Origin of the sequence: Streptomyces sp. NRRL F-5650 (genome assembly GCF_000721365.1) — a bacterium.
Taxonomy (GTDB): Bacteria; Actinomycetota; Actinomycetes; order Streptomycetales; family Streptomycetaceae; genus Streptomyces; species Streptomyces ardesiacus.
Genome location: NZ_JOGV01000021.1, coordinates 54,997 through 112,392, shown reverse-complemented (window position 1 = coordinate 112,392; position 57,396 = coordinate 54,997). Strand labels below are relative to the sequence as shown.

Below are 57,396 nucleotides of genomic sequence, written 5' to 3'. Positions count from 1 at the left end.
GGTGCGGACGTACCGCTGCCGTACGTGCCGGCGTGAGGCGTGCCCCCGGTCGGTGTGCCCGCTCCCCGCCCGCCCCGCGCGGAAGCGCCCCGGCCGTGACCGTCCGTCCCCGCGCGGGGACCGCCCGGGGCGTACGCCCCCGCGCCCCGCGCGCCGCCGTGGGTCTCGCCCCCGGCGGGTGACTGCCGGGGCAGGCCCGCCGTGGGGCCGGTGCCGTGGCTCTCGATGCGGGGGGCGCCGCCCTGGCCGGGGACCTGCGGCGGCTCGACCGTGCCGTACGCACCCGTGCCGTACGCGCCCGTGCCGTACGCGCCCGTGCCGTACGCCCCCGTGCCGTACGCGTGGTGCGTTCGCGTGGACGCCCCGGTGCCGCCGGGCCGCGTCCCCCGCGCCGTGGCGTCCGGTGCGGAGCCGGACGGGGACGCGTCCCGCGCGTGGTCGCCGGTGCCGTCGGGCGCCCGGGTGCCGTCGGCCGCGCGCGCGTGGGCCACCGCGTCGCCGTCACCGCCGCCCGGGGCGGGCGCCCGGAACCCGGACAGCCGTACGTGCCCCTCCCCGTCCGGCGTCGTCGCCACCCGCACCTCCGCCGCCGGCGGCACCGGCACCAGCCGCAGGGCCGACTCGCCGATCCGCAGCAGCGCACCCGGCGCGAAGCGGACCGGGCGGTCGCCCACGCGCGCGCCGTCCAGCGTGGTGCCGTTGGTGGAGCCCAGGTCGGCGACCGAGACGCGGGCGTCGGGACCGACGGTCACGGCGCAGTGCATGCGGGAGACGTCCGGGTCGTCGAGCGCGACGTCGGCGTCGGCCGAGCGGCCGAGCCGGATCTGGCCGCCGTGCAGGAGGTGGACGCCGCCCGCGTCGGGGCCCGCGACGACGTGCAACTGGACGGGGACGTCCGCCGGCTCGGCGTGCGGATCGGGCTCGCCCGGGGCGCCGAGGCAGAGCACGGCGCCGTCGACCAGCGGGGGCTCGCCCAGGGTGCTGCGCTGGGCGTCGAGGCGCTGCGCGCCGGAGTACAGCACCACCTGGCCCGAGCCCGTGCCCTCGCCGGGGAGCGTGGCGGCCAGCGCGGAGGCGACCGCGGCCAGGGCCGTGCCGGCCGGCGCGGTGACGAGTACGTCGCACCGCGCGGCGCGGCCCCCCGCCGGGGCCTCCGAAGCCGCCGGGGCGGCCGGAGCATGCGGGCCCAGCGGGTCTACGACGGTCAGCCGGATCTGCATCGCCGTCAGCGGTCCCTTCGCGCGGGCGCCCGCACACCGGGACGGAAGCCGCCACCACGGTCCCCCACCGCGGACTTCCCCCACCGTCACACGAGCACGTCGGCCAGTACTGCACGCATCCTCGCACCTGCCACTGACAACGCGCCCGCCGCCCGCCGCCAAATGATCTTGATTGGTCGGCTCTGCCCCCAAAAATGCCTGACGGGTGCCCCGCGGTTGACCGAATGCCGTCCGCTTGAGATCGGTCACGTCCGGTCAGCGGCAACCCGGGGACCGGGTCGCGCGTCTTTCCTTCGAACGTGGTCCGCGAGCGGCACTACAGTTGGGTCCGACTGGGACCGACCGGTTCTGCAACAGTGGGTCCGAACAGCCAGCAAGCAACTAGGAGCGCATGACGTGCGGCCCGTCGGCAGCAAGTACCTCCTCGAGGAGCCCCTCGGCCGCGGCGCCACGGGCACCGTCTGGCGTGCCCGCCAGCGCGAGACCGCGGGCGCCGAGGCGGCCGTGGCCGGTCAGCCCGGCGAGACCGTCGCGATCAAGGTGCTCAAGGAAGAGCTCGCGAGCGACGCCGACATCGTGATGCGCTTCCTGCGCGAACGTTCCGTCCTGCTGCGGCTCACCCACCCCAACATCGTCCGGGTCCGCGACCTGGTCGTCGAGGGCGAGCTGCTGGCTCTCGTCATGGATCTCGTCGACGGCCCCGACCTCCACCGGTACCTGCGCGAAAACGGGCCGCTCACCCCGGTCGCCGCGGCCCTGCTCACCGCGCAGATCGCCGACGCGCTGGCCGCCAGCCACGCCGACGGCGTCGTCCACCGCGACCTGAAGCCGGCCAACGTCCTGCTGAAGCAGACCGGCGACGAGATGCACCCGATGCTCACCGACTTCGGCATCGCCCGCCTCGCCGACTCGCCCGGCCTCACCCGCACCCACGAGTTCGTCGGCACGCCCGCCTACGTCGCGCCGGAGTCCGCCGAGGGCCGCCCGCAGACCTCCGCCGTCGACGTCTACGGCGCCGGCATCCTGCTGTACGAGCTGGTCACCGGCCGTCCCCCGTTCGGCGGCGGCTCCGCCCTCGAAGTGCTGCACCAGCACCTGAGCGCCGAACCGCGCCGCCCCTCCACTGTCCCCGACCCGCTGTGGACGGTCATCGAGCGCTGCCTGCGCAAGAACCCCGACGAACGCCCCAGCGCCGAGAACCTCGCCCGCGGCCTGCGCGTCGTCGCCGAGGGCATCGGCGTGCACGCGAGCAGCGCGCAGATCGGCGCCGCCGAGAACGTCGGCGCGCTCCTGGCCCCCGACCCCGCCCCCGCGCAGGTCCCCGGCACCCCCGACGGCGCCTACGACCCGAACGGCGCCACCAGCGTCCTGCCGCACACCGGGGGACCGGCGGGCGCCGCCGACCCCACCGCCGTGCTCCCGAGCACCGGGGCGGCCGACCCGACCGCCGTCATGCCGCCCGTGCCGCCGGGGCAGCCGGGCGCCCCGGGGCAGGGCGGGCCCGAGGACCCGCACCCCTGGCAGAACCAGCTCCGCGCCGCCCGCGACCGCAACGAGCAGACGCAGGTCCAGTACCTCGACCCCGGCCAGGACCCGCTGCGCCGCCGCCCCCAGCGGCAGGTCGCCCGCCCGCCCCAGCAGCCGCGCCAGGCCCCCCAGGGCCCGCCGCCGCAGCAGCCCGGCTACGGCTACCCGCAGCAGCCGCAACCGCAGCGCTACGCCACCCCGCAGCCCCAGCCGCCGCAGCGGTACGCCCCGCCGCCCGCGCCCGAGCCGCAGCAGCCCCGGCGGGAGCCCAGGCCGCCGCGGCAGCGCAGCGCCAACCCCATGCGCATCCCGGGCCTGGGCTGCCTCAAGGGGTGCCTGTTCACGATCGTCATCCTGTTCGTGGCCGGCTGGCTGATCTGGGAGCTGAGCCCCCTGCAGGACTGGATCGGCACGGGCAAGGGCTACTGGGACCAGCTCAGCGACTGGTTCTCCACCGTGACCGGCTGGATCGGGGACCTCGGCGGCTCCGGCAGCGGCTGAGCCGGCCGGAACACCCGAGTCCGGAGACTTGTCGACATCCGGAGGGTGATTTCCGCCTCCGCCGTGAAGGCCGGCTCCCAGGACGCGTACTTTTAGGCGCAACACGCGTCGGTAGGAGCAGTCTTGGCACGGAAGATCGGCAGCCGGTACACCGCCCACCAGATCCTCGGGCGGGGCAGCGCGGGCACGGTGTGGCTGGGTGAGGGTCCCGAAGGGCCCGTAGCGATCAAGCTGCTGCGCGAGGACCTGGCGTCCGACCAGGAACTCGTCTCCCGCTTCGTCCAGGAGCGCACCGCGCTGCTCGGCCTGGAGCACCCGCACGTCGTCTCGGTGCGCGACCTGGTCGTCGACGGCAACGACCTCGCGCTGGTCATGGACCTGGTCCGCGGCACCGACCTGCGCACCCGCCTGGACCGGGAGCGGCGCCTGGCGCCCGAGGCCGCGGTGGCCGTCGTCGCGGACGTCGCGGACGGTCTGGCCGCCGCGCACGCCGCCGGGGTCGTGCACCGCGACGTCAAGCCCGAGAACGTGCTGCTCGACATGCAGGGCCCGCTCGGCCCCGGCGGCTCGCACCCGGCGCTGCTGACGGACTTCGGGGTGGCCAAGCTCATCGACACCCCGCGCCGCACCCGCGCCACGAAGATCATCGGCACGCCCGACTACCTGGCCCCCGAGATCGTCGAGGGCCTGCCCCCGCGCGCGGCGGTCGACATCTACGCGCTGGCCACGGTGCTCTACGAGCTGCTCGCGGGCTTCACGCCGTTCGGCGGCGGCCACCCCGGCGCCGTGCTGCGCCGCCACGTGACCGAGACCGTCGTCCCGCTCCCCGGCATCCCGGACGAGCTGTGGCAGCTCCTCGTCCAGTGCCTCGCCAAGGCCCCGGCCTCCCGGCTGCGCGCCTCCGAGCTGAGCGCCCGGCTGCGCGAGCTGCTGCCGATGCTCGCCGGAATGGCCCCGCTGGACGTGGACGAGCCCGACGCCGGGCACGAGGAGGAGGCGGCGCCCGAGGAGGCCCCGGCCGCGACCGCGCCCTCCGGCGAGCCCGTACGGCGCCGGGGCGCGGTGCCGCTGGTGCCGGGCGCCAAGCCCGCCGACTCCAACCGCGACACCCACACGTCGATGCGCGTGCCCGCCCCCGACGAGCTGGCCGGCGGCGCCCGCGGCACCGCACGCGCCCCGCGCGCGGCGGGCGCCCCGCGTCCCGGCTCGGCCCGCAACCGCGCCACCGCGCGGCGCCGCCGGATCGCGGTGGGCGCCGGGGCGGTGGCCCTGGTGGCGGCGATCGGCGTCGGCTCGTGGCTGGCCACGAGCGGGGACGAGGACGGCACCGGACCCGACGACACACGGAACTCGGCCCCGGCCGCTCCCTGAGGCCCGCCCGGCCGCCGGGTCCGCGCCCGCACCCCCGCCGGGCGTGGACCGGCGGCCGGAGCCGTTACGCTGGATGCGTGGCAGTCGTCGATGTATCCGAAGAGCTGAAGTCCCTCTCCTCGACCATGGAGTCGATCGAGGCCGTCCTGGACCTCGACAAGTTGAGGGCAGACATCGCCGTGCTCGAGGAGCAGGCGGCCGCGCCCTCCCTGTGGGACGACCCGGAGGCGGCGCAGAAGATCACCAGCAAGCTCTCGCACCTCCAGGCCGAGGTGCGCAAGGCCGAGACCCTGCGCGGCCGGATCGACGATCTCGGCGTGCTGTTCGAGATGGCCGAGGAGGAGGACGACCCGGACACCCGTGCCGAGGCCGAGTCCGAGCTGGCTGCCGTCCGCAAGGCGCTGGACGAGATGGAGGTCCGCACCCTGCTCTCGGGCGAGTACGACGCGCGTGAGGCGCTCGTCAACATCCGCGCCGAGGCGGGTGGCGTCGACGCCGCCGACTTCGCCGAGAAGCTCCAGCGCATGTACCTGCGCTGGGCCGAGCAGCACGGCTACAAGACCGAGGTCTACGAGACGTCGTACGCGGAGGAGGCCGGCATCAAGTCGACCACCTTCGCCGTCCAGTCGCCGTACGCCTACGGCACCCTCTCCGTCGAGCAGGGCACCCACCGCCTCGTGCGCATCTCGCCCTTCGACAACCAGGGGCGCCGCCAGACCTCCTTCGCGGGCGTCGAGATCCTCCCCGTGGTCGAGCAGACCGACCACATCGAGATCGACGAGTCCGAGCTGCGCGTGGACGTGTACCGGTCCTCCGGCCCCGGCGGCCAGGGCGTCAACACCACCGACTCGGCGGTGCGCCTGACGCACATCCCCACCGGCATCGTCGTCTCCTGCCAGAACGAGCGCTCCCAGATCCAGAACAAGGCCACCGCCATGAACGTCCTCCAGGCCAAGCTCCTGGAGCGCCGCCGCCAGGAGGAGCAGGCCAAGATGGACGCCCTCAAGGGCGACGGGGGCAACTCCTGGGGCAACCAGATGCGTTCGTACGTGCTGCACCCGTACCAGATGGTCAAGGACCTGCGCACGGAGCACGAAGTGGGCAACCCCGAGGCCGTGTTCAACGGCGAGATCGACGGTTTCCTCGAGGCCGGCATTCGCTGGCGCAAGCAGCGGGAGAAGTAGAGCGAAGCGGAAGCACCGCTTTGTCGACAAGGCAACTGCCGCTGTCCGAGCGGCAGTTGCCTTTTCTTCGCCCCCTGTTCGCCGGTGATGTCTGGGTTTTGCATCACACTCACACCCATTGTGTCCGGCATACGTCCCGTACCTGGACATCGCGTACGCAATGACCTTGACGATGCTTTGAACATTCGGAATGGTGAGGCTCGGCATGCGTATTTCTGGGGCGCATGTGAACCGGGGGGCTTGAGCACATGCAGCCGTCCCCCGTCGATCACGGCCCCCGAGTGCGGCCTCACCGACTAATCGGCTACTGGGGGTAGCAACTACATGACGAAGAAGACGCGCATCCGTGTCGCGCGCATCGCGGCCGGCGCCGTGATCGCGGCCGGCGCCTCGCTGACCGCGGCGGGTGCCGCCTCGGCGCTCGAGATCGGCGTCAGCGCGAACTCCAGCGACAGCGGCCTCGGTCTCGGCCTGAGCGTCCAGGGCGACGACGACGGCGACCCGTGCGACATCGGCACCGGCCCGGAGTGCGAGACGCCGGACCCGACGGACCCGGGCACCACCGACCCGGAGCCCACCGACCCGGGCACCACCGACCCCGAGCCGACGGACCCGGGCACGACCGACCCGGAGCCCACCGACCCGGGCACCACCGACCCCGAGCCGACGGACCCGGGCACCACCGACCCCGAGCCCACCGACCCGGGCACCACCGACCCCACGAGCCCGAGCAACCCGGGTAACGGGAACGGGAACGGCCACGGCAACGGCAACGGCAACGGCGCCGGTGGCAACGACAACACCTCCCCCGACGGCGGTGGCAACGACAACGTCGCGCAGAACCAGGGTTCCTCCGCCCTGACCGACACCGGCGAGCAGGCCCCGGCCTCCTCCGACGCCGCCGCCCAGGGCAACGGCAAGGAGCTCGCCGAGACCGGTGCCGCGGAGACCACGTTCCTGCTGGTCGGCGCCGCGACGATGATCGCCGGCGGCATCGGCTTCCGCTTCCTGCCGCGCCTGATGAACGGCCGCGGCGGGGCTGCTGCCTGACGGTAGCCGCCCGCGTACGCACCGCGCACGCAGGGGAAGGGGCCCGGAGCGTCACCCGCTCCGGGCCCCTTCCGTACTCTCCGGGTCCGTGGTCGTGCCCCGCCCCTGGAGGCCCCGTGGGGCTCGCTCCGGGCGCGTCAGACGGTCTGCTGGGCCAGCAGTGCCACGGCGGCGACCAGCACCGCCAGCAGCGCGACCAGCGCCATCGGGTTCAGCCCCGAGAAGGGGTTGCTCTCCTGCTGCAGCCGCTCGCGGTTGGCCCGGCACACCGGGCACCTGCCCTCGCTCACGGGCGCCGCGCAGTTCGCGCACACCAACCGGTCGTACGTCATGCGCTCGCCCTCCTTGCCACCGGCTCTGTCCGGAACAACGCCCGCGGCGGTGCGAACGTTCCCCTTCCACTGTGCCAGGTTCCGTGGGGCCCTGCGCGCCCTGCCGCGGGGACAAAACGCGCAACTGATACGCAACCCCGACCGGTGACTGCGGTCGGCTCCCCGGTTCGCGTATGGTCACGCACATCTACCCCCGGCGACCCGTGGTGCATCCGTGATCCGATTCGACAACGTCTCCAAGGTCTACCCCAAACAGAGCCACCCAGCCCTCAGGGATGTCTCCCTGGAGGTCGAGAAGGGCGAGTTCGTCTTCCTCGTGGGATCCTCCGGCTCGGGCAAGTCCACCTTCCTGCGGCTGATCCTCCGCGAGGAGCGGTGCAGCCACGGACAGGTGCACGTGCTGGGCAAGGACCTCTCCCGCCTGTCCAACTGGAAGGTGCCGCAGATGCGGCGCCAGTTGGGGACGGTCTTCCAGGACTTCCGCCTGCTGCCGAACAAGACGGTCGGCGAGAACGTCGCCTTCGCCCAGGAGGTCATCGGCAAGTCCCGCGGCGAGATCCGCAAGTCCGTGCCCCAGGTGCTCGACCTCGTCGGACTCGGCGGCAAGGAGGACCGCAGGCCCGGCGAGCTGTCCGGCGGTGAGCAGCAGCGCGTCGCCATCGCCCGCGCCTTCGTCAACCGGCCCAAGCTGCTGATCGCGGACGAGCCCACGGGCAACCTGGACCCGCAGACCTCCGTCGGCATCATGAAGCTGCTCGACCGGATCAACCGGACCGGCACCACCGTGGTGATGGCCACGCACGACCAGAACATCGTGGACCAGATGCGCAAGCGCGTCATCGAGCTGGAGAAGGGCCGCCTCGTCCGGGACCAGGCACGCGGTGTCTACGGCTACCAGCACTGACGACGAGGAACGAAAGGCTTAACGAGACGCCATGCGCGCCCAGTTCGTAGTCTCGGAGATCGGTGTCGGTCTTCGCCGCAATCTCACGATGACCTTCGCGGTCATCGTCTCGGTCGCCCTGTCCCTGGCCCTGTTCGGCGGTTCGCTGCTGATGAGCGACCAGGTCAACACCATGAAGGGCTACTGGTACGACAAGGTCAACGTCTCGGTCTTCCTCTGCAACAAGAGCGATGCCGCGTCCGACCCCAACTGCGCCAAGGGCGCGGTGACCGAGGACCAGAAGAAGCAGATCATGGCCGACCTCGACGAGATGGCGGTCGTCGAGAAGGTGACGTACGAGTCGCAGGACGAGGCGTACAAGCACTACAAGGAGCAGTTCGGCGACTCGCCGCTGGCCAGCTCCCTCACGCCGGACCAGATGCAGGAGTCGTACCGGATCAAGCTGAAGGACCCCGAGAAGTACCAGGTCATCGCGACCGCCTTCGACGGCCGCGAGGGCGTGCAGTCCGTGCAGGACCAGAAGGGCATCCTGGACAACCTCTTCGGTCTCCTCAACGGCATGAACTGGGCGGCCCGCGCGGTGATGGCCCTGATGCTCGTCGTCGCCCTGATGCTGATCGTCAACACCGTGCGCGTCTCGGCGTTCAGCCGGCGCCGCGAGACCGGCATCATGCGTCTCGTGGGCGCTTCGGGCTTCTACATCCAGGCGCCGTTCATCATGGAGGCGGCGGTCGCCGGTCTGATCGGCGGTGGTGTGGCCTGCGGATTCCTGGTGATCGCCAGGTACTTCATCATCGACCACGGGCTCGCCCTCTCCGAGAAGCTGAACCTGATCAACTTCATCGGCTGGGACGCCGTCCTGACCAAGCTGCCGCTCATCCTGGCCGTGAGTCTGCTGATGCCCGCGTTGGCGGCGTTCTTCGCGTTGCGCAAGTACCTGAAGGTGTGACACATACCAAGGGGGTCGTACGGTCGCTCGACCGTACGGCCCCTGTGCGTTGTCCTAGACTCACCGGCATGTCAGGTCGTGCCCTGTTCTGCCAGCCCCGTCGCGCACGCCACGGGGCCGCCCTGACCTTGGTGTTCGCGAGCGTGCTCGTCGCGGGCGCGGCCAGCGGCTCGCTCCCCGGGACGGACCGCAAGTCCGGTCCCGGCACGCCCCGTTCGGTCGCCCAGGCCGGTCAGCAGGCCCGCCAGGACGACGTCGCCCGCGCGGCGGCCGAGGCCATGGCCGACGGCAAGTCCCCCGTGGAGGCCGCCGAACGCGCGGTCAGCCGCAGCGGCGACCGCTGGGGCGCCATCTACTCCCAGGGCGAGTACGAGGAGTTGGAGGACGCCCTCGACGGCCGGTACACCGGCGTCGGGCTCTCCGCGCGCCGCGAACGGGACGGCCGGATCGAGGTGACCCGGGTGCGCTCCGGCTCGCCCGCCGCCGACGCCGGCATCCGCGAGGGCGACCGGCTGCGCAGTGTCGACGGCACGCGGGTCGACGGGCGGCCCGTCACCGAGGTCGTCGCCATACTCCGTGGCGACGGCGAGCGCGAGCCCGCCGGCACCGCCGTCCGGCTGGGCCTGGAGCGCGGCACGCGCGCGTGGACCGAGACCGTCCGGCGCGCCCGGCTGTCCACGGACCCCGTGACGGTGCGCACGCTCGCCCACGGCCTCACCGTCGTCAAGGTCACCTCCTTCACCAAGGGCGTCGGCGCGCAGGTGCGCGAGGCCGCGGCCCGCGTGCCCTCCGGCGCCGGGGTCGTCCTGGACCTGCGCGGCAACTCCGGCGGCCTGGTCGCCGAGGCCGTCACCGCCGCCTCCGCCTTCCTCGACGGCGGCCTGGTCGCCACGTACGACGTCGACGGCGACCAGCGGGCCCTGCACGCCGAACCCGGCGGCGACACCACCAGGCCCCTGGTCGCGCTCGTCGACGGCGGCACGATGAGCGCGGCCGAGCTGCTCACCGGGGCCCTCCAGGACCGCGGCCGGGCGGTCGTCCTGGGCTCCCGCACGTTCGGCAAGGGCTCGGTGCAGATGCCGAGCCGGCTGCCCGGCGGCTCGGTGGCCGAGCTGACCGTCGGCCACTACCGCACGCCCTCCGGCCGAGGCGTCGACGGCACGGGCATCACGCCCGACCTGGAGGTCGACCCGGCCGGCCCCGCCGCCCTGGAGCGGGCCCGCACCGTGCTCAGCGGCCTGGGGCGCGAGGCGGACGGCCCCGCGTAATCGGCTTTCCGCCGGGCCCCTCCGTAGTGCCAAAATGGACCGCACTATGGCTAAGGAAAAAGGGCGCAAGCTGATCGCGCAGAACAAGAAGGCGCGGCACGACTACCAGATCCTCGACACCTACGAGGCCGGCCTCGTGCTGTCCGGTACCGAGGTGAAGTCGCTGCGCCAGGGGCGGGCCTCACTGGTGGACGGCTTCGTGCAGTTGGACGGACACGAGGCGTGGCTGCACAACGTGCACGTGCCGGAGTACAGCCAGGGCACCTGGACCAACCACAGCGCGCGGCGCAAGCGGAAGCTGCTGCTGCACCGCGTGGAGATCGACAAGCTGGAGTCGAAGTCCCAGGAGACCGGTCACACGATCGTGCCCCTGGCGCTCTACTTCAAGGACGGCCGGGCCAAGGTCGAGATCGCGCTGGCACGCGGCAAGAAGGAGTACGACAAGCGGCAGACCCTCCGGGAGAAGCAGGACCGGCGCGAGGCGGAGCGGACGATCTCGGCGATCCGGCGCAAGCAGCGGGCCTGAGCCGCGGGAATAGGCTGGCACGGGTGCGTGTTGGTCACGTACGATGGCACCTGCACCTCACAGCGGGTGCGCGCCCTCTTCGGAGGGGCCTCTCCGGAGGGTTTGAAAAATCAACATGGGGATGATCGGTTTCGACAGCGGCTGTCGAAGCAGGGGAAGCGTGTCGAGGAAGCGGCCATGATCTCGTAAACCACAGGCCGAAAAAAATAATCGCCAACACCAAGCGCGATTCCTCCCAGCAGGCCTTCGCCCTCGCTGCCTGATCTCAGGTAGCAGAGCGAGCCTCCTATTAAGGGAGTGTCAGCCCGGGGCTGTTCCCGACCCGGATCCTGGCATCAGCTAGGGGACTAAACCTTGATCCCGGTCACGGGGTGAAGAGGGAAACCAAACAGTGACTGAGCCCGTCGGAGACTTGTCCGCGTGATCTCCGGGGCCGAGAAAATCGAAGCGGACTGCACACGGAGAAGCCCTGGTTCCGCACCGTTGGACGCGGGTTCGATTCCCGCCATCTCCACATTCCCAGGACCCCCTGGGGTCGCCGGACACACTTCCGGTGACCCCAGGGGGTTTCCGCGTTCAGGCGGACTGGCGGGTGGGGAGCAGGGCGAGGAGCAGGGCCAGGGCCGCCGCCGTGACCGGGATGCCGTAGGCGGCGGTGGGGGAGAGGTGTTCCACCGTCCAGCCGCCCGCCGCGCTGCCGCAGGCGATGCCGCCGAGCAGGCCGGTCACCGCGAGGGTCATGCCCTCGTTCAGGCGGCCCTCCGGAGTGCGGTGCTGGACCAGGGTCATCGTGGTGACCATCGTCGGCGCCGTCGCCATGCCGCCGATCAGCAGTGTGAGCGCGAGCAGGGGCAGCGAGCCGTCGAGGGAGGCCGCGAGCAGGGGCAGGACCAGCAGGGCCGTCATCGCGGCCACGCACCACGGCAGGCGGCGCTCGGCCGGTCCGGCCGGCTTGAGCGCGCCGTAGAGCAGGCCCGCTGCGCAGGAACCGGCCGCCTGCAGGGCGAGGACCGCTCCGGCCGCCGCGCGGTGGCCCTGCGCGTCCGCGAAGGCGATCGTCACGACCTCCATCGAGCCGAAGATCCCGCCCATCGCCAGGCACACCACCAGCAGCGGCGGGATGCCGGGGGCCCGGAAGGGTGCCTTGGCCGTCGGACGCGGTCGGGCCGGCGGCTCGGTCGAACGCTGGGCGGTGAACAGCAGCATGCCGCTCACCAGCAGCACCACGGCCACGAGCGTGCCCGCCTCGGGGAACAGCGCCGTGCACAGGAACGCCGCGAGGACCGGGCCGAGCATGTAGCACAGCTCGTCCGTGGCCTGCTCGAAGGAGTTCGCGGTGTGCAGCGCGTCGGCGTCGCCCTTCAGCAGGTACGACCAGCGGGCGCGGGCCATGCCGCCGGTGTTGGGCGTCGTCGCGGTGGCGGCGTACGCGGCGAACAGGGTCCAGGCGGGTGCCCCGTACCGCACGCACAGCAGCAGGGCGACGGAACCCAGCGCGGCGAACAGGGTGGCGGGCACGGCCACCCGGGCCTGGCCGAGCCGGTCCACGAGCCGCGCGGTCCACGGGGCGACCAGCGCCGTGGCGGCCAGTCCCGTCGCGGTGACGGCGCCGGCGAGGGCGTACGAACCACGGGTGCCGGCGATCATCACGACCGCGCTCACGCTGAACATGCCCTGCGGCAGCCGGGCGATCAGGTTCCCGGCGGTGAAGGCCCGGGCGCCGGGCGTGGACAGGAGGCGCCGGTAGGGGCCCGGCGGCCGGCGCCGGGTGCGGGGGCGGAAGTCGGCCGCGACCACGGTGTCGGCGGTGACGGCGAGGAAGGGGGCGGGCGAAGCCGGGCGGGAGGGGCGCGCGGGGGTCGGTCGGGGCATGGGAACCACCGTCGCCCGGGGGCGCTCACGGGGTCCAACACCTTCTCCGTGGCCATTCACGCGGTCCCGTTGTAAATTCACCGGATGTCCGCACCCGCCCACCTCGACCCCCGCCTCCTGCGCGCGTTCGTCGCCGTCGCCGAGGAACTGCACTTCACCCGTGCCGCGGCCCGGCTCTACGTCGCCCAGCAGGCGCTCAGCAGGGATGTACGGCGCCTGGAGCGGGAGTTGGGGGCCGAGCTGTTCGTCCGCACCACCCGGCAGGTGACGCCGACGGCCGACGGCGAGCGGCTGCTGCCGTACGCCCGCCGGGTCCTCCAGGCGCAGGACGACCTGCTCGCCGCGTTCGGGCAGGCCCGCCCGCTGCTGGTCGACCTCAACTCCCCGGGGCTGGTCACCGGCCGGGTCGTCCTGGAACGGGCGCGTTCGCTCGCCCCCGAGTTGGAGCTGATGGCCCGATACGAGAGCGGGCTGACCCACGCCGCCGGTGAACTGGTCGCGGGCCGGCTCGACGCCTCCTTCGGCCGGTTCGCGGGACTGCCGGCCGCGCTGCGGGCGGGGCTCTGCCACCAGCCGGTGCGCTGCGAGCCCATGGCGGTCGTCCTGCCCGAGGACCATCCGCTGGCCGGGCTGGCGGAGGTGCCGTTGTCCGCGCTCGCCGGGGAGAGCGTGTACGCCGGGGCCGGCAACCCGCGCACGCCGGAGTGGACCGAGCTGGCGCACCGCCTGTTCGAGGGGCGCGGCATCCGTGTGGCGCCCCCCGTGCCGCTGGCCGTCGGCGAGGAGGAGTTCCAGCGCATCATGGACAAGACGCGCAATCCGATCCTCGCCGTGCGGAGCTTTCCGGCCATGCCCTCGACCGTGGTGCGCCCGCTCGTCGGCCCCGTGCCGCTGTCGCCGGTGTCACTTGTCTGGCGAAAGGGACTCGTCCATCCCGCGCTCGACGCGCTGCGCCGGGCGGCGTCCCAGGTCGCGACCGAGAAGGGTTGGCTCGGGGTTCCCGACGGGAGCTGGATTCCGGCCGCCGACGCTGCTGTGATGTCCGTCCACAACTGACACGCGGGAACCACACATCCTCCGCGTGCGCTACATTCTTTGCCTGAGCACGGTGTGGTACAGGGGGCGCTCGACCTGGTGGGGGCCGGTTCGGCCGACGCGTGCTCGGAGTCGTGTGTGCGCCCGGTGGTATCCCTTGGGGGGAAGTGCGCGCGCGTGGAGAACTGGCAAAAAGACGCCCAACCGGAGTGGCCCGAGGCCGGGTCCGGGGCTCGTGACCTCTCGGAGGCAGGACGACATGCTGACGCCACCGAGGTGTTGCCGGCGGCCCGGGTCCTCCCTCCGGCCGGGGGGTCCCCGATGAGCGCGCGGGAGTCCCGCGGGGCCGACGGACACACCGGGCCCGGTTCCGCCTCTGCCAACCCTTCCGTGCCTTCCACGCCTTCCATACCTTCAGCTCCTGCCGGACCCGCTTCAGGTCCGGGGTGGTTCGGGGAGTCCGGTGACGGTCCGCGCGCGGGCGCGGGCTCAGCCGCCGACCGGACGGAGTTCCTGGGCGCCCGAACGGGCGGCCACCGCCGCCGTGTTCCGAACCCGGGCCCGTCGGCCCAGGGGCGAATAACCTGGGGCACCACCGGCCCGGCCGGGACGCACCCCGGCAACGCCGCCCCGCCCCACGCCCCGGACGACGCCGCCCCGGGGGCCGCCTCTTTCGGCAGGGCTCCGTATGCCGCTCCGGCGCCCGTCGGCCGGTCCGACCCGTGCCTTCCCGGCGTCCGCCTCCTCTTCCGCGTCCGTCTCCCCGGACGGTTCCGTCGTCCCGGGGGCCGCCTCTTTCGGCAAGGCTCCGTATGCCGCTCCGGCGTCGGGTGGCGCTCACGGCGCTCACGCGGACCTCGACCGGACGGATGTCCTCCCGTCGGCCGGTCCCACCCGTGCCCTGCCCGTGTCCGCGCCCCCGGCCGGTCCCGTCACCGCCGTACTCCGCGACCCCTGGCAGGAAGGGCCGGACACCGAGGGCGAAGAAGGCGCCGGGGCCGGTGCCGCCGATCACACCCACGACCCGCACGAGGTCACGGTCCAGCTCGACGCCGTCCAGCTCGGCGACGGCAAGCTCCTGCGCGCCGAGCGCGGGCACCGCAAGAGCCGTACGGAGCCGTCCGAAGGGCCCGTCTTCGTCGACGCCTCGGGGCGCCGCAGCCGCCTGTACCGCCGCCTCGGCATCCTCGTCGGCATCGCCTGCGCGGTGTACGCCGTCGTCATCGTCTCCACGCTGCTCTCCGGCAACTCCGACGCGCCCTGGATGCCCGTACCGGGCCAGGAGGAGGGCGCACCGGCCGGGAAGGTGGACACCACCCCGCTGCCCTCGCAGCCGGCGCAGCCCTCCGGCACCGGCGGCACCGTTCCGCAGGCCAGCCCCTCGGCCGGCACCGGCACGGCGACCGCGCCGGGGAACGAGGCACCCGCGTCCGGCGGGTCCGGCGTCGCCGACGGCACCGCGCAGCAGCCCGGCACGAGCCGCGGCCCGCAGTCCCCGGCGTCCGGCGCCGGTCAGAACCCGGGCGGTTCGGACGTGACCGGCCCCGGCCCGGCGCAGTCGACGCAGGCGTCGACGCCTCCCGTCACGGACCCGTCGACCCCGGCGGGCGGCGGCGACACCCCCGCCGAACCGACCGGACCCACCGGTGGTTCCAGCACGGGCACCGACCCGGGTGAGGGCGGCACCAACCCCAACGGCGCGGGCGACCCGGACCCCGTCGCCGGTCCGGCCGGAACGCCCGTCGCGGTCGCCGGTCCGGCGGGCACCGCCGCGTCCTCCGCCTCCGACTCTTCCGCCTCCCTTTCCCTGTCCCCGGAGAACACCCTCTGATGGCATCCCGCACCCGCCGTCACGGGGCCGCGCGCAGCGCCCGTGAGGGCTCCCGCCGTCGCCTGCCGTTGCGCCTGCTGCTTCCGCTGCTCGTCCTGGTCGCCCTGGTGGCGATGCTCATGCTGCGCGGCTACGTGCACAGCGAGATCCTCGCCGACCACCGCGTCCAGCCGCCCACCGCGACCACCCACGTACCCGAGAAGATCCTCGAGGGCGGCCCGGTCATCGACACGCGCGGCGGCCGTACCGAGAGCCTCAGCGTGCCCGACCACCGGCTCGTCCTCACCTTCGACGACGGCCCGGACCCGACCTGGACGCCGCGCGTCCTGGACGTGCTGAAGAAGCACGACGCGCACGCGGTCTTCTTCGTCACCGGCACCATGGCCTCCCGCTACCCCGGCCTGGTCGAGCGCATGGTCGACGAGGGCCACGAGGTGGGACTGCACACCTTCAACCACCCCGACCTGTCCTACCAGTCCACCAAGCGCATCGACTGGGAGCTGTCGCAGAACCAGCTCGCGCTGACCGGCGCGGCCGGGGTGCGGACCTCGCTGTTCCGTCCGCCGTACTCCTCCTTCGCCGACGCCATGGACAACAAGTCCTGGCCGGTCACCCAGTACATAGGCGGCCGCGGCTACCTCACCGTCGTCAACAACACCGACAGCGAGGACTGGAAGAAGCCCGGCGTCGACGAGATCATCCGCCGGGCCACGCCGCACGGCGGCAAGGGCGCCATCGTCCTGATGCACGACTCCGGCGGCGACCGCCACCAGACCGTGCAGGCCCTGGACCGGTTCCTGCCCGACCTGAAGGACAAGGGCTACGAGTTCGACAACCTCACCGAGGCCCTGGACGCGCCCAGCGCCATGACCCCGGTGACCGGCGCCGAACTGTGGAAGGGCAAGGCCTGGGTCTTCCTGGTCCAGGCCTCCGAGAAGCTCACCGACGTCCTCGTGGTCGGCCTGGCGGTCATCGGCACCCTGGTCATCGGGCGGTTCGTCCTGATGCTGCTGCTGTCCGGCGTCCACGCCCGCCGGGTGCGCCGCAGACGCTTCCGCTGGGGCCCGGCGGTCACCGAACCGGTGACGGTGCTGGTCCCCGCGTACAACGAGGCCAAGTGCATCGAGAACACGGTCCGTTCCCTGGTGGCCAGCGACCACCCGGTCGAGGTCATCGTCATCGACGACGGCTCCAGCGACGGCACCGCACGGATCGTGGAGAGCCTCGGCCTGCCGGGCGTGCGGGTGATACGCCAGCTCAACGCGGGCAAGCCGGCCGCGCTCAACCGGGGCCTGGCCAACGCCCGTCACGACATCGTCGTGATGATGGACGGCGACACCGTCTTCGAACCCTCCACCGTCCGCGAACTCGTCCAGCCCTTCGGCGACCCGAAGGTGGGCGCGGTGGCGGGCAACGCGAAGGTCGGCAACAAGGACAGCCTCATCGGCGCCTGGCAGCACATCGAGTACGTGATGGGCTTCAACCTGGACCGCCGGATGTACGACGTCCTCGGCTGCATGCCGACCATCCCCGGCGCGGTCGGCGCCTTCCGCCGCTCCGCCCTGGAGCCCATCGGCGGCATGAGCGACGACACGCTCGCCGAGGACACCGACGTCACCATGGCGCTGCACCGGGCCGGCTGGCGGGTGGTCTACGCAGAGAACGCCCGCGCCTGGACCGAGGCCCCGGAGACCGTCCAGCAACTGTGGTCCCAGCGCTACCGGTGGTCGTACGGCACGATGCAGGCCATCTGGAAGCACCGCCGCGCGGTGATCGAGAAGGGCCCCTCGGGCCGTTTCGGCCGCGTGGGCCTGCCCTTCGTCTCGCTCTTCATGGTCCTGGCCCCGCTGCTGGCCCCGCTGATCGACGTCTTCCTGCTCTACGGCATCGTCTTCGGCCCCACCGGGAAGACGATCGCGGCCTGGCTCGGCGTCCTCGCCATCCAGGCGGTCTGCGCGGCGTACGCCTTCCGGCTCGACCGGGAACGCATGACCCACCTGATCTCGCTGCCGCTGCAGCAGATCCTCTACCGCCAACTCATGTACGTCGTCCTGCTCCAGTCCTGGATCACCGCGCTCACCGGCGGTCGCCTGCGCTGGCAGAAGCTGCGCCGCACCGGCGTCGTCGGGGCACCCGGCGACTCCGTGCCGCAGCAGCGGGGGCGCGGCAACGCCGATCGGAGGCCCGTGGCATGACGCACGGACACATCGCCGGTCCGGGCCCGGGCCCGGAACCGGCCCACCCGTACGACCCCGGGTACGCGGGACTCCCGGACGGGCCCGCGGGGATGCCCTACGCGGTCCCGCGACAGCGCACCACGCCGCCCGTGCCGGACTCCGCGCCGGCTCCCGCGCCGTCCGGCGGGAAGCCGGGCCGCGACCGGTACCTCGACCTGCTGCGCTCGATCGCCCTGGTCCGCGTCGTGGTCTACCACCTCTTCGGCTGGGCCTGGCTGTCGGTGCTGTTCCCGTCGATGGGCGTGATGTTCGCGCTGGCGGGCTCGCTGATGGCGCGTTCGCTCAAGCGCCCGGCGCTGAGCGTGATCCGCGGGCGCGTACGCCGCCTCCTGCCGCCGATGTGGGCCTTCGCGGCGGTCGCGCTGACGATGATGTTCCTGAACGGCTGGAACCCGTCCGAGGATCCGGACCGCGGCGGCACCTGGGGCCTGATCGAGCTGTTCAACTACATCGTCCCGATCGGCGCCCCGCCCTACCCCTGGCACGTCGGCTCCCAGTCCGGGCTGCTGGAGGACACCTGGGCGGTGCAGGCCGCCGGCCCCCTGTGGTACCTGCGCGCCTACCTCTGGTTCGTCGTCGCCTCCCCGCTGCTGCTCTGGCTGTTCCGCAGGGCCCCCTGGCCGACGCTGCTCGCGCCGCTCGGCCTGACGGCGGTCGTCGGCACGGGCCTGGTGACCATCCCGGGTGAAACCGGCCTCGCCATCACCGACTTCGCGGTCTACGGGAGCTGCTGGGTGCTGGGCTTCGCCCACCACGACGGCCTGCTGAAGCAGATCCCGCGGTACGTCTCGGTCTCCTGCGCCTCGCTGGTGATGGCCTTCGGCCTGTGGTGGGCCTCGGGCCATCTGGGTCCCGACGGCTGGGACCTCAACGACATCCCGCTCGCCCAGGCCACCTGGTCGTTCGGTTTCGTCGTGATCCTCCTCCAGTACTCCCCCTCGTGGCGGGAGCTCCCCGGCCGGCTGGCCAACTGGGACCGGCTGATCACCCTCTCCAACAACCGCGCGGTCACCATCTACCTGTGGCACAACCTGCTGATCATGGCGACGGTCCCGATCATCGACCTCGCCTACAAGCTCCCCTTCATGCAGAGCGAGCGGGCGGTCGGCGCCCTCGACGGCTCGTACACGCTCTGGATGTTCTCCCTCGTGTGGCCCCTCATCGGCCTGGCGATCCTGGCGGTCGGCTGGGTCGAGGACCTCGCCGCGAAGCGGAAGCCGAGGCTCTGGCCGAACGGCGCCAAGCGCTCCGCGGGGCGGCGGTCCGCCACGGGCGCCTCGCACCGGGGCTGACGCCCGTCCTGGCGCCGTGGGAGACTGCCTCGGTTGCGGGAGTGGACAGGGCGGCGTGAGCCGGGCAGGGGGAGCAGCGGGATGAGCAGGCGGCAGACGCAGAAGATGCTGCAGCTGATGGGGAGCGGGGAGCCGGTCCAGCTCACCAGCCGGATGTCGTCCGTCAAGAAGCTCGCCAGGCTCGCCTTCGTCGCCCAGCAGTTCGGGTACGAGTACGCCGACGTGCGCCAGAGCGGCGGGAGCAACGCGGCGCTCACCATGCTGCTGGTCCCCGACCCCGCCCCGCAGGCCCGCACCCGGGCCGCGCAGAACTGGGCGCAGTACCCGAACGCGGGCGACGGGGTGTCCCTGCCGCCGCTCGTGCCGGACGCCTTCGAACTCCTCAAGGCCCGCATCAACTTCGACCTCACCGGCAAGAACGCCCAGAAGAACATGGGCTACGGCGCGCTCGGCGCCACCATCGCGTGCGTGGTCCTCGCCTACCGCCAGGGCGGCTCCTCCGACGACTTCGTCATCTCCGGGATCATCTGGCTGGTCCTCATGGCGGTCCTGGGCATCGGCCTCCTCGTCACCCGCAAGCGCAACGCCAAGTTCGCGGCGCGGCTGCAGGCCGCGGGGTTCGTGCCGATGGCCGACGAGACGGGACGGGTGCGGTACCTGCCGCCCGGCGGGCACCTGCCGGGGCACGGGAACCCCTTCGGCGCCGCCGCGCCCGGCGGCTACGGACAGCCCGCCCCCGGCCCGTACGACCCCCAGCCGCAGCAGCAGCCGTACGGCCACCCGCAGCAGGCCGCGCAGCCGTACGCCCAGCCGCCGCAGCCCTACGCGGCCCCGCAGCCGCAGGCGCAGCAGCCGTACCCGCCGCAGCCCCCTGCGCAGCAGCCGTACCCGTCGCAGGCCCACCCGCAGCAGCCGTACCCGCCGCAGCAGCCGTACCCTCCGCAGGGCCACCCGCAGCAGAACCCGCACTGGCAGCCCCAGCCCCCGCGGGGCTGAGCGCGACCTCTCACCCCGCGGCCTTGCCGGGTGAGAGCAACGTTCCCTCCCGGTCATCCACAGCCCCACCGGACCGAAACGCGCCCCTCCTAGCGTCGGCGCCATCGAGTTGTGGAGCACCGTGGAGGCGTCATGACAGTCCCTGGCGGCCGCTGGATCGCGCACTGGGATCCCGAGGACGAGACCTTCTGGCGGGAGACGGGGGAGCGGACCGCCCGGCGGAACCTGTTCTTCTCCGTCCTCTCCGAGCACATCGGGTTCTCCGTCTGGACGATGTGGTCCGTACTGGTGCTCTTCATGGGCCCGGAGTACGGGCTGACCCCGGCCGACAAGTTCCTGCTGACGTCCCTGGTGACGCTGGTCGGCGCGGTCGTGCGGGTGCCGTACACCTTTGCCGTGGCCGTCTTCGGCGGGCGCAACTGGACGGTCGTCTCCGCCGCGCTGCTGCTGGTGCCGACCGTCGCGGCCTTCGCCGTGATGGAGCCGGGCACCTCCTTCTCGACCTTCCTGCTGGTCGGGCTGCTGGCCGGCATCGGCGGCGGCAACTTCGCCTCGTCCATGACCAACATCAACGCCTTCTTCCCGCTGCGGCAGAAGGGCTGGGCGCTCGGTCTCAACGCCGGGGGCGGCAACATCGGCGTGCCGGTCATCCAGCTCGCCGCGCTCGCGATCATCGGGGCGGGCGGCGGGCCCCGGGTCCTGCTCGGCGTCTACATCCCGCTGATCCTGCTGGCCGCGGTGCTCGCCGCGCGCCGGATGGACAACCTCGCCTCCGTCAGGAACGACACCGGTGCCGCCAAGGACGCCGCGCGGGACGCCCACACCTGGATCATGTCCGTGCTGTACATCGGCACGTTCGGCTCCTTCATCGGCTACAGCTTCGCCTTCGGGCAGGTGCTGCAGAGCCAGTTCGGGCGGACCCCGCTCCAGGCGGCGTACCTGACCTTCATCGGCCCGCTGCTCGGCTCGCTGGTCCGCCCGGTGGGCGGCAGGCTCGCCGACCGGTACGGCGGTGCGTGGATCACCCTGTGGAACTTCGTCGCCATGGCCGCCGCCACGGCCGTCCTCGTCGCGGCGAGCGCGGCGGAGTCGCTGGCCCTGTTCGTGGCCGTGTTCGTGGTGCTGTTCGTGCTCAGCGGGCTGGGCAACGGGTCGACGTTCAAGATGATCCCCGGCATCTTCCAGAACAAGGCGCTGGCCCGGGGGCTGGAGGGGGAGGCCGCCGTGGCGTACGGGCGGCGGCTCTCCGGCGCCTCCATGGGACTCATCGGCGCGGTGGGCGCGCTCGGCGGCGTCGGCGTGAACCTCGCCTTCCGGCAGTCCTTCCTCTCCTCCGGCACGGGGACCGGCGCCTTCGTCGCCTTCCTCGCCTTCTACGCCGTGTGCCTCGCCCTCACCTGGGCGGTATACCTTCGCCGCCCCGCCGTGCGGACGCCGGACGCCACCTCGGGCCCGGCCCGGGCCGAGGCCGGGCTCAGCCGCGCCGAGGTATGACGTAACACTGGTGACACGAGGCGGAACCGAGCCCGTCACGCGGCGTTGGCAGGCTCGGTCGCCACGTGACGGTGTGCGTGGGTGTGAACGGAACGGAGCGCGGCGAGCGATGGACGACCTGAGCGACGTGGGGGACGAGGCGCGGCGGCAGGAGCACGGCCCGCTGGCCGGGTTCACCGTGGGCGTGACCGCCGCCCGCCGGGCCGACGAACTGGGCGCGCTGCTCCAGCGGCGCGGTGCCGCCGTCCTGCACGCCCCGGCGCTGCGGATCGTGCCGCTCGCCGACGACAGCGAGCTGATGGCCGCGACCGAGCGGATCGTCGACCGGGCCCCGGACGTCGTCGTCGCCACCACCGCCATCGGATTCCGGGGCTGGGTCGAGGCCGCCGACGGCTGGGGGCTCGGGGACGCGCTGCTGGAGCGGCTGCGCACGGTGGAACTGCTGGCCCGCGGGCCCAAGGTCAAGGGCGCGGTGCGGGCGGCCGGACTGACGGAACGGTGGTCCCCGGCGTCGGAGTCCATGGCCGAGGTCCTCGACCGGCTGCTGGAGGAGGGCGTGGCGGGCCGCCGGATCGCCGTACAACTGCACGGGGAGCCGCTGCCGGGGTTCGTGGAGGCGCTGCGGGAGGGCGGCGCCGAGGTGCTGGGGGTGCCCGTGTACCGGTGGCTGCCGCCGGAGGACCTAACGCCCGTGGACCGCCTGCTGGACGCGGCCGTGACGCGGGGCGTGGACGCGGTGACCTTCACCAGCGCGCCCGCCGCGGTGTCCCTGCTGGGGCGGGCCGGGGAGCGGGGCATGCTGGCGGAGCTGCTCGCCGCGTTCGGCCAGGACGTGCTGGCCGCCTGCGTCGGACCGGTCACCGCGGTGCCGCTCCAGGCCGAGGGTGTCCCCACGGTCCAGCCCGAACGGTTCCGGCTCGGGCCGCTGGTCCAACTGCTGTGCCAGGAGCTGCCCGCCCGTGCCCGTGCCCTGCCCGCCGCCGGGCACCGGCTGGAGATCCGCGGGCACGCGGTGCTCGTCGACGGGGAACTGCGGGCCGTGCCGCCCGCCGGGATGTCCCTGCTGCGCGCCCTCGCCCGGCGGCCCGGCTGGGTCGTGCCCCGTGCGGAGCTGCTGCGCGCCCTGCCGGGCACCGGCCGCGACGAACACGCCGTCGAGACGGCCATGGCCCGCCTGCGCACGTCCCTCGGAGCCCCGAAGCTGATCCAGACGGTGGTGAAGCGCGGCTACCGCCTTGCCCTGGACCCGGCCACGCACGCCAAGTACACGGACTGACCACGCCCCGGCCACGCGGGCGGCCCGCTGTGCGGCGGGCCCCGGAACGTGGGGCGCCCCCCGGGACCGCGACTCGTCCGGGGTGCCCCAACGGGCCCCCGGCAGACCGCTGCAGGGCCGGACCGACGGCGGCCCGAGCCCTGAGCCCGGACGACACGGACTCCCGCGGCCACACTCCGACCGGAGCCGACCCGCGACACACTCCGGAGCCCGCGTACCGGAGACACCGCACGCCCCGGTACCGGCCGGGAGGAAGCGCCGCGCGTGGCGCCGGGCCCCGGGCCGTCGGTCCGGCCGCGTCATGGGCCGCCCGCGCCCCGGGGCGGGGGGTGCCTTCCGGTCAGTGCCGGGGTGCGTGCGGGGCCTCCGCGTGCGGGCCCCGGGGTGCCTCGCCCGCCGGCTCCCGCCGTACCGGCGCCGCAGCGGTCCGCGCCGCCCGGCCCCGGGACGTCAGCCCCGCCGCCAGGCACGCCGTCGCCACCGTCGACAGGACGGCCCGGACGACGTTCCACGCCACCCACGGGTCCTCGAAGCGCTCCCGCAGGGCCGCGGGATCACCGGGGCGGGCCAGGGCGTCGTTGAGGGGGATGTTGCCGGCCACGGTGACCAGGAAGGCGAGCACGTACGCCGCCGCGCCCGCCCGGACCCACCAGCGGCCCGGCGTCCGGCGCGCCTGCCACCCCGCCAGGACCGAGAGCACCAGCGCGCCCATGAAGCCCAGCAGGAACACCGGGTTCTGGATCACGTCGTTGATGTCGCGCATCACCTCCACGTAGACCCGGTCGTCGCTGCGGGCCAGCGCCGGCATCACGGCGCAGGCGAAGACGTAGAAGGTACCGGCCATCAGGCCCGCGGCGACCGTGGCCGCGACCAGCACTCCGGCGGTGGTGCGGGACCGCCGTCCCCCGTTGGTTTCCGTCATGCGTCCAGTCAACGGGCCGGGCGGCGCCCGCGACATGGCCCGGACGCGCGGGCGCATGCGCAAGCGTCCACACGACGGCGGTACGAGGGGTTCCGGGCGCGGACGAGGGCAGGCACTGTAGAGGGAGCGGCCCGTGCGCGGCCCGTGCGCGGTCCGCTCGCGGACTCCCTGCTCCCCTCCCGGCCCGCATCCGCGCGGGCAAGTCCTAGGCGGTGACAGGAACATGGCACTGGGTGCGGCCACCGGCCCGTACGAGCTGCGGTTCGACACCGGGCGGATCTGCCTGGACCTCATCGCCACCACCCATCCCGTGGAACGCCTCGGCTCCCTCGACGCGCTGCGCGCCTGGATCGCCGCCTCCCGGCTCGTACCGCCCGGCACCCCGCTGGCCCACGCCGACCCCTCCTGGCTGACCGGCTTCCGCGAACTGCGGGGCGAGACCGCGAGGTTGGTCCGCTCCCGGGCGGCGGCCCGCACCCGCGCCCACGCCCTCGCACTCGCCCGCGTCAACGAACTCGCCCTCGCCGCACCCCCGGCGCCCCGCGCGGTGCCCGGCGAGGACGGCGCGCTGGTCCGCGAACTGGCCGGGCCGCCGCGCTGCTCGGCGCTGCTCGGGACCCTCGCCCGGGACGCCGTGGACCTGCTCACCGACCCCGTCGCGCGGGCGAGCCTGCGGCAGTGCGCGGGCGACAACTGCCCCATCGTGTACGTGGACACCTCCCGGGGGCACCGCCGGCGCTGGTGCTCCAGCGAGATCTGCGGCAACCGCGAACGCGTCGCCCGCCACCGGCGCCGCGCCGCCCTCGCACGGTAAACACCGCCTGGCCGCCCCGGCGTCCCGTTCTTCTTCACGCCGTCCCCGGGAAATCTCCACCCCCCTTTGAACACGCCGCACTTCGCGTCCGTACCGAATGGGCGAGCGATCGACTGGGGGAACCCCCGGACATCGGAGGTGGGCGTGCGCAAGGATTCCGTCGTGGCCGGTGAACGTGGTGCGAGGGCCCGACATCGCATGTCGCAGTCGTCCTCGGAACCCGACGAGGAGCTGATGCGCGCGCTGTACCGCGAGCACGCCGGCCCCTTGCTGGCCTACGTGCTGCGGCTGGTCGCGGGGGACCGCCAGCGCGCCGAGGACGTCGTCCAGGAGACGCTCATCCGTGCCTGGAAGAACGCCGGTCAGCTCAACCGTGCGACCGGATCGGTACGCCCCTGGCTGGTGACGGTCGCCCGGCGCATCGTCATCGACGGCCACCGCAGCCGGCAGGCCCGGCCGCAGGAGGTCGATCCGTCGCCGCTGGAGGTCATCCCCGCGGAGGACGAGATCGACAAGGCGCTGTGGCTGATGACGCTGTCGGACGCGCTCGACGACCTGACCCCGGCCCACCGGGAGGTCCTCGTCGAGACCTACTTCAAAGGGCGTACCGTCAATGAGGCGGCGCAGACACTGGGCATACCCAGCGGCACCGTTCGCTCCCGGGTGTTCTACGCCCTGCGTTCGATGAAGCTGGCTCTGGAGGAGCGGGGGGTGACGGCGTGATGAGCGGGTACGGGGGAGCTCAGGGATTCGGCGGGGGATTCGGCCCGGGGGACACGGGTAGTCCTGACCCCATGCAGGGGTCACCGGCGCCGAACGAGCACGAGACCGTCGGCGCCTACGCCCTCGGCATCCTCGACGACGCCGAGGCGACCGCCTTCGAGGCCCATCTCGCCGGCTGCGAGTGGTGCGCCCAGCAGCTCGACGAACTGGCCGGCCTGGAGCCGATGATGGCCGCCCTCGCCGGCCTGCCGGGCACCGGTGTACCGGGCACCGGTGTGCCCGCGGTCGCCGAGTCGCTCACCGCGAAGCCGAGTCCGCGGCTGTCGGAGAAGCTCGTCGACGAGGTCGCCGAACGCCGCGCGCGCAAACGCCGCCGCAACCTCTACCTGGTGGGCACCGCCGCCGCGCTGATCATCGGCGGCCCGTTCGCCGCCGTGGCCACCACCGGCGGCGGGGGAGGCGACGACGGGGACGGCGGCCGCAGGGCGGAGGCGACCCAGCAGGCCGCGAGCCCCGCGGAGGCCGCCTTCGCCGCCATGCCGGACCGGGTCACCGCCACCGACCCCGCCACACGGGTCAGCGCGACCGTGGCGCTGGAGAAGAAGGCGTGGGGCACCGAGACGGTCCTGGAACTGAAGAACCTCAAGGGCCCCCGGAAGTGCTCCCTGATCGCCGTCGGCAAGAACGGCGAACGGGAGACGCTCAGCTCCTGGACGGTCCCCGACCGGGGTTACGGCATCCCGGACGCCACCACCGAGAAGGCCAGGAAGCCGCTCTACGTGCACGGCGGCGCCGCCTTCGCCCCCAGCCAGATCTCCCACTTCGAGGTCGTGACCTTCGACGGCAAGCGCCTCGTGGAGGTCGACGCGTAGGGCGGCCGCGGGCGTGCCGTGGCTTCCCGGGCCCCCTTCGCGTATTTTTGACGGCTGCCCAGCACGTCAGAAGGGGGCCCGGTGGCCGCACAGGCTCAGCAGGATTCAGCGGTCGACTCGGAGCAGGACTCCGTTCGCGAGGACGCCGCGCGCGAGGACTCCGTACGGGAGGACTCCGTACGGGACCGCGAGATCGGCGTGGAACAGGCGCACCTGGACCGGGTGTACCGACGCCTCGAGGAGAAGATCCACGAGGCGGAGTTCCTCATGCACGACGCCGCCCAGCGCGGCCACGTCGGCACGCCCGGCGCCCTGGCCGAGCGCGACGCGCAGGTCTTCCGGGCCGGCATCCACCTCAACCGCCTGAACAACGAGTTCGAGGACTTCCTCTTCGGCCGCATCGACCTGCTCCTCGGCAAGGACGGCAAGAAGGGTCCCGACGGCGCCTACACCGCGGTCGAACCCGCCGAGGGCGCCCTCGGACCCGACGGCACCGCCGACATCGCCGAGACCCTGCACATCGGCCGCATCGGCGTCCTGGACGAGGACTACGCCCCGCTGGTCATCGACTGGCGGGCCCCCGCCGCCGCCCCGTTCTACCGGTCCACGCCCGTCGACCCGGGCCGGGTGGTGCGCCGCCGGGTGATCCGCTCCAAGGGGCGGCGGGTCCTCGGCGTCGAGGACGACCTGATGCGGCCCGAGATCACCGCCCGCCTGAACGGCGAGGAGCTGGCCGTCGTCGGCGACGGCGCCCTGATGGCCGCCCTGGGCCAGGCCCGTACCCACTCCATGCGGGACATCGTGGCCTCCATCCAGGCCGAGCAGGACCAGGTGATCCGCGCCCCCGCCGCCTCCGTGACCTACGTCGAGGGCGGCCCCGGCACCGGCAAGACCGCCGTCGCGCTGCACCGCGCGGCGTACCTGCTCTACCAGGACCGGCGCCGGTACGCGGGCGGCATCCTGATCGTCTCGCCGACGCCGCTGCTCGTGGCGTACACCGAGGGCGTACTGCCCTCGCTCGGTGAGGAGGGGCAGGTCGCCATCCGGGCGATCGGCTCCCTGGTCGACGGCGCGGAGGCCACGCTGTACGACTCCCCGGCCACCGCCCGCGTCAAGGGCTCCTCGCGCATGCTGCGGGTGCTGCGCAAGGCCGCGCGCGGGGCGCTGGAGCCGGCCGGCTCGCCGACCCTGCTCAGGGTCGTCGCCTTCGGCCGCCGCCTCGAACTGGAGGCCGAGGAACTGGCCGGCATCCGCCGCACCGTCCTCGGCGGCACCGCGCCCGTCAACCTGCTGCGCCCCCGCGCCCGCCGCCTGCTCCTGGACGCCCTGTGGCACAAGTCGGGCGCCGCCGCCCGGCACACCGACCCCGAGCTGGCCGCCGAGCTGCGCTCCTCCTTCGACGAGGACGTCAGCTCGGAGGACTCCTTCCTCGCCTTCCTGGACGCCTGGTGGCCGGAGCTGACCCCGGGTGCCGTCCTGGCCGCCATGGCGGACGAGCGGCGCCTGGGCCGCTGGGCCCGGCGGGTGCTGAACGGGGGCGAGGTCCGCAAGGTGGCCCGGTCGCTGCGGCGCGAGGGCCACTCCGTGCACGACATCGCCCTGCTCGACGAGCTCCAGGCGATCGTCGGCACCCCGGCCCGCCCCCGCAAGCGGCGCGAGCAGGACCCGCTGGACCAGCTCACCGGCCTGGAGGAGCTGATGCCGCAGCGCGAGGAGACCCAGTGGGAGCGCGCCGAGCGCCTCGCCCAGGAGCGCACCGAGTACGCCCACGTCATCGTCGACGAGGCCCAGGACCTCACGCCGATGCAGTGGCGGATGGTCGGCCGCCGCGGCCGGCACGCGACCTGGACGGTGGTCGGCGACCCGGCCCAGTCCTCCTGGTCCGACCCCGACGAGGCCGCCGCCGCCCGTGACGAGGCCCTCGGCACCCGCCCGCGCCGCCGCTTCGAGCTGACCGTGAACTACCGCAACCCGGCCGAGATCGCCGAGCTGGCGGCCAAGGTCCTGGCCCTCGCCATGCCCGGGTCCCTCTCCCCGTCGGCCGTGCGCTCGACCGGCGTGGAACCGCGCTTCGCGGTGGTGGCGGACACCCTCGCCGAGACGGTACGGGCGGAGGCGGCCCGGCTGCTCGGCCTCGTGGACGGCACCGTCGGCGTCGTGGTCGCCATGAACCGGCGCGAGGAGGCCCGGCGCTGGCTGGCCGGGCTCGGCGACCGCGTGGTGGCGCTGGGCAGCCTGGAGGCCAAGGGCCTGGAGTACGACGCCACGGTCGTCGTCTCCCCGGCCGAGATCGCCGACGAGTCGCCCGCCGGACTGCGCGTGCTGTACGTCGCCCTGACCCGGGCCACCCAGCAGCTCACGGTCGTCTCCTGCGAACGGGACGAGCCGGACGCCGCGGGGGTGCCGGACCTGCTGCGCGACTGACGGAGCGCACGCGCACCCGGGCACGCGAGAGGCCCGCGCCGTCGGACGGCGCGGGCCTCTCGTCTTCGTGCGAGTCGTCTTCGTGGAGCGACACCGCTCTTCGCTTGAGTGACACCGACCCGCCATGCTCGCCTCGCGGCAAGTGGTCGCTCGTAGCGACGAAGGTTGGGCCCGGGGGCTTGGATCGGGCCGGTGCCACGTCCAAGGTAACAAACGATCCCCGCAAGACAATTCCCGTCCCGCGGGTTCCTTCCGCCGCCGGGGCCGCGTCACGGCGGACGCTCCCGGTGCCCCCTTCCCCCGACGGGCTGCTTCTCGTATGGTGGAAGTCGTTTTCCGAAACCGGAGTGAACAAAAGGTTCGCAATCCGGGGCGGCTACCGCGTACTCGGTGGTAGGTGCGACGATCGGACGGCACAACCCAGTTACACGGTGAAAGCAGAGGAAGTCGGCCATGGCAACGGCGCCCAGCGTCTCCTACTCGATGACGGTCCGACTGGAGGTGCCCGCGGGCGGAACCGCCGTCTCGCAGCTCACCACCGCGGTGGAGTCCGCCGGCGGCTCGGTCACCGGCCTCGACGTCACGGCCTCCGGGCACGACAAGCTCCGCATCGACGTCACCATCGCGGCGGGCTCGACCTCCCACGCCGAGGAGATCGTCGAGAAGCTGCGCGGCATCGAGGGCGTCAGCCTGGGCAAGGTCTCGGACCGTACGTTCCTCATGCACCTCGGCGGCAAGATCGAGATGGCGTCCAAGCACCCCATCCGCAACCGCGACGACCTGTCCATGGTCTACACGCCGGGCGTGGCCCGCGTCTGCATGGCGATCGCCGAGAACCCCGAGGACGCCCGCCGCCTGACCATCAAGCGGAACTCCGTTGCGGTCGTGACGGACGGCTCCGCCGTCCTCGGCCTCGGCAACATCGGCCCGAAGGCCGCGCTGCCGGTGATGGAGGGCAAGGCGGCCCTCTTCAAGCGGTTCGCCGGCATCGACGCCTGGCCGCTGTGCCTGGACACCCAGGACACCGACGCGATCGTCGAGATCGTCAAGGCCATCGCCCCCGGCTTCGCGGGCATCAACCTGGAGGACATCTCCGCGCCGCGCTGCTTCGAGATCGAGGCCCGGCTGCGCGAGGCCCTCGACATCCCCGTCTTCCACGACGACCAGCACGGCACCGCCATCGTCGTCCTCGCCGCGCTGACCAACGCCCTGCGCGTGGTGGACAAGCCGATCGAGAACGTACGGGTCGTCATGTCCGGTGCCGGCGCGGCCGGTACGGCCATCCTGAAGCTGCTGCTGGCCGCGGGCGTCAAGAACGCCGTCGTCGCCGACATCCACGGCGTCGTGCACGCCGGCCGCGCCGACCTGGTCGACGCCGCCCCGGAGTCGGCGCTGCGCTGGATCGCCGACAACACCAACCCCGAGGGCCTCACCGGCACCCTGAAGGAGGCCGTGCACGGCGCGGACGTCTTCATCGGCGTCTCCGCCCCCAACGTCCTCGACGGCGCGGACGTGGCCGCCATGGCCGACGGCGCGATCGTGTTCGCGCTCGCGAACCCCGACCCCGAGGTGGACCCCGCGGTCGCCCGCGAGACGGCGGCCGTCGTCGCCACGGGCCGCTCCGACTTCCCGAACCAGATCAACAACGTCCTGGTCTTCCCCGGTGTGTTCCGCGGCCTGCTCGACGCCCAGTCCCGCACGGTCAACACCGAGATGATGCTGGCCGCCGCGCACGCCCTCGCGGACGTGGTGACCGAGGACGAGCTCAACCCGAACTACGTCATCCCCAGCGTCTTCAACGACAAGGTCGCCGGTGCCGTCGCGGGCGCCGTGCGGGAGGCGGCGAAGGCCGCCGGAGTGGTCGCGTAGGCTCCCCGGACCCGGGCGGACGGCCCCCGCCGCGGTGGCGAGGATCACCACGGCGGGCCGCCGTTCCGGCGCGTCGCGGGATGTCGGGCCTCGGATCGCCCTCTAGGGTTGCGCAAGGCTCAGGCCCTCTCGGCGTGTGACTCCCAAGGGTGCTCTCACGACCACCTGGGGGTGCCGGATTGGCTTTACCGCCGCAGGTGGAGGCAGGATGCCTCCCTGGGCGCGAGGGTCCGACGACCGACCCGGGTCCGGGGACTGTCAGAGGGCCCTGGCAGCATCGGCATCGCTGTGCCCAACATGCGGCTCCGCCGCGTGGCACGCCTCAACGGCAAGAAGAACACGGGAGTAACAACATGAACCGCAGTGAGCTGGTGGCCGCGCTGGCCGACCGCGCCGAGGTGACCCGCAAGGACGCCGACGCCGTGCTGGCCGCGTTCGCCGAGGTTGTCGGCGACATCGTCTCCAAGGGCGACGAGAAGGTCACCATCCCCGGCTTCCTGACCTTCGAGCGCACCCACCGTGCCGCTCGCACCGCCCGCAACCCGCAGACCGGCGAGCCGATCCAGATTCCGGCCGGCTACAGCGTCAAGGTCTCGGCGGGCTCCAAGCTGAAGGAAGCGGCCAAGGGCAAGTAAGCGCGTGGCGCTCCGCTCGGAGTGCCGGGGACTGCGCGGGGCGTTCGTTCGGGATGCGGTCGTTTCGCGGCTGCGGGCCCGGTCGTGGCTGGTCGCGCAGTTCCCCTCGCCCCTCTTTCGGGGCGCACCACGCAACGCCTGTGGGGCGGTCACCCGGTCTCGGGTGACCGCCCCACAGGCGTGTTCGAGGGCGTCTAGCCGAGGGCCTTGCCCGGCAGCTCCACCTTCGCGCCCAGCTCGACGAGCTTGTCCATGAAGTTCTCGTAGCCGCGGTTGATCAGGTCGATGCCGTGGACCCGGGAGGTGCCCTGGGCCGCGAGGGCGGCGATCAGGTACGAGAAGCCGCCGCGCAGGTCGGGGATGACAAGGTCGGCGCCCTCCAGCTTGGTCGGTCCGGAGACGACGGCCGAGTGCAGGAAGTTGCGCTGGCCGAAGCGGCAGTCCGAGCCGCCCAGGCACTCGCGGTAGAGCTGGATGTGGGCGCCCATCTGGTTGAGCGCCGAGGTGAAGCCCAGCCGGGACTCGTAGACCGTCTCGTGGACGATGGACAGGCCCGTGGCCTGCGTCAGGGCGACCACCAGGGGCTGCTGCCAGTCCGTCTGGAAGCCGGGGTGCACGTCCGTCTCCAGGGCGATGGACTTCAGCCGGCCGCCCGGGTGCCAGAAGCGGATGCCCTCGTCGTCGATCTCGAAGGCCCCGCCCACCTTCCGGAAGGTGTTCAGGAACGTCATCATCGAACGCTGCTGGGCCCCGCGGACGTAGACGTTGCCCTCGGTGGCCAGCGCCGCGGAGGCCCAGGAGGCCGCCTCCAGGCGGTCCGAGAGGGCACGGTGGGTGTAGCCGCCCAGCTCGTCCACGCCGGTGACGCGGATCGTGCGGTCGGTGTCCATGGCGATGATCGCGCCCATTTTCTGCAGGACGCAGATCAGGTCCTCGATCTCCGGCTCCACGGCCGCGTTGGACAGCTCCGTGACGCCCTCGGCGAGCACGGCCGTCAGCAGCACCTGCTCGGTCGCGCCGACCGACGGGTACGGCAGCCGGATCTTCGTGCCGCGCAGCCGCTGCGGGGCCTCCAGGTACTGGCCGTCCGCCCGCTTCTCGATCCGCGCGCCGAACTGCCGCAGCACGTCGAAGTGGAAGTCGATGGGCCGGCCGCCGATGTCGCAGCCGCCCAGGCCCGGGATGAAGGCGTGGCCGAGGCGGTGCAGCAGCGGGCCGCAGAACAGGATCGGGATGCGGGACGAGCCCGCGTGGGCGTCGATGTCGGCGACGTTCGCGCTCTCCACATGGGTCGGGTCCATGACCAGCTCGCCGGGCTCCTCGCCCGGACGGACGGTCACCCCGTGCAGTTGCAGCAGTCCGCGTACGACCCGCACGTCGCGGATGTCCGGCACATTGCGCAGCCGGCTCGGCGCGCTGCCCAGCAGGGCCGCCACCATCGCCTTCGGCACGAGGTTCTTCGCACCGCGGACCCGGATCTCGCCCTCCAGCGGGGTCCCGCCGTGGACAAGCAGTACGTCATCAGCGCCGTTGACGGTCATGAATCTCGCGTTCCGTGGGGTTGGGCAGGGGCCTGAAGGGAAAGGGTAATCGTCTTGTACCCCCCTGCCGTGCGCCCCCGCACGGTCGGACAACGTCATGGATTTGTCACAACACGCGGTGTTCATCGGCGCGTACGCCGGGTCACGGTCCAGGGGCGTGCGCGGGTGCGTGTTCACCCCCGTGCCTCCGATTGCCTCCCCACGGAGGGGGAACATGCGGGATCATGTCTGGCATGACCGAGGTGTCCTCGCTCACGGGGCGGCTGCTCGTGGCAACGCCCGCCCTGGCGGACCCGAACTTCGAGCGTGCGGTGGTGCTCCTCCTCGACCACGACGAGGAGGGCTCCCTCGGTGTCGTCCTGAACCGCCCCACGCCGGTCGACGTGGGCGACATCCTGGAGGACTGGGCGGACCTGGCCGGCGAACCGGGCGTGGTCTTCCAGGGCGGACCGGTCTCGCTGGACTCGGCCCTGGGCGTCGCCGTCGTCCCCGGCGGGGCCGCCGGGGAGCGGGCGCCGCTGGGCTGGCGCCGGGTGCACGGCGCCATCGGCCTCGTGGACCTGGAGGCTCCGCCGGAGCTGCTGGCGCCCGCCGTGGGTGCCCTGCGCATCTTCGCCGGGTACGCGGGCTGGGGACCCGGCCAGTTGGAGGACGAGCTGACCGAGGGCGCCTGGTACGTGGTGGAGTCCGAGCCCGGTGACGTCTCCTCGCCGTTCCCCGGCAGACTCTGGCGCGAGGTGCTGCGCCGGCAGCGCGGCGACCTGGCGATGGTGGCGACGTACCCGGACGACCCGTCGCTCAACTGAAGCGTGTGAGCTTCAGTACCCTTGGCGGTTATGAGCACTCTCGAGCCCGAGCGCGGGACAGGTACGGGAACCCTCGTCGAGCCGACGCCGCAGACGTCCCACGGCGACGGCGACCACGAGCGCTTCGCGCATTACGTCCAGAAGGACAAGATCATGGCGAGCGCCCTCGACGGCACCCCCGTCGTGGCGCTGTGCGGCAAGGTCTGGGTACCGGGCCGCGACCCGAAGAAGTATCCCGTCTGCCCCATGTGCAAGGAGATCTACGAGTCCATGAGCGGCGGCGGGGACGAGGGCAAGGGCGGCGACAAGAAGTAGCGCCGCTGCCCGTAAGGACCCCGTAGAGCTTCCCGAAGGCCCCCGGAGTGTGCCCGCGCGCACTCCGGGGGCCTTCGTGCGCACGGCTGATCGACAAAGAGGTTTACGAACTGGTTCAGACCTCTTGTGGACGGGTTCATGTCTCCCTACGCTCCAGGGTGTTGTGCAGAGCGAAACCGTCATTGCATATGTTGCAACGCACGCCCGGAGGAAAGACTCCATGAAGCTCGCCCCCCGCTTGGCCGTACTGCTGGCCGCGGCCGTCGTCGCCGCGACCGCCTGCGCCCCCCAGACGTCCGACAACTCCTCCTCCGGCAAGGACGAGAAGAGCGGCACGCTGCGCGTCTGGCTGTTCCAGGAGGTCAACAACAAGCCGAAGGAGAAGGCCGTCGACGCGGTCCTCGCCGGCTTCCGGAAGGCGCACGAGGACACCAAGGTCACCGTGGAGTACATCCCGGTCGAGACCCGCGCCCAGCGCATCAAGGCCGCCTTCAACGACCCGAAGAGCGCCCCCGACGTCATCGAGTTCGGCAACACCGACACCGCCGGATACGTCAAGGACGGCGGACTCGCCGACGTGAGCGAGGACTTCGCCGCCTGGGACGAGGCCAAGGACACCGACCCCACCGCCCGCCAGTCCGTCACCGTGGACGGGAAGGTCTACGGCGCCCCCTACTTCGTCGGCGTCCGCGCCCTGTACTACCGCACCGACGTCTTCGACGAACTGGGTCTCAAGCCCCCCAGGTCACTGGACGAACTGGCCGCCACCGCCCGGCAGGTGCGTGCCGAGAAGCCCGGCCTCTACGGCATCGCGGTCGGCGGCGCCTACACCTACGGCGCGATGCCCTTCATCTGGGCCAACGGCGGTGAACTCGCCGCCGGCAAGGACGGCTCGTACGCCTCCGCGATCGACAGCGCCGCGGCCCGCAAGGGCATCAAGGCGTACACCTCCCTGTTCGGGGACGACAACTGCCCCGCCGCCAAGTGCGCCGGGATGGGCGGCAACGACACCGTCACCGCCTTCGCGTCCGGCAAGGCGGCCATGGCCATCGGCGGCGACTTCAGCCATCAGGCCGTGGAGGCCGGCCAGGTGAAGGGCAAGTACGCGGTCGTGCCGCTGCCCGGCGTCGAGTCCGGCTCCATAGCCCCCGCCTTCGCGGGCGGCAACAACATCGGCGTCCTCAAGAGCACGTCCCACCGCACCCTCGCCGTCGACCTGATGAAGCGGCTCGCGTCCAAGGAGGCGCAGGGCGAACTGTTCGACGCGATGGGCTTCCTGCCGACCTTCACGGACGTACGGCAGCAGGTCGCGGCGAAGGAGCCGTTCGTGAAGCCGTTCGTCGACACGCTCGCCGCCGGCACGAAGTTCGTCCCGGCGTCTCCCGCGTGGGCGACGATCGACTCCTCGCAGGTGCTGCCGACGATGTTCCAGGAGGTGGTGAGCGGCAAGAAGGACGTGGCCGCTGCCGCGGGGGACGCGGCGAAGAAGATGGACGACGCGTTCGGCTCCGCCGGATGACCGGTTCGCCCGTGAGCTCGGGGGGTGCGGTTCGGTGGCGGGTGCGGCGCCGTCGTGGCTCGTCGCGCCCGCGCGGCGGCAGCCGCAGGTTCAACACGGCTCCGCGCCCCTTTGGGAGCTCCTCCGCCACTCCCTGGATCTATCTTGCCCCCGCTCTTGTCGTCCTCGGCGGGCTGCTGGTCTACCCCGTCTACCAGCTCGGACTGATCTCCTTTCTGGAGTACACGCAGGCCCAGGTGTCCGGTGGGGAGCCGACGACCTTCCAGGGGTTCGGGAACTACGCCGAGCTGTTCGGGGACGGGGAGTTCTGGCGGGTGCTGCTCGCCACCGTCGTGTTCGCCGCCGCCTGTGTCGTCTCGACGCTGGCGGTCGGCTGCGCGCTCGCCGTGCTGCTCACCCGGGTGCGGGCCCTGCCGCGGCTGGCGCTGATGCTGGCGGCGCTGGGCGCGTGGGCGACCCCGGCGGTCACCGGGTCGACGGTGTGGCTGCTGCTGTTCGACCCCGACTTCGGGCCCGTCAACCGGATGCTGGGCCTCGGCGACCACTCGTGGACGTACGGGCGTTACAGCGCCTTCCTGCTCGTGCTGCTCGAAGTGGTCTGGTGCTCCTTCCCGTTCGTCATGGTGACCGTCTACGCCGGGATCCGGTCCGTGCCCGGCGAGGTGCTGGAGGCCGCCGCCCTCGACGGGGCGTCCCAGTGGCGCATCTGGCGGTCGGTGCTCGCGCCGATGCTCCGGCCGATCCTGGTGGTCGTCACCATCCAGTCGGTCATCTGGGACTTCAAGGTCTTCACGCAGATCTACGTCATGACCAACGGCGGCGGCATCGCCGGCCAGAACCTCGTGCTCAACGTCTACGCCTACCAGAAGGCCTTCGCGTCCTCGCAGTACAGCCTCGGCTCCGCGATCGGTGTCGTCATGCTGCTGATCCTGCTCGCCGTGACGCTGGTCTACCTGCGGCTGCTGCGCCGCCAGGGGGAGGAGCTGTGAATCTTCCGCGCGCGCGTGTGCGCCGTCCGTGGCGGCTCGCGGCCGAGGCGTCCGCGCTGCTGATCGCCGTGGTGGTCGCCTTCCCGCTGTACTGGATGGTGCTGAGCGCCTTCAAACCGGCCGGGGAGATCGAGTCGAGCGAGCCCCGGCCCTGGACCCTGACCCCCTCGCTGGATTCCTTCCGGCGCGTCTTCGAACAGCAGGAATTCGGCCGCTACTTTCTCAACAGCCTGATCGTGGCCGGTTCCGTGGTGATCGCCTCGGCGCTGATCGCGTTCCTCGCGGCGACCGCGGTGACGCGTTTCCGGTTCCGTTTCCGGACCACCCTGCTGATCATGTTCCTGGTGGCCCAGATGGTGCCCGTGGAGGCGCTCACGATCCCGCTGTTCTTCCTCATGCGGGACTTCGGACAACTGAACACGCTGGGTTCGCTGATCCTGCCCCACATCGCCTTCTCGCTGCCCTTCGCGATCTGGATGCTGCGGGGCTTCGTGAAAGCCGTGCCGGAGGCCCTGGAGGAGGCCGCCTACATCGACGGGGCGAGCCGGAGCCGCTTTCTCTGGCAGATCCTTTTCCCGCTGGTCTTCCCGGGGCTGGTGGCCACCAGCGTCTTCTCCTTCATCTCGACCTGGAACGACTTCCTGTTCGCCAAGTCGTTCATCATCAGCGACACCTCCCAGTCGACGCTGCCGATGGCGCTGCTGGTCTTCTACAAGCCGGACGATCCCGACTGGGGCGGCGTCATGGCCGCCTCCACGGTGATGACGATTCCGGTGCTGGTCTTCTTCGTACTCGTACAACGACGACTCGTCTCCGGCCTCGGCGGAGCGGTAAAGGACTGACGTGACCGACGTTCTCCCCCTGCCACAGCACCTCTCGTCCCAGGAGGACGCCTGCTTCGACCTCGGCCCGGACACCGCTCTGGTGGCCGGCGACGGCACCGGACGCACCGAGCGCTGGCTGCGCGCCACGCTGGGCGCCGCCACCGGCCTGCCGCTGGCCCCGACGCCGGGTGGCGGCGGCGTCGTCCGGCTGGACCTCGACCCCGGCCTGCCGGAGGAGGGCTACCGCCTCGACGTCGCGCCGGAGGGCGTGCGCCTCACCGGCGGCGATCCGGCCGGCCTCTTCTGGGGCGCCCAGACCCTGCGCCAGCTACTCGGCCCCGACGCCTTCCGGCGTGCCCCGCTGCCGCCCGAGCGGCGGTGGCGGCTGCCGCTGGTCCGCATCGAGGACGCGCCCCGCTTCCGCTGGCGGGGCCTGATGCTGGACGTCGCCCGGCACTTCATGTCCAAGGACGGCGTCCTGCGCTACCTGGACCTGATGGCCGCGCACAAACTCAACGTCCTGCACTTCCACCTGACGGACGACCAGGGCTGGCGCGTCGAGATCAAGCGCCACCCGAAGCTCACCGAGACCGGCGCCTGGCGCGCGCGCACGAAATTCGGCCACCGCGCGTCGCCGCTGTGGGAGGACAAACCCCACGGCGGTTACTACACCCAGGACGACATCCGGGAGATCGTCGCCTACGCCGCCGAACGGCACATCACCGTCGTCCCGGAAATCGACGTCCCCGGACACTCGCAGGCCGCCATCGCCGCGTACCCGGAACTCGGCAACACGGACGTGATCGACACCACTGCCCTCTCCGTCTGGGACACCTGGGGCGTCTCCCCGAACGTACTCGCGCCCACGGACCGCACACTGCGGTTCTACGAGGGCGTGTTCGAGGAACTGCTGGAGCTTTTCCCCTCCGAGTTCATCCACGTCGGCGGCGACGAATGCCCCAAGGACCAGTGGCGGGCCTCGGCCACCGCGCAGGCGCGGATCGAGGAACTCGGCCTCGCCGACGAGGACGGACTCCAGTCCTGGTTCATCCAGCACTTCGACACCTGGCTCGCCGCCCGCGGGCGGCGGCTCATCGGCTGGGACGAGATCCTGGAGGGCGGACTGGCCAAGGGCGCGACCGTGTCGTCCTGGCGCGGCTACGCGGGCGGGATCGCCGCCGCGCGCGCGGGGCACGACGTCGTCATGTGCCCCGAGCAGCAGGTGTACCTGAACTTCCGGGAACACGGCGGCGAGGACGAACCCGTGCCGATCGCGTACGTGCGCACCCTGGAGGACGTCTACCGGTTCGAGCCGGTTCCGGCGGAACTCACCCCGCAGGAGGCCGGACACGTGATCGGCACCCAGGCGAACCTGTGGACCGAGGTGACGGAGAACCAGGAACGCGTGGACTACCAGCTCTTCCCCCGGCTCGCCGCCTTCGCCGAGGTCGCCTGGAGCGCGCTGCCCGCGCCGGCGGACCGGGACTACGCGGCCTTCGAGCGGCGGATGACCGCCCACTACCGGCGGCTCGACGCCCTGGGCGTCGCCTACCGTCCGCCCGCCGGTCCCCGGCCCTGGCAGCGGCGGCCCGGGGTGCTCGGCCGGCCGATGGACGGGCCGCCGCCGAGCAAGTGAGGAAAAAGCCCCAAACATCACCGAAGAGTGGCAACTCGCGCACATCGCACGTACTTCCGATCGTCGGAGATCTCATGCGACAACGCGCCATCTGCCCGACCAGGCGGGCGAATGCCTCCTAGCGGACCCCTGCGTCCGGGCCCTGCGAAGATGTGCCAGAGTTGCCACGTCCGCCCTGTCAGGCCGTACCGTACGGCCACATGGGCGGGACCAGGTGGGACAGCGGGAAGGGGCAGTCGGGTTGACCACGCACGCACCGCAGGCGGCGCAGGCCGTCACGCTGCCCACGACACTCGACGAGGCCGTGGCGGCGCTCGCCGCGATGCCCGCGGCCGTTCCGGTCGCGGGCGGTACCGACCTGATGGCGGCCGTCAACTCCGGCCAGCTCAGGCCCGCCGCGCTGGTGGGCCTCGGCCGGATCAGCGAGATCCGCGGCTGGCAGTACCAGGACGGGCACGCGCTGCTCGGCGCGGGCCTCACCCACGCCCGCATGGGCCGCCCCGACTTCGCCGCGCTCATCCCGGCGCTCGCCGCCGCCGCGCGCGCCGCGGGACCCCCGCAGATCCGCAACGCGGGCACCCTGGGCGGCAACATCGCCTCGGCCGCCCCCACCGGGGACGCGCTGCCGGTGCTGGCCGCCCTGGAGGCGACGCTGATCATCGCGGGCCCGGACGGCGCCCGGCGCGAAGTGCCGGTCTCGCACCTGCTGGCGGGCATGGAGATGCTCCGCGCGGGCGAGCTGATCGGCTACGTGCGCGTGCCGCTGCTGCACGCGCCGCAGGTCTTCCTGAAGGCGACCGGCCGCACCGGCCCGGGCCGCGCGACGGCCTCGGTGGCGCTGGTCCTCGACCCGGCCCGGCGCGGCGTGCGCTGCGCCGTGGGCGCCATCGCGCCGATGCCGCTGCGGCCGCTGGAGGCCGAGCAGTGGGTGGCCTCGCTCATCGACTGGGACAACGGCCGCGCCGTCGTCCCGGAGGCGCTGCACGGCTTCGGCGAGTACGTCGCCGCGGCCTGCATCCCCGACGAGGCGCCGGCCGAGGACGGCACCGTGCCGCCGCTGCCGCCCGCCGTACTGCACCTGCGGCGCACCGTCGCCGCGCTGGCCCGACGAGCACTGGGGAGGGCGCTGTCGTGACCGACGACCGGCATGGCGACGAATACGGCGACGAGTACGGGGACCGGGAGTACGGGGACCGCGAGTACGGGGACCGGCACACCGGGGGCACGCCGCCGGGCGGCGGACGCTGGGACCCGCTGCCCCAGGGCGACTACGACGACGGCGCCACCGCCTTCGTGAAGCTCCCCGAGGGCGGCGTGGACGCGCTCTTCGCCTCCTCCGACAGTCCGCTCGCCGCGCCCGGACACGGCTACGTGCCGCCGCAGATCACGGTCGCGCCCGCCACCACCGCGGGCACCGACCCGGCCGCCACCGGTTCCTGGACGATGCCGTCCGCACCGGTGGACGGCACCCAGTGGCAGACCCCGGAGGCCGGGCAGGACCCCGCCGGCCACCAGGGGTACGACGACTACGCCGCCCACCACGACCCGTACGGCGGGGCGGCGCCCTACGGCACGCACACCGGGGCGGCGCCCTACGGCACACATACCGGGCACGACGACCGGTTCGTCCATCAGCCCGGGGCCACCGGACAGTGGGACTTCCCGCAGCCCGAGCCGGACCCCGCGGCGGCTGAGCCCGCGCCGGGCCAGGACGTGACCGGGCAGTGGTCCATCCCCGTCGCGGGCGGCGAGCTGCCGGACGAGTCGGGCGAGTTCACCGCGTCGTCCCTGGCCGAGCAGTGGGGCACCGGCGCCCCCGCCACCCTCCCCGGCGGCGCTCCCGCACCCTGGGCGACACAGTCCGCGGGCCGGCCGTGGGGCGAGCACCGGCAGGAGAGCGCGCCGCACGCCGGCGAACGGTCCCCGGAGCCCCGGCCCGCCGACCCGACGTGGCCCGACAGCACGGCTGCCCCCGTACCGCCCGGCGAGGAACGCCCCGAGGGCGCCCCGCAGGGTTCCGGCCCCGCAGGTGACGGGCAGGAGCCCGGCCGCGCCGAGGGCTTGCACGGGGCTGCTCCTGCAAGCGGGCCCGGCACGTCCGGCCCCGACGGGGAGCACCTCGCGCCCGGCTCCGCCGAGGGCCTGCACGGGTCCGGCCCCGGTGGGGGTCGGTACGCCGTCGGGGGGTTCGACGGTTCCGACGGTTCCGGGGCTGACGGCGGTGCGTACGCGGCCGGTTCCGGCGCGGGTGCCCCCGGAGCCGGACCGGCCGACGCCGCGCGTGGGACCGACCCGGACGACGGCTCTCGGGCTCCCGGCACCGGCACCGGCACCGGCACCGGCGCCGGTGCCGGTGCCGGTGCGCACGGGGACGGGCCCGGCGGGGGCGCTCACGCGCCTGGTCCCGACGGTGGCGCACGCGAGGCCGCGCCCGGCGAGGGGGCACACGGTCCCGGTGCTGTTCCCGGCGACGGCGTCCCCGGCTCCGCCGACGGTGCGCCCGCGTCCGGCTCCGCCGAGGGCCTGGGCGGGTCCGGTCACGACCGGGTGCCGTACGCGTCCCGTTCCGCCGAAGGCCCGCAGGGGACCGCCCCCACCGGCCCGGACGGCGTGGGCGCCCCTAACGGTCCCGTCGACGGCCCGCAGGCGGACGACTCCGCCGCCGGGACCGCCCGCGGCGCCGAGACGGCCACCGACGGGCGCGTCGGGGCCGAGGAAGCCCCCGAGGGCCCCGCGGAGCCCTCGGCAGACCCCGCCGGGGAGGCGGGGAGCGAGACGAGCGGAACCCGCCCGGAGGCCGCCGACGGCCCCGTGACGACCACCGCCGCGCCGACCGCCGTTCCGGAGCGGGTGTCCGAACCGGCCCCCGAGCCCGGACGGGAAGCCGGAGCAGAGCCGCGGCGGGAAGTCCCGGCCGACCACCGCGAAGCCACGGACGGTCACCGCGAAGCCACGGACGACGCGTCCGGTCCGGCCGGTGGCGAAGCGGGCCCGGCGGAGGCGGGCGCGGCCGGCACCGCAGACGAGCCGCAGGAGCCGCAGGAGCCGCGGACCGGCCCCGACCCGGACGGGAACCGGCCCGGGTCGACCGGCCCCGACGCCGCTCCCGATGCCGCCCCCGCCGCCGGGCAACCCCCTGCCCCCGTGGGCCCGCAGGAGGAACACCCCCTCGCCTCCTACGTGCTGCGCGTCAACGGCGCCGACCGGCCCGTCACCGACGCCTGGATCGGCGAGTCGCTGCTGTACGTGCTGCGCGAGCGGCTCGGCCTCGCGGGCGCCAAGGACGGCTGCTCGCAGGGCGAGTGCGGCGCCTGCAACGTGCAGGTCGACGGCCGGCTCGTCGCCTCCTGCCTGGTCCCGGCGGTGACCTCGGCCGGCAGCGAGGTGCGCACCGTCGAGGGCCTGGCCACCGACGGACAGCCCTCGGACGTCCAGCGGGCGCTCGCCCGGCGCGGCGCCGTGCAGTGCGGGTTCTGCGTGCCCGGCATGGCGATGACCGTGCACAACCTCCTGGAGGGCAACCCCGCCCCGACCGAACTGGAGGCCCGCCAGGCCCTGTGCGGCAACCTGTGCCGCTGCTCCGGCTACCGGGGCGTCCTGGAGGCCGTCCAGGAGGTCGTCGCCGAACGCGAGGCGCACGCCGACGCCGAGGCGCAGACCGACGCCGACGAGCCCCGCATCCCGCACCAGGCCGGTCCCGGCGCGGGCGGCGTCAACCCGTCGGCGTTCGAGTCCCAGCCCCCGCCGGGCACGCCGGGCACGCCGGACGCGACAGGACCGCACGACAGCCACCCGCCCTACGGCGGGCACGGCAACCACGGCCAGGACGGAGGCCACGCGTGAGCAACGACGCCGCGACTGCGGAGGCCGAGGGCACCCCCGAGACGGTCACCCCGGTCCCCGAGCCGATCCCGCACGGCCTCGGCGCGTCCCTGCCGCCCGCCGACGCCCGCGCCAAGACCGAGGGCACCTTCCCCTACGCCGCCGACCTGTGGGCCGAGGGCCTGCTGTGGGCCGCCGTACTGCGCTCACCGCACCCGCACGCGCGCATCGTGTCCATCGACACCAGCCACGCGCGCGAGATGCCCGGCGTACGGGCCGTCGTCACCCACGAGGACGTGCCCGGCACTCCGCTGCACGGCCGCGGAGGACGCGCCGACCGCCCGGTGTTCGCCTCCGAGGTCGTACGCCACCACGGCGAGCCCCTCGCCGCGGTCGCCGCCGACCACCCGGACACCGCGCGGATGGCCGCCGCCGCCGTCATCGTCGAGTACGAGGTGCTCGACCCGGTCACCGACCCGGAACAGGCATTCGAGGCCGAACCCCTGCACCCCGACGGCAACCTGATCCGGCACATCCCGCTGCGCCACGGCGACCCGGAGGCGGCCGGCGAGATCGTCGTGGAGGGCCTGTACCGCATCGGCCGCCAGGACCCGGCGCCCATAGGGGCCGAGGCCGGTCTGGCCGTACCGCGCCCCGACGGCGGCGTGGAGCTGTACCTGGCCTCCACCGACCCGCACGGCGACCGCGACATCGCCGCCGCGTGCTACGGCCTCTCGCCCGAACAGGTGAAGATCGTCGTCACCGGGGTCCCGGGCGCCACCGCCGACCGCGAGGACCAGGGCTTCCAACTGCCGCTCGGCCTGCTCGCGCTGAAGACCGGCTGCCCGGTGAAGCTGACCGCCACGCGCGAGGAGTCCTTCCTCGGGCACACCCACCGCCACCCCACCCTCCTGCGCTACCGCCACCACGCGGACGCCGAGGGCCGGGTCGTGAAGGTCGAGGCGCAGATCCTCCTGGACGCGGGCGCCTACGCCGACACCTCCTCCGACGCCCTGGCCGCCGCGGTGGCCTTCGCCTGCGGCCCGTACGTCGTCCCCAACGCCTTCATCGAGGGCTGGGCCGTGCGCACCAACAACCCGCCCTCCGGCCACGTGCGCGGCGAGGGCGCCATGCAGGTGTGCGCCGCGTACGAGGCGCAGATGGACAAGATCGCCAAGAAGCTCGGCCTGGACCCCGCCGAGGTGCGGCTGCGCAACGTCATGGCCACCGGCGACGTGCTCCCCACCGGCCAGACCGTCACCTGCCCGGCCCCCGTCGCCGAACTCCTCCAGGCGGTCCGCGACTTCCCGCTGCCCGCCCTGCCCAAGGACACGCCCGAGGACGAGTGGCTGCTGCCCGGCGGCCCCGAGGGCGCGGGCGAACCGGGCGCGGTGCGCCGGGGCGTGGGCTACGGCATCGGCATGGTGCACATGCTGGGCGCCGAGGGCGCCGACGAGGTCTCCACGGCCACCGTGAAGGTCCAGGACGGCGTGGCGACGGTGCTGTGCGCGGCGGTGGAGACCGGCCAGGGCTTCACGACCCTGGCCCGGCAGATCGTCCAGGAGACCCTGGGCGTGGACGAGGTCCACGTGGCCCCCGTCGACACCGACCAGCCCCCGGCCGGCGCCGGCTGCCGGGGCCGCCACACCTGGGTGTCGGGCGGCGCGGTGGAACGCGCGGCCAAGATGGTCCGCACCCAGCTCCTGCAGCCGCTGGCCCACCAGTTCGGCATGTCCACCGAACTGCTCCAGATCGCCGACGGCAAGATCACCTCGTACGACGGTGTGCTGTCGACGACGGTCGCCGAGGCGCTGGACGGCAAGGAACTGTGGGCCACCGCGCAGTGCCGCCCGCACCCGACCGAGCCGCTGGACGAGGCCGGGCAGGGCGACGCGTTCGTCGGCATGGCCTTCTGCGCCATCCGCGCGGTGGTCGACGTCGACATCGAGATCGGCTCGGTACGGGTCGTGGAGCTGGCCGTCGCCCAGGACGTGGGCCGCGTCCTCAACCCGGCCCAGCTCACCGCCCGTATCGAGGCGGGCGTCACCCAGGGCGTCGGCATCGCGCTCACGGAGAACCTCCGCACCCCGCGCGGTCTCGTCCGCCACCCCGACCTGACCGGCTACGCCCTGCCGACGGCACTCGACACCCCCGACATCCGGATCGTGAAGCTCGTCGAGGAACGCGACGTGGTCGCCCCCTTCGGTGCCAAGGCCGTCAGCGCGGTCCCGGTGGTGGCCTCCCCGGCGGCCGTCGCCTCGGCCGTACGCGCGGCGACGGGACGCCCGGTCAACCGCCTCCCGATCCGCCCCCAGGCGGCGGTGGCCACGGGGGCCTGAACCGCTGCCCACGCGCGCGAGGCAACGCGGGAGGGGCCGGGCGCGTCCTACGGGACGAACGGGGCCCGAGCGGGAGGAGCATTGTCAGTGGTGGCGCGTAGTCTCCGAAGGAGCGCGAACGGCCGTACGGTTCCGGGGGAGACGATGCACGCGATCACCAGTGGTACGACGATCATGCGGGGCCCGGACGCCGACCGGGCGGCGGTCCCCTCACTCCTGACCAGGGTCCGCCTGGCGACCTCCGTGGAGGACCCGTCCTGGACCCGCGGCGCCTCCGGACGGGGCCCGGCGGGCTGCGACCGGCCGTCGCTGTGGAACACCTCGGCACTGATGAGCTGCCTACTCCTGACGGTGGGCCACCGCACGGAGCCGGGAGCCGCCCAGCCGCTGCCGGCCCGCTTCCTGGACCGCGAGTTCGGCCGTCACCGGGTGACGCGCTTCGAGGACATCGACTTCCCGGCGACCCTCACCCACGAGCCCACCCGCCGCTTCCTGCGCGACACGGGCCTGCCCGAGGACGCCCACCCCTTCCGCCGCGACTGGGACGACCTGCCCCTGCCGACGCTCGCGGAGTACGGCGACGACCACCCGGACCACCCGCTCCCGCCCGCCGCGGCCCACCTCGTACGCCTGGGCCGGCTCGCGGACGGCGCCCACGTCGTCCTCGACGGCACGACGGGCGCGGTCCTGACGTGGAGAACCCCCGACGGCACCCTCCACCCCTTGGTGGCGGACATCTCCGCCCTGGCCCTCACCCTCTGGGCACTGCGCCGCGCGGGGAAGTTGGAGACCGTGGTGGGATGCGAACCCGCGTAACGGGCTTCGCAGTGTTGTCCGGGCTGGGCGGAGTGCGATCCGCGTCTAGGGTGGCCTGGTGGGGGTTCAACTGCGGGAACGCTGGGGCGGGCAGCCGTTGTGGGCGAGATGGGTTCTTGCCGTATGCCTGATCGGCTTCCTCGAAGGATCCTGCGTTCACGTTTCCGACCTGGTAAGGGGCGGGATCCATGCCTACGCGTCGTTCCCGGAGGTCTCCTTCCAGGCGTTCTTCATCAGCCTGGCGGCCCTCGATCCGCTGGTCGTCGTACTGGTGGCGCTCGTGCGGCGCGAAGGGATCTGGCTGGCGAGCGGCGTGATGGTGCTGGACGTCTCCGCGAACTGGATCGGTAGCCGGCAATGGCTTCGGGACGATCCAGCGGAGCTGCTGCGTCCTGTCGGCCTGCTGCCCATCACTCTCTTCGGCCTGTTCGTCGTCGCGTCCTTGGTTCCCCTGCACCGCACCACTGCGGTGGCGACGGTGCCGCCAGCGTGACTCTCGGCCTCGCCGACCGGACTGCCTTAGGGCGGCACCCTTTCGAGGTGCCGCCCCTGTGCTGACGCCGGTCAGGCAGTAAGAGGCCGTGGCGGGATTCGAACCCGCGTAACTCGCTTTGCAGGCGAGCCCCTGGGCCACTCGGGCACACGGCCGGGTCTGTGACTCGGTGACTCAAGGGTGGAGCGGGCGGGGGAGGCGCTCAATAGGGCCGGGCAGGCTGCAACATGACTGCCATACGGCGTTCATGAACGCCCGCCCGGGTCGTGGGGGCCACGACCAACCGCCCGGCCCCGTACCACCTACCACCCACCGACAGCGGTTACAGCGAGCCAGGACCCTTCCTTTCGCCAAACACGGAGGCACGCCGAGGGGCGCGCCCGGCGACTACTCGTTCAGTGCTCCGACCTGTCGACTCGGCGAGTCGATCCAGACCGTGTTCTTTTCAGGCGTCACGGTGAGTCCGTAGCGGCTCAGCTCCGGGCATCCGTCCCCGAGCCACTGGGAGACTGTGGCTTCGACTGCGGACCAGAGTTCGCGAGGGCCGCCCTGGTACGCGCGGACTCGCTTTTCGTCAACTTCCAGTGTTGCCCAGGACCCGTCAGGGTGTAGGAACCAGCGCGCGGGAGTCCCGTTCAGGTTGAGACCGACGGTCAGGGTGCCGGGCAACCGGAGCTGAATGGCCCACATCAGGGACGGAACCGCGAGCATGGCGGGGGCGACGTTCGTCGGGGCGCCGTCCACCTCGTTGCGCCGTTCGATCGCTGGCCGAAGCAGGGGTCCGACCTCGGGCTTTATGGCGTCCCGATCGGGCATGAAGGAAACCGTGCTGTCGATGAACCGTCCGCGTGCCATCTCCGGGGACTCGATGCGCACCCGCACATACCCGTACGCCCCGAGGCTGCCCATCAGCGAGGCGAGGATGAGCCGCCGGGGGCCGACTGCTCCAGCCATGGGGCCGGAATGTGGGTCGGTGAGTACGTGCTGATGATCCGGTCGTACGGTGCCCCCTCCGGGCAGCCTGCGGCAGCGTCGCCGGCCACCAGGCGGGGGGTGTAGCCGAGGGAGGCGAGCCGGTCGCGCCCGAGGTCCGACAGCTCGGGGTCGTATTCAGCGCGTGCCACGAGCTTGTCTCCGAGCCGTTCGCAGAGAAGCGCGGTCGAGTAGTCCGACCCGCCGCCCGCCTGAAGCACGGACATGCCTTCCGCCACGTCGAGGTCTTCGAGCATGCGCACGACGGAACCGGGGAGCGTGGACGAACTTGTCGGGATGCCTCGAACCGGGTGGCCGGCCGAAGTGGTCGCTCCGTTGTCGAGCTGTGTCACCCACGTCTTGTTCTGGTAGCAGAGACGCAGCCACTCTTCGGGGTCACGCCCCCGGCTCATGGGCGTGTACTCCGTGACGCCGTCCCTCCCTGGAGCGTCCCGGAAGAACTCAGGTAGAAAGACGTGTCGGGGTACCGCCTCGACGGTGGACCGCCACTGACGGGAATGCAGCGACCCGTCTTCCACCAGCTCACTGACGAGCTTCCCCAGTAGCGCCGGAAACTGCTCGGGCGCCTCACTGGCTGTCATCGGTTCTGCCTTTCTCCAGTAGGTCAGCGATGCTTCGGGCGATCGGCAGGCTTGTTTCCTGCTCGATCCAGTGCCATTGACCGTTGGCGTTCACTTCCAGGAACCGCCAGTCCCCTTGCGGGGTCACGATGAAGTCGAAGGCGCCGAAGGTGAGTCCGAAGTGGTCCATGCAGGCGGTTACACGCCGTCGCACCGCTTCCGGAACGGTCGTTGGGCGGTACGTGAGACTCCCGTAATCGGTCCTCCAGTCCACCCGCGCCGCGTCTGACCCTGCGTGGATCTCTACCGCGAAGAAGCGGGATCCGACCACGGTCAACCGGACTTCGTGAGCCTTGTCCACCCACTCTTGGAAGAGATGGGCGCAGAGGCGAACAGAGTCGTCGAAGTCGGCCGGGTCGACGACAACTGTGTCGACTGGGGAGCCGAGAGACTTCGTGATGACCGGGGCGCCGATGTCGGCCGCGAACTTGCGCCCGGCGGCGGGGTCGTTCGTGACGATGGAGCGGGGAGGGTTCAGCCCGAGGCCGTGAGCGACCCTGAGTTGCCACGGCTTGTAGTTGGCCTGCTGTTCGCGGGCAGGGTGGTTGATCCACAGGCACGGGAGCGACGCGACCACGCCGAGGAAGCCCGCCCGAGACTGGGCGGCAGCGAACTGCCGCTCAGCCTCGGACATGCCGCCAGGGAGCCGGAACTCCTCGGGCCTGCGGTAGTAGACCGCCCTCACGTCGGACAGATCGAGTTGGCGAACCCCGTTGTCGAGATCGCCGGCCCAACCGTCGGCGAGAGTGGCGGACAGCGTGAGTTCCTGCGGGAACTGCGCCGAGTCACAGCGGAAGACCGGAACGCCCCGATCGTTCAGCCGTGACACCACCGAATCCGCGGTTGCGTCGAGCTGGTTCGTGAGAACCAGGACCGAGCCCCTGGCGGCGGCCATCAGTAGAGGTCCGTTCCCTCGTCGTTCTTGCTGTCGCTGTTCGTGTTGCTGCTGGTGTCACCGGCCGTGACATCGGCCCACGGATTGCCGTCCGCCGTGAAGGCAACCTGCAACGTCGGGTCGTAGACCACGCCGCTGGTGTCCGGCGCCGTGCTGGTCTGCCGCGCCGCGTACTGCATCGCGAACGGCTTCGTCTCGGTGGAAAGGGTCGTCATGCTGCTGCCTCTTTTCTCGTAGGGAAGCTGCACCCGTCCCCGGCGGGAAAAGCCGCCGGGGCGAGCAGTCCTCGCCCGTCCGCGGCACGGGGGAATGGGATTGCGGACGGGCGAGGATCCTGTGTCAGCGCTGCTGCGCTGCGTCGAACGCTTCGTCCATCAACTCGTTGAAGCGTCGGTCATGGGAGTCGCGCGCGGTGGTCCAGCGATAGGGGCCACCCTTTTCCCAGTACGCGCGGTGCGAAGGGTGCTCCATGCAGCGCATGGCCGCCCGGCGGATGTCCGTACGGTTGAGGTAGCCGAAGCGGAGCATGGTCGACCACAGGGTGACCCAACGGTTGGCCATCAGACGGCGAGCCCTCTCGTCGGGATCGATCCCGTCCCATTCGGTCCCGGACAGCCGCGGGTCACTCGCGACATCGCTCAACGCCTGGGCGTGCAGTCGCACGAAGCCCAAGTGCTGAGTCGCCTTGTGGTGCCGCGTGAGGGCCACGAGGTGGGCTACGCCCAGAGCGGTGCCGGTCAGGCCAAGTGCGAGGGCCAGGGGGGTCTTCACGGTTCCTCCGAAGACAGGGCGAAAGCTAGCAGGCAGGGTGGGCGTCTCGCTGTTGGTTGTAGAAGGCGATGTACTCGCGGATGAAGTCGGCGCAGGGTTCGCATATGTAGGCAGGCGCGGATAGTCCGGCGTGCTCGACAGGTCCGATCCAGAAGACGAGGGCGGCTTGCCTGCACAGCAGGCACCATCCGTGGACCAGAGGCCGACGCGTCACTTCGGCACCACCAGGGCGTAGTCACTGAACGAACGCTTGAAGCGGTTGTGTCCGGTCTCGGCGCAGTGCTCGGCCATCCAGGCAATAGCGACCTCTTCGCCGCCCAGCTCTCTGGATGTGGCCCCGCAGTCCTTCTCCTCTCCGGAGACACACACCGCGGACCAGACGGACTCGCCTGCGGGGTCCGAGGTCGCCTTGTAGTCCACGAATCGGAGGACAGCTCTGGTCACGGGAAGGTGACCCCGTTCTTCACGATGTAGAGGGCCAGGAGTGCTCTCGTACGGATCGCACACTCCCTCATGAACTCGAAGGAGTAGTAGACCGGCGACTCCTGTGTGGGACGCCGCTTCAGGTCGAGCAGGTAGTAACAGGCGCGGTAGAGGGCCATGACCCTGTCGTCACGATCTGCTTCGAGGTTCGTCGTCAGCAGCTCACTCATGAAGCGGATGAGGACGCCCGTGCGCGAGTCGATGTCTCGTCGACGCGAAGCGTCCAACCTCATGCCCAGGACGACGTCCACGGCATCCCTCGCTGCCTCTACGTCGATCGGCACGTCATCGACGCTGGTCAGACTCGACTCTTCACTCCCGCTCACCACCACGTACCTCCGTGGATGCGACTTCGCTGTCTGTTACAAGACAACTACGGGAAGCCAAGATCAGTTAACACGAGAGTCGCACAACTGCTTTCAGTCACAGGTCAACTGATGGGCTGTCGGTACCCGGACGTGGAACAGTGGGTGTATGGAGAGCACCCCCGCACCCGGCGAGAACATCGCCGTCCTGCGCAAGGCCAGAGGACTCGGCCAGGCCAAGCTAGCTCGGTTGGCCGGCATCTCCGTGTCCTACCTGACCAAGATCGAGAATGGCATCAGGCCGACTACGCCGCCGCTGGCCGCAGCCGTGGCGAAGGCACTGCACGTTCCGGTCCAGCGCATCTACGGACAGCCGTTCCTGGGCCCTTCTGAACAGGCCGACCTTCTCAACGACCTCCGGGGCGCGGTGCGCAGGTACACCCTCCCCAAGGAAGACGTGCCCGACCCGGCCGCATTGGCGGCCGACGTGGACAAGGCCATGAGGCTCCGGGCCGAGACGAAGTATCTGGAGCTGTTGGGGTTGCTTCCCCGGCTCCTGGGCCAAGTCACCGCAACGGCCCTGTCATCCTCCGGAGAAGCCGGTGCCTGGACTCAGGTCTCCGATGTCTACGGGTGTGCCTACGCGGCCGCTCACAGGCTCGCACAGCCCGACCTCGCAGACATGATCGTCTCCCGTCAGGTCTGGGCCGCACAGCAGACCTGGAACCCGGAGGCGGAAGTCGTGGCGGCCTGGAACGAAGCCGGCACCTACCAGAGCGCTGGGCACTACGACGACGGCTTGGCCATCGTCGAAAGGGCCATCAGCCGCTACGAACGGGCTGCTGGGGCCGACACGCCGGCCCGTGCGCTCTCCCTGGGCTCCCTGCACCTCCGAGGAGTCGTCCTTGCCTCTCGACACAAGGACTCCAACGCCACCGAGGACCACCTTCAGAAGGCAAAATCGTATGCTGCGCGCATTCCGAACGACATGCTGAAGCACAACCTGACTTTCGGGCAGGATAATACGGCTCTTTACGAGCTGGCAGCCCATGTCGAACTCGGAAAGCCTGATAAGGCTGCCGAAATGGCGGCCCCACTGCTGAAGGGGCCGCCTATGAGCCTCACGCCTAACCGCCTGGGCCGCATGTACATCGATATAGCCCGTGTCAGGCTGGAGACCAGGGATTACAGCGGGGCTGAACAAGCCCTTGTGAAGGCATTTGAGGTGGCTCCCCAGATGGCTGAGGTGCATCCAATGGCCAGAGAGGTAATCCGAGTACTGTTCGTGCTCCATCAGAGGGCACGACCCAAGCTCATGGAGATGGCGAAGAAGACCGGCCTTTCTGGGTAGGCCGGAGTGAGCTCTTCCCGCGTGATCATGAAGTGCCAGTGCAGTGGGAGTGCACTTTCGGCACACGGATTCCTGGACCGGGGCGGCGACGAGGGGGCAGTCTCGTGGACGTGATCGAGCGATGGAGCGGCCGCCCCGCCGGCCGTCCGGGCATCAGTCTTTTCCCGACTCGCGTACGCGTACGCCACCGCCGACCGTGACAACGACTTCTCCCACACCCGTGAGGCCGCCCGCGAACTGATCACCAGCCGGGACGGCGGCCAGGAGAAACCCCGCAGCGATGCGTCGTTCCAGCTCGGCTCGGCTGGGCCTCCTCGGCGCCGATGGTGTCGCAGTTTGGGACTATGGAGGTCGTGAGCGACCACCAGCAGGCCATCACCGAGAACCAGTGGCGTCGCGCCGCGCTCATCTGGGACTACCACCAGACGCACCACCAGTTGCGACCCGCCGACGTGGCGATGGGGCTGGGCAGCCACGACCTCGGCGTCGCCGCCCACTCCGCAGAGCTGTACCGCCTCCTCGGCCGGCAGGGCGAAGGATGTGGCAGCCCGCATGCGAAGACTTGCCTCGGACCAGGGCCTTTTGCTGTCCGCTGCTCGACTGCTGCCTGCTCGCTCGCCTGGTCAGACGGCTGGAGCCCGGGGCGGGGTTCGAACCCGCGTAACTCCCCGCGAGCGGAGCTCGCTGATGAATGCAGCGCAGGCGAGCCCCTCAACCACTCGGGCACACGGCCGGGTCTGTGACTCGGTGATCCGACGGTAGGCCGGGGCGGGAGAGGCGCTCAAGGAATCCGGGCGGGCCGCAACACGACTGCCATACGCCGTTCACGAAGCGGCCGTCCGAGCCGGGCGGGTCGTACGACCAAGGTCCCGGTCCCGTACCGTCTCCCGACAGGGGTCAAAGGAGGGCGTGGCCCTTACCCTGGCGGGCATGACCGTCCCTGAGTCCCGTGACACCGATGTCACGGTCCCCGTCGAGCCCTTCGCCGGTACCGGCGAGGCCACCGCTGCCGCCGCCCCCGCCGAGACCGTGCTGAGCCGTGCCTACCGGGCGCTGAGCATCGGCATCGTCTCCGTCATCGTGCTGATCGCCTTCGAGGCGACGGCCGTCGGCACCGCGATGCCGGTGGCCGCGCGGGAGCTGGACGGGGTGTCGCTGTACGCGTTCGCGTTCTCGGGGTACTTCACGACGAGCCTGTTCGGGATGGTGCTGTCCGGTCAGTGGTCGGACCGGCGCGGGCCGCTGGCCCCGCTCACGACCGGCATCGCCGCCTTCGCGGCCGGGCTGGTGCTCTCCGGGACGGCCGGGGCGATGTGGCCGTTCATCCTCGGGCGGGCCGTGCAGGGCCTCGGCGGCGGGCTCGTGATCGTCGCGCTGTACGTCGTCGTCGGGCGGGCCTACCCGGAGCGGCTGCGGCCCGCGATCATGGCGGCGTTCGCGGCGGGCTGGGTCGTCCCGTCCGTCGTCGGGCCGCTGGCCTCCGGCGCGGTGACCGAGCACCTCGGCTGGCGCTGGGTGTTCCTCGGCATCCCGGTACTGGTCGTCGTCCCGCTCGCCCTCGCGCTGCCGCAGATACGCAGCCGCGCGGCGGGTCCCGTCGGGGCGGGGGAGGCGCCGGCCTCCTTCGACCGCCGGCGCATCCGCCTCGCCCTCGCCATCTCGCTGGGCGCGGGCCTGCTCCAGTACGCCGCCCAGGACCTGCGGTGGGTGTCGCTGCTGCCGGGCGCGGCGGGCGTGGCGCTGCTCGTGCCCGCCGTCCTCGGGCTGCTGCCGCGGGGCACCTACCGGGCGGCGCGCGGGCTGCCGTCCGTGGTGCTGCTGCGCGGGGTGGCCGCCGGGTCCTTCATCGCCGCCGAGTCCTTCGTCCCGCTGATGCTGGTCACGCAGCGGGGGCTCAGCCCGACCCTCGCCGGACTCTCCCTCGCGGCGGGCGGCGCGACCTGGGCCGGGGGTTCGTGGCTGCAGTCCCGGCCGCGCCTGGAGCCGTACCGGGAGCGCCTGATGAGCCTCGGCATGCTCCTGGTCGCGGCGGCCGTCGCCACCGCGCCCAGCGTGCTGATCGACGCCGTGCCGGCCTGGACGGTGGCCGTCGCCTGGGGCTTCGGCTGCTTCGGCATGGGCCTGGTGATCTCCTCCACCAGCGTGCTGCTGCTCAAGCTCTCCGCCCCCGAGGAGGCCGGCGCCAACTCCGCCGCCCTCCAGATCTCCGACGGCCTCTCCAACGTCGTCCTGCTGGCGGCCGGAGGCGCCGCCTTCGCAGCCCTCGGCGGCGGCACGGTGTCCCACGCGGCCACCGGGGCCGACGGCGCGACCGGCTCCCACCCGGCGGCCTTCGCGGCGGTGTTCCTGCCGATGGCGGCGGTGGCACTGGCGGGGGCGTGGGTGGCGACGCGGCTGCGCGAACGGTGAGCCGCGGCGGACGGGCGGGGCGGCTGTGACGTCCGTCCCACCCGGGGGTGACCCGCCCCGGTGCGCGCCTCGATCGCCCCGGCACGCCGGTAGGGTGGCCCGGTTGTCATACGTGGCCGAGCCGTTCTACCCCCTTCGGAGACCGTGACTACCACCGCCAGCTCCAGCTCCTCGCACCACCTGTCCCCGGCCTTCCCCGGCCGTGCCCCCTGGGGCACCGCCGGCAAGCTGCGGGCCTGGCAGCAGGGGGCGATGGAGAAGTACCTCCAGGACCAGCCCCGGGACTTCCTGGCGGTCGCCACCCCCGGCGCCGGAAAGACGACCTTCGCGCTGACGCTGGCGTCCTGGCTGCTGCACCACCACGTGGTGCAGCAGGTGACCGTCGTCGCCCCGACCGAGCACCTGAAGAAGCAGTGGGCCGAGGCCGCCGCGCGGATAGGGATCAGGCTGGACCCCGAGTACAGCGCGGGCCCGCTCAGCCGCGAGTACCAGGGCATCGCCATCACCTACGCGGGTGTCGGCGTCCGCCCCATGCTGCACCGCAACCGCGTCGAGCAGCGCAAGACCCTCGTCATCCTCGACGAGATCCACCACGCCGGCGACTCCAAGTCCTGGGGCGAGGCCTGCCTGGAGGCGTTCGAGCCGGCCACCCGCCGCCTCGCGCTCACCGGCACGCCCTTCCGCTCGGACACCAACCCGATCCCCTTCGTGGCGTACGAGGAGGGCAACGACGGCATCCGCCGCTCCGCCGCCGACTACACCTACGGCTACGGCTCCGCGCTCGCCGACGGCGTCGTGCGCCCCGTCATCTTCATGAGCTACAGCGGCAACATGCGCTGGCGCACCAAGGCGGGCGACGAGATCGCCGCCCGGCTCGGCGAGCCGATGACCAAGGACGCCGTCAGCCAGGCCTGGCGCACCGCGCTAGACCCGCGCGGCGAGTGGATGCCGGCCGTGCTGCGCGCCGCCGACCAGCGCCTGACCGAGGTCAGGAAGGCCATCCCGGACGCCGGCGCCCTCGTCATCGCCGCCGACCAGGACTCGGCCCGCGCCTACGCCAAGCTGATCCGCGAGATCACCGGCGACAGGGCCACCGTCGTGCTGTCCGACGACGCGGGGGCCTCGAAGAACATCGACACCTTCAGCCAGGGCACCGACCGCTGGATGGTCGCCGTCCGCATGGTGTCCGAGGGCGTCGACGTCCCCCGCCTCGCGGTCGGTGTCTACGCGACCACCATCTCCACCCCCCTCTTCTTCGCCCAGGCCGTCGGCCGCTTCGTCCGGTCCCGGCGGCGCGGCGAGACCGCCTCCGTCTTCCTCCCCACCGTGCCCGACCTGCTCACCTTCGCCAACGAGATGGAGCGCGAGCGGGACCACGTCCTGGACAAGCCCAAGAAGGAGGGCGAGGAGGACCCCTACGCCGAGTCCGAGAAGGAGATGGACGAGGCGAACCGGGAGCAGGACGAGGACACCGGCGAGCAGGAGCAGTTCGCCTTCGAGGCGCTGGAGTCCGAGGCCACCTTCGACCGGGTCATGTACAACGGCGCCGAGTTCGGCATGCAGGCCCACCCGGGGAGCGAGGAGGAGCAGGACTACCTCGGCATCCCGGGCCTGCTGGAGCCCGACCAGGTGCAGTTGCTGCTCCAGAAGCGGCAGGCCCGGCAGATCGCGCACAGCCGCAAGAAGCCCGACGCGGAGGCCGACCTGCTCGAACTGCCCGCCGACCGCCGCCCGGTGGTCTCCCACAAGGAGCTGATGGAGCTGCGCAAGCAGCTCAACACCATGGTCGGCGCCTACGTCCACCAGAGCGGCAAGCCGCACGGCGTCATCCACACCGAACTGCGCCGCGTGTGCGGCGGCCCGCCCAGCGCCGAGGCGACCGGCGGCCAACTGCGCCAGCGCATCGCCAAGGTGCAGGAGTGGGCGACACGCATGAAGTGACGGCGCCGCGGGCGTGTGGCGTACGGGCGTGTGCCGCCGTACGGGCGTGTGCCGTACGGGCCGGTGCCGTACGGACGCGCGCGGTACGTATGCGGACAAAAACCGGCAGTCGATAACGGTTGGCGCCCGGATTCTGGACGGAGCCTTCCGCTGAGCGGACCTGGTCGTTACTGTCCCGCTACGCACACGCCCCGTGGCAGCGCCGCCGCGGAGCGCAGCCGTGAAGCGACTGGGCCCGCGACAACGCCGGGCCGTCAGCCGATCGGCGGCCTCTCAAGCGCGTCGCTGACGGGACTCGGCGACGCACATCCGCGAGGAGAGCCGCCGACCTCACCACTAAGGAGTGGGCGTCGTGACCGCGGAGACCTCCCAGACGCTCGACCGGGGACTGCGGGTCCTCAAACTGCTGGCCGATACGGACCACGGGCTGACCGTCACCGAGCTGTCCCACAAACTGGGCGTCAACCGGACCGTGGTGTACCGGTTGCTCGCCACGCTGGAGCAGCACGCACTCGTACGCCGTGACCTGGGCGGCCGCGCCCGGGTCGGACTCGGTGTCCTGGGCCTGGGCCGCCAGGTGCACCCCCTGGTCCGCGAGGCGGCGATGCCGGCCCTGCGGGCGCTGGCCGAGGACATAGGGGCGACGGCCCACCTGACCCTGGTGGACGGCGCCGAGGCACTGGCCGTGGCCGTCGTCGAGCCGACCTGGACCGACTACCACGTCGCCTACCGCGCGGGCTTCCGCCACCCCCTGGAGCGCGGCGCCGCGGGCAAGGCGATCCTGGCCGCCCGCAGGCCGCCCCGGCCCACCGGGGAGGACGCGGAGACCCCCGGCTACACCCTCACCCACGGCGAACTGGAGGCCGGGGCCTGCGGCGCGGCGGCACCCCTGCTCGGCGTCACGGGCGTGGAGGGCAGCGTCGGCGTGGTGATGCTGGCCGACGTGGTCCCGGAACGGGTCGGCGAACGCGTGATGCACGCGGCCCGCGAGGTGGCGGAGGCACTGCGGTGAGGCGGCGTCACGCACGCTGCTGACAGTGAGCTCGGCGTGAGCCACGAAGCCGCCCGCCGCCTTTCGGCCTACGTACACAACCCGCACAGTTGGTCGGACCCGTTGGGACTCGCGCCGCTGTGCCATCAGCACGGCGGCGACACGGGCAGTCCCCACGGTCTCGGCCTCCTGCCCGGGCCGGCGCCTCAGCATGCGGCTACACGCCAGACCACTACGGGACCTTCTACTACGTCGGCGAGTTCACAGGGTGATGCGACACATGGCCTCCTTTGACATCACGAGCACCTCGGAGCCCTGGGTTATTTTTACACCCCACGGGTCGGCCGTCGTTCAAGAGCAACTTTCCCGATTGGAGAGAAACGGTGGGCGCTGCTACTCCTTCGACGCCAGTC

The 57,396-nt window shown here is 72.3% G+C and carries 49 protein-coding genes, 2 tRNA genes, 1 other RNA gene and 1 pseudogene (2 of these 53 cut by a window edge); 39 read left to right on the top strand and 14 right to left on the bottom strand.

The features are described from left to right. On the bottom strand, window positions 1-1,220 hold the 5' portion of the coding sequence (locus IG88_RS0120220; protein ID WP_031042917.1) for an FHA domain-containing protein. Its footprint begins 2,590 nt before the window's first position; 1,220 of the gene's 3,810 nt are visible here — the first part of the coding sequence; it begins with the start codon at window positions 1,218-1,220; the stop codon falls past the left edge of the window. 396 nt (window positions 1,221-1,616) lie between these two features. On the opposite strand from IG88_RS0120220, the gene IG88_RS0120215 reads away from it, so the two are divergent. The 4 genes from IG88_RS0120215 (at window position 1,617) to IG88_RS0120200 (ending at window position 6,853) form a co-directional block, all read left to right on the top strand. Next, window positions 1,617-3,248: a serine/threonine-protein kinase gene (locus IG88_RS0120215; protein ID WP_031042915.1), complete on the top strand. Its 1,632-nt coding sequence runs from the start codon at window positions 1,617-1,619 to the stop codon at window positions 3,246-3,248. Window positions 3,249-3,371: 123 nt separating this feature from the next. Next, window positions 3,372-4,619, top strand: coding sequence for a serine/threonine-protein kinase (locus tag IG88_RS0120210; RefSeq protein ID WP_031042914.1), 1,248 nt, complete (start codon window positions 3,372-3,374; stop codon window positions 4,617-4,619). A 77-nt stretch (window positions 4,620-4,696) separates the two neighbouring features. After that, window positions 4,697-5,803, top strand: a complete 1,107-nt coding sequence (gene prfB, locus IG88_RS0120205; protein ID WP_031042912.1) for a peptide chain release factor 2 — start codon at window positions 4,697-4,699, stop codon at window positions 5,801-5,803. Window positions 5,804-6,127: 324 nt separating this feature from the next. Continuing rightward, window positions 6,128-6,853 (top strand): LPXTG cell wall anchor domain-containing protein, encoded by a 726-nt coding sequence (locus tag IG88_RS0120200; protein ID WP_031042910.1) that lies wholly within the window; start codon window positions 6,128-6,130, stop codon window positions 6,851-6,853. A 137-nt stretch (window positions 6,854-6,990) separates the two neighbouring features. Here the strand turns inward: IG88_RS0120200 and IG88_RS0120195 are convergent, their stop codons facing one another. Continuing rightward, window positions 6,991-7,185, bottom strand: coding sequence for a hypothetical protein (locus tag IG88_RS0120195; protein ID WP_031042908.1), 195 nt, complete (start codon window positions 7,183-7,185; stop codon window positions 6,991-6,993). Between the two features lie 214 nt (window positions 7,186-7,399). Between IG88_RS0120195 and ftsE the strand changes: the two genes are divergently transcribed. From ftsE to ssrA, 5 genes are all read left to right on the top strand, one after another. Then, window positions 7,400-8,089, top strand: coding sequence for a cell division ATP-binding protein FtsE (gene ftsE, locus IG88_RS0120190; protein WP_019325705.1), 690 nt, complete (start codon window positions 7,400-7,402; stop codon window positions 8,087-8,089). Between the two features lie 31 nt (window positions 8,090-8,120). Next, window positions 8,121-9,038 (top strand): permease-like cell division protein FtsX, encoded by a 918-nt coding sequence (gene ftsX / locus IG88_RS0120185; protein ID WP_031042902.1) that lies wholly within the window; start codon window positions 8,121-8,123, stop codon window positions 9,036-9,038. 68 nt (window positions 9,039-9,106) lie between these two features. Further along, entirely contained in the window at window positions 9,107-10,306 is a 1,200-nt protein-coding gene (locus IG88_RS0120180) for a S41 family peptidase (protein WP_199807476.1), read from the top strand. A 46-nt stretch (window positions 10,307-10,352) separates the two neighbouring features. Beyond that, the gene (smpB, locus tag IG88_RS0120175; RefSeq protein WP_007450171.1) at window positions 10,353-10,832 is read left to right on the top strand and encodes an SsrA-binding protein SmpB; all 480 of its coding nucleotides are present in this window, start codon (window positions 10,353-10,355) and stop codon (window positions 10,830-10,832) included. A 117-nt stretch (window positions 10,833-10,949) separates the two neighbouring features. Further along, window positions 10,950-11,349, top strand: a transfer-messenger RNA (tmRNA) gene (gene ssrA / locus IG88_RS40665). A 59-nt stretch (window positions 11,350-11,408) separates the two neighbouring features. On the opposite strand, the gene IG88_RS0120170 is transcribed toward ssrA, so the two are convergent. Further along, window positions 11,409-12,704, bottom strand: a complete 1,296-nt coding sequence (locus IG88_RS0120170) for an MFS transporter (RefSeq protein WP_031042895.1) — start codon at window positions 12,702-12,704, stop codon at window positions 11,409-11,411. Window positions 12,705-12,788: 84 nt separating this feature from the next. Between IG88_RS0120170 and IG88_RS0120165 the strand changes: the two genes are divergently transcribed. From IG88_RS0120165 to IG88_RS0120135, 7 genes are all read left to right on the top strand, one after another. After that, window positions 12,789-13,760 (top strand): LysR family transcriptional regulator, encoded by a 972-nt coding sequence (locus IG88_RS0120165; RefSeq protein ID WP_031042891.1) that lies wholly within the window; start codon window positions 12,789-12,791, stop codon window positions 13,758-13,760. A gap of 886 nt (window positions 13,761-14,646) precedes the next feature. Beyond that, window positions 14,647-15,570: a hypothetical protein gene (locus IG88_RS0120160; RefSeq protein ID WP_199807475.1), complete on the top strand. Its 924-nt coding sequence runs from the start codon at window positions 14,647-14,649 to the stop codon at window positions 15,568-15,570. Then, window positions 15,570-17,765 (top strand): glycosyltransferase, encoded by a 2,196-nt coding sequence (locus tag IG88_RS0120155; protein ID WP_031042888.1) that lies wholly within the window; start codon window positions 15,570-15,572, stop codon window positions 17,763-17,765. Before IG88_RS0120160 ends, IG88_RS0120155 begins: the two co-directional genes overlap by 1 nt. Beyond that, window positions 17,762-19,099, top strand: coding sequence for an acyltransferase family protein (locus tag IG88_RS0120150; protein WP_031042886.1), 1,338 nt, complete (start codon window positions 17,762-17,764; stop codon window positions 19,097-19,099). Before IG88_RS0120155 ends, IG88_RS0120150 begins: the two co-directional genes overlap by 4 nt. Before the next feature lie 81 nt (window positions 19,100-19,180). Continuing rightward, on the top strand, window positions 19,181-20,095 hold the full coding sequence (locus IG88_RS0120145) for a hypothetical protein (RefSeq protein WP_031042884.1): 915 nt from the start codon (window positions 19,181-19,183) through the stop codon (window positions 20,093-20,095). A gap of 132 nt (window positions 20,096-20,227) precedes the next feature. Further along, window positions 20,228-21,589: a nitrate/nitrite transporter gene (locus IG88_RS0120140; RefSeq protein ID WP_031042881.1), complete on the top strand. Its 1,362-nt coding sequence runs from the start codon at window positions 20,228-20,230 to the stop codon at window positions 21,587-21,589. Window positions 21,590-21,698: 109 nt separating this feature from the next. Beyond that, window positions 21,699-22,865, top strand: coding sequence for a uroporphyrinogen-III synthase (locus IG88_RS0120135; RefSeq protein ID WP_107452233.1), 1,167 nt, complete (start codon window positions 21,699-21,701; stop codon window positions 22,863-22,865). Between the two features lie 340 nt (window positions 22,866-23,205). On the opposite strand, the gene IG88_RS0120130 is transcribed toward IG88_RS0120135, so the two are convergent. Continuing rightward, window positions 23,206-23,787, bottom strand: coding sequence for a DUF1772 domain-containing protein (locus IG88_RS0120130; protein ID WP_107452232.1), 582 nt, complete (start codon window positions 23,785-23,787; stop codon window positions 23,206-23,208). A 223-nt stretch (window positions 23,788-24,010) separates the two neighbouring features. Here IG88_RS0120130 and IG88_RS0120125 point away from each other — a divergent pair, with 223 nt between their 5' ends. From IG88_RS0120125 to IG88_RS0120100, 6 genes are all read left to right on the top strand, one after another. Further along, window positions 24,011-24,601, top strand: coding sequence for a CGNR zinc finger domain-containing protein (locus IG88_RS0120125; protein ID WP_031042874.1), 591 nt, complete (start codon window positions 24,011-24,013; stop codon window positions 24,599-24,601). A gap of 198 nt (window positions 24,602-24,799) precedes the next feature. After that, window positions 24,800-25,324: a sigma-70 family RNA polymerase sigma factor gene (locus IG88_RS0120120; RefSeq protein WP_007450155.1), complete on the top strand. Its 525-nt coding sequence runs from the start codon at window positions 24,800-24,802 to the stop codon at window positions 25,322-25,324. 71 nt (window positions 25,325-25,395) lie between these two features. Continuing rightward, on the top strand, window positions 25,396-26,196 hold the full coding sequence (locus IG88_RS0120115) for an anti-sigma factor family protein (protein ID WP_031042869.1): 801 nt from the start codon (window positions 25,396-25,398) through the stop codon (window positions 26,194-26,196). 81 nt (window positions 26,197-26,277) lie between these two features. Then, complete coding sequence (locus tag IG88_RS0120110) at window positions 26,278-28,620, top strand: HelD family protein (protein ID WP_031042866.1); 2,343 nt, start codon at window positions 26,278-26,280, stop codon at window positions 28,618-28,620. A 453-nt stretch (window positions 28,621-29,073) separates the two neighbouring features. Beyond that, window positions 29,074-30,489 carry an NAD-dependent malic enzyme gene (locus tag IG88_RS0120105; RefSeq protein ID WP_031042863.1) on the top strand — a complete coding sequence of 472 codons (1,416 nt, stop codon included), beginning with the start codon at window positions 29,074-29,076 and terminating at the stop codon, window positions 30,487-30,489. 353 nt (window positions 30,490-30,842) lie between these two features. Then, window positions 30,843-31,124, top strand: a complete 282-nt coding sequence (locus IG88_RS0120100) for an HU family DNA-binding protein (protein WP_003950507.1) — start codon at window positions 30,843-30,845, stop codon at window positions 31,122-31,124. A gap of 194 nt (window positions 31,125-31,318) precedes the next feature. Here IG88_RS0120100 and murA read toward each other — a convergent pair whose 3' ends face one another. After that, window positions 31,319-32,665, bottom strand: a complete 1,347-nt coding sequence (murA, locus tag IG88_RS0120095; RefSeq protein WP_030402032.1) for a UDP-N-acetylglucosamine 1-carboxyvinyltransferase — start codon at window positions 32,663-32,665, stop codon at window positions 31,319-31,321. A 233-nt stretch (window positions 32,666-32,898) separates the two neighbouring features. Between murA and IG88_RS0120090 the strand changes: the two genes are divergently transcribed. From IG88_RS0120090 to IG88_RS0120040, 11 genes are all read left to right on the top strand, one after another. Further along, complete coding sequence (locus IG88_RS0120090; RefSeq protein WP_031042858.1) at window positions 32,899-33,471, top strand: YqgE/AlgH family protein; 573 nt, start codon at window positions 32,899-32,901, stop codon at window positions 33,469-33,471. 30 nt (window positions 33,472-33,501) lie between these two features. Continuing rightward, a complete protein-coding gene (locus IG88_RS0120085; protein WP_030402030.1) occupies window positions 33,502-33,786 on the top strand; it encodes a DUF3039 domain-containing protein in 285 nt (94 codons plus the stop codon). Between the two features lie 220 nt (window positions 33,787-34,006). Next, entirely contained in the window at window positions 34,007-35,305 is a 1,299-nt protein-coding gene (locus tag IG88_RS0120080) for an extracellular solute-binding protein (protein ID WP_031042855.1), read from the top strand. Next, window positions 35,302-36,294, top strand: coding sequence for a carbohydrate ABC transporter permease (locus IG88_RS0120075; protein ID WP_063760629.1), 993 nt, complete (start codon window positions 35,302-35,304; stop codon window positions 36,292-36,294). Before IG88_RS0120080 ends, IG88_RS0120075 begins: the two co-directional genes overlap by 4 nt. Beyond that, window positions 36,291-37,136: a carbohydrate ABC transporter permease gene (locus IG88_RS0120070; protein WP_031042850.1), complete on the top strand. Its 846-nt coding sequence runs from the start codon at window positions 36,291-36,293 to the stop codon at window positions 37,134-37,136. The genes IG88_RS0120075 and IG88_RS0120070 overlap by 4 nt, the downstream gene beginning before the upstream one ends. A gap of 1 nt (window position 37,137) precedes the next feature. After that, on the top strand, window positions 37,138-38,754 hold the full coding sequence (locus IG88_RS0120065) for a beta-N-acetylhexosaminidase (RefSeq protein WP_031042847.1): 1,617 nt from the start codon (window positions 37,138-37,140) through the stop codon (window positions 38,752-38,754). Window positions 38,755-38,995: 241 nt separating this feature from the next. After that, window positions 38,996-39,889, top strand: coding sequence for an FAD binding domain-containing protein (locus IG88_RS0120060; protein WP_031042845.1), 894 nt, complete (start codon window positions 38,996-38,998; stop codon window positions 39,887-39,889). Further along, the gene (locus tag IG88_RS44335) at window positions 39,886-42,597 is read left to right on the top strand and encodes a 2Fe-2S iron-sulfur cluster-binding protein (RefSeq protein ID WP_031042841.1); all 2,712 of its coding nucleotides are present in this window, start codon (window positions 39,886-39,888) and stop codon (window positions 42,595-42,597) included. Before IG88_RS0120060 ends, IG88_RS44335 begins: the two co-directional genes overlap by 4 nt. After that, window positions 42,594-44,915 (top strand): xanthine dehydrogenase family protein molybdopterin-binding subunit, encoded by a 2,322-nt coding sequence (locus IG88_RS0120050; protein ID WP_031042838.1) that lies wholly within the window; start codon window positions 42,594-42,596, stop codon window positions 44,913-44,915. Before IG88_RS44335 ends, IG88_RS0120050 begins: the two co-directional genes overlap by 4 nt. A gap of 144 nt (window positions 44,916-45,059) precedes the next feature. Beyond that, on the top strand, window positions 45,060-45,731 hold the full coding sequence (locus tag IG88_RS0120045) for an SUKH-4 family immunity protein (RefSeq protein WP_031042836.1): 672 nt from the start codon (window positions 45,060-45,062) through the stop codon (window positions 45,729-45,731). A gap of 58 nt (window positions 45,732-45,789) precedes the next feature. Continuing rightward, the gene (locus IG88_RS0120040; RefSeq protein WP_234332230.1) at window positions 45,790-46,224 is read left to right on the top strand and encodes a hypothetical protein; all 435 of its coding nucleotides are present in this window, start codon (window positions 45,790-45,792) and stop codon (window positions 46,222-46,224) included. Window positions 46,225-46,307: 83 nt separating this feature from the next. On the opposite strand, the gene IG88_RS0120035 is transcribed toward IG88_RS0120040, so the two are convergent. The 8 genes from IG88_RS0120035 to IG88_RS43415 all read right to left on the bottom strand — a co-directional run bounded on the left by IG88_RS0120035 (window position 46,308) and on the right by IG88_RS43415 (window position 50,156). Further along, window positions 46,308-46,379 (bottom strand) — tRNA-Cys (locus tag IG88_RS0120035). Window positions 46,380-46,611: 232 nt separating this feature from the next. Next, entirely contained in the window at window positions 46,612-47,133 is a 522-nt protein-coding gene (locus tag IG88_RS41435; protein WP_234332229.1) for a hypothetical protein, read from the bottom strand. After that, complete coding sequence (locus IG88_RS41430) at window positions 47,133-47,798, bottom strand: hypothetical protein (protein WP_051851979.1); 666 nt, start codon at window positions 47,796-47,798, stop codon at window positions 47,133-47,135. The genes IG88_RS41435 and IG88_RS41430 overlap by 1 nt, the downstream gene beginning before the upstream one ends. Further along, entirely contained in the window at window positions 47,785-48,732 is a 948-nt protein-coding gene (tgmB, locus tag IG88_RS0120020) for an ATP-grasp ribosomal peptide maturase (RefSeq protein WP_031042830.1), read from the bottom strand. Before tgmB ends, IG88_RS41430 begins: the two co-directional genes overlap by 14 nt. Then, a complete protein-coding gene (gene tgmA, locus IG88_RS0120015) occupies window positions 48,732-48,947 on the bottom strand; it encodes a putative ATP-grasp-modified RiPP (RefSeq protein ID WP_031042828.1) in 216 nt (71 codons plus the stop codon). The genes tgmB and tgmA overlap by 1 nt, the downstream gene beginning before the upstream one ends. 124 nt (window positions 48,948-49,071) lie before the next feature. Further along, complete coding sequence (locus IG88_RS0120010) at window positions 49,072-49,503, bottom strand: DUF6082 family protein (protein WP_031042826.1); 432 nt, start codon at window positions 49,501-49,503, stop codon at window positions 49,072-49,074. 210 nt (window positions 49,504-49,713) lie between these two features. Next, complete coding sequence (locus IG88_RS0120005) at window positions 49,714-49,947, bottom strand: hypothetical protein (protein ID WP_051851978.1); 234 nt, start codon at window positions 49,945-49,947, stop codon at window positions 49,714-49,716. Continuing rightward, entirely contained in the window at window positions 49,944-50,156 is a 213-nt protein-coding gene (locus IG88_RS43415; protein WP_158853982.1) for a hypothetical protein, read from the bottom strand. The genes IG88_RS0120005 and IG88_RS43415 overlap by 4 nt, the downstream gene beginning before the upstream one ends. A 304-nt stretch (window positions 50,157-50,460) precedes the next feature. Between IG88_RS43415 and IG88_RS0119995 the strand changes: the two genes are divergently transcribed. Next, entirely contained in the window at window positions 50,461-51,642 is a 1,182-nt protein-coding gene (locus IG88_RS0119995) for a helix-turn-helix domain-containing protein (RefSeq protein WP_051851977.1), read from the top strand. 353 nt (window positions 51,643-51,995) lie between these two features. Further along, window positions 51,996-52,157 (top strand): annotated as a pseudogene (locus tag IG88_RS44330) (YdcF family protein); the annotation flags it as partial. 117 nt (window positions 52,158-52,274) lie between these two features. Here the strand turns inward: IG88_RS44330 and IG88_RS0119990 are convergent. Continuing rightward, window positions 52,275-52,375 (bottom strand) — tRNA-OTHER (locus tag IG88_RS0119990). Window positions 52,376-52,572: 197 nt separating this feature from the next. Here IG88_RS0119990 and IG88_RS0119985 point away from each other — a divergent pair. From IG88_RS0119985 to IG88_RS0119970, 4 genes are all read left to right on the top strand, one after another. Further along, on the top strand, window positions 52,573-54,051 hold the full coding sequence (locus tag IG88_RS0119985; protein ID WP_031042817.1) for an MFS transporter: 1,479 nt from the start codon (window positions 52,573-52,575) through the stop codon (window positions 54,049-54,051). Between the two features lie 144 nt (window positions 54,052-54,195). Beyond that, a complete protein-coding gene (locus IG88_RS0119980; RefSeq protein WP_031042815.1) occupies window positions 54,196-55,992 on the top strand; it encodes a DEAD/DEAH box helicase in 1,797 nt (598 codons plus the stop codon). Between the two features lie 352 nt (window positions 55,993-56,344). After that, on the top strand, window positions 56,345-57,004 hold the full coding sequence (locus IG88_RS0119975) for an IclR family transcriptional regulator (RefSeq protein ID WP_030402019.1): 660 nt from the start codon (window positions 56,345-56,347) through the stop codon (window positions 57,002-57,004). A 259-nt stretch (window positions 57,005-57,263) separates the two neighbouring features. Continuing rightward, window positions 57,264-57,396, top strand: the 5' portion of a protein-coding gene (locus IG88_RS0119970) for a barstar family protein (protein WP_051851976.1). It continues 410 nt past the right edge of the window; only the first 133 of its 543 coding nucleotides appear in the window; it begins with the start codon at window positions 57,264-57,266; its stop codon lies off the right edge, out of view.

Excerpts from the sequence above, each read along its gene's own strand:
- IG88_RS0120200 (WP_031042910.1), top strand. The coding sequence starts at position 6,128 with ATGACGAAGAAGACGCGCATCCGTGTCGCGCGCATCGCGGCCGGCGCC.
- IG88_RS0120195 (WP_031042908.1), bottom strand. The coding sequence starts at position 7,185 with ATGACGTACGACCGGTTGGTGTGCGCGAACTGCGCGGCGCCCGTGAGC.
- ftsX (WP_031042902.1), top strand. The coding sequence starts at position 8,121 with ATGCGCGCCCAGTTCGTAGTCTCGGAGATCGGTGTCGGTCTTCGCCGC.
- IG88_RS0120180 (WP_199807476.1), top strand. The coding sequence starts at position 9,107 with ATGTCAGGTCGTGCCCTGTTCTGCCAGCCCCGTCGCGCACGCCACGGG.
- smpB (WP_007450171.1), top strand. The coding sequence starts at position 10,353 with ATGGCTAAGGAAAAAGGGCGCAAGCTGATCGCGCAGAACAAGAAGGCG.
- IG88_RS0120170 (WP_031042895.1), bottom strand. The coding sequence starts at position 12,704 with ATGCCCCGACCGACCCCCGCGCGCCCCTCCCGCCCGGCTTCGCCCGCC.
- IG88_RS0120165 (WP_031042891.1), top strand. The coding sequence starts at position 12,789 with ATGTCCGCACCCGCCCACCTCGACCCCCGCCTCCTGCGCGCGTTCGTC.
- IG88_RS0120155 (WP_031042888.1), top strand. The coding sequence starts at position 15,570 with ATGGCATCCCGCACCCGCCGTCACGGGGCCGCGCGCAGCGCCCGTGAG.
- IG88_RS0120150 (WP_031042886.1), top strand. The coding sequence starts at position 17,762 with ATGACGCACGGACACATCGCCGGTCCGGGCCCGGGCCCGGAACCGGCC.
- IG88_RS0120145 (WP_031042884.1), top strand. The coding sequence starts at position 19,181 with ATGAGCAGGCGGCAGACGCAGAAGATGCTGCAGCTGATGGGGAGCGGG.
- IG88_RS0120140 (WP_031042881.1), top strand. The coding sequence starts at position 20,228 with ATGACAGTCCCTGGCGGCCGCTGGATCGCGCACTGGGATCCCGAGGAC.
- IG88_RS0120135 (WP_107452233.1), top strand. The coding sequence starts at position 21,699 with ATGGACGACCTGAGCGACGTGGGGGACGAGGCGCGGCGGCAGGAGCAC.
- IG88_RS0120130 (WP_107452232.1), bottom strand. The coding sequence starts at position 23,787 with ATGACGGAAACCAACGGGGGACGGCGGTCCCGCACCACCGCCGGAGTG.
- IG88_RS0120125 (WP_031042874.1), top strand. The coding sequence starts at position 24,011 with ATGGCACTGGGTGCGGCCACCGGCCCGTACGAGCTGCGGTTCGACACC.
- IG88_RS0120120 (WP_007450155.1), top strand. The coding sequence starts at position 24,800 with ATGTCGCAGTCGTCCTCGGAACCCGACGAGGAGCTGATGCGCGCGCTG.
- IG88_RS0120115 (WP_031042869.1), top strand. The coding sequence starts at position 25,396 with ATGCAGGGGTCACCGGCGCCGAACGAGCACGAGACCGTCGGCGCCTAC.
- IG88_RS0120105 (WP_031042863.1), top strand. The coding sequence starts at position 29,074 with ATGGCAACGGCGCCCAGCGTCTCCTACTCGATGACGGTCCGACTGGAG.
- IG88_RS0120100 (WP_003950507.1), top strand. The coding sequence starts at position 30,843 with ATGAACCGCAGTGAGCTGGTGGCCGCGCTGGCCGACCGCGCCGAGGTG.
- murA (WP_030402032.1), bottom strand. The coding sequence starts at position 32,665 with ATGACCGTCAACGGCGCTGATGACGTACTGCTTGTCCACGGCGGGACC.
- IG88_RS0120090 (WP_031042858.1), top strand. The coding sequence starts at position 32,899 with ATGACCGAGGTGTCCTCGCTCACGGGGCGGCTGCTCGTGGCAACGCCC.
- IG88_RS0120085 (WP_030402030.1), top strand. The coding sequence starts at position 33,502 with ATGAGCACTCTCGAGCCCGAGCGCGGGACAGGTACGGGAACCCTCGTC.
- IG88_RS0120080 (WP_031042855.1), top strand. The coding sequence starts at position 34,007 with ATGAAGCTCGCCCCCCGCTTGGCCGTACTGCTGGCCGCGGCCGTCGTC.
- IG88_RS0120075 (WP_063760629.1), top strand. The coding sequence starts at position 35,302 with ATGACCGGTTCGCCCGTGAGCTCGGGGGGTGCGGTTCGGTGGCGGGTG.
- IG88_RS0120045 (WP_031042836.1), top strand. The coding sequence starts at position 45,060 with ATGCACGCGATCACCAGTGGTACGACGATCATGCGGGGCCCGGACGCC.
- IG88_RS41435 (WP_234332229.1), bottom strand. The coding sequence starts at position 47,133 with ATGGGCAGCCTCGGGGCGTACGGGTATGTGCGGGTGCGCATCGAGTCC.
- IG88_RS41430 (WP_051851979.1), bottom strand. The coding sequence starts at position 47,798 with ATGACAGCCAGTGAGGCGCCCGAGCAGTTTCCGGCGCTACTGGGGAAG.
- tgmB (WP_031042830.1), bottom strand. The coding sequence starts at position 48,732 with ATGGCCGCCGCCAGGGGCTCGGTCCTGGTTCTCACGAACCAGCTCGAC.
- tgmA (WP_031042828.1), bottom strand. The coding sequence starts at position 48,947 with ATGACGACCCTTTCCACCGAGACGAAGCCGTTCGCGATGCAGTACGCG.
- IG88_RS43415 (WP_158853982.1), bottom strand. The coding sequence starts at position 50,156 with ATGAGTGAGCTGCTGACGACGAACCTCGAAGCAGATCGTGACGACAGG.
- IG88_RS0119995 (WP_051851977.1), top strand. The coding sequence starts at position 50,461 with ATGGAGAGCACCCCCGCACCCGGCGAGAACATCGCCGTCCTGCGCAAG.
- IG88_RS0119985 (WP_031042817.1), top strand. The coding sequence starts at position 52,573 with ATGACCGTCCCTGAGTCCCGTGACACCGATGTCACGGTCCCCGTCGAG.